This window comes from Catellatospora bangladeshensis (assembly GCF_016862575.1).
Lineage (GTDB): Bacteria > Actinomycetota > Actinomycetes > Mycobacteriales > Micromonosporaceae > Catellatospora > Catellatospora bangladeshensis.
In genome coordinates this window covers 1-57,202 of the sequence record NZ_BONF01000052.1, presented here as the reverse complement: position 1 = coordinate 57,202, position 57,202 = coordinate 1, and the positions used below count along the sequence as shown (strand labels likewise).

The 57,202-nt window shown below is 72.1% G+C and carries 53 protein-coding genes (1 of these 53 cut by a window edge); 14 read left to right on the top strand and 39 right to left on the bottom strand.

All coding sequences use genetic code 11. The features are described from left to right. The 12 genes from Cba03nite_RS35470 to rimP all read right to left on the bottom strand — a co-directional run. Positions 1-719, bottom strand: the 5' portion of a protein-coding gene (locus Cba03nite_RS35470) for an MATE family efflux transporter (RefSeq protein ID WP_203756159.1). Its footprint begins 622 nt before the window's first position; 719 of the gene's 1,341 nt are visible here — the first part of the coding sequence; its start codon is at positions 717-719; its stop codon lies off the left edge, out of view. A 13-nt stretch (positions 720-732) separates the two neighbouring features. After that, complete coding sequence (locus tag Cba03nite_RS35465) at positions 733-1,500, bottom strand: hypothetical protein (protein WP_203756157.1); 768 nt, start codon at positions 1,498-1,500, stop codon at positions 733-735. A gap of 708 nt (positions 1,501-2,208) precedes the next feature. Continuing rightward, positions 2,209-2,421: a DUF6186 family protein gene (locus Cba03nite_RS35460; RefSeq protein ID WP_203756219.1), complete on the bottom strand. Its 213-nt coding sequence runs from the start codon at positions 2,419-2,421 to the stop codon at positions 2,209-2,211. Positions 2,422-2,423: 2 nt separating this feature from the next. Further along, a complete protein-coding gene (locus Cba03nite_RS35455) occupies positions 2,424-2,831 on the bottom strand; it encodes a hypothetical protein (RefSeq protein ID WP_203756155.1) in 408 nt (135 codons plus the stop codon). A 90-nt stretch (positions 2,832-2,921) separates the two neighbouring features. After that, a complete protein-coding gene (locus tag Cba03nite_RS35450; protein ID WP_239126256.1) occupies positions 2,922-3,956 on the bottom strand; it encodes a DHH family phosphoesterase in 1,035 nt (344 codons plus the stop codon). Next, positions 3,953-4,435 (bottom strand): 30S ribosome-binding factor RbfA, encoded by a 483-nt coding sequence (gene rbfA / locus Cba03nite_RS35445; RefSeq protein WP_203756153.1) that lies wholly within the window; start codon positions 4,433-4,435, stop codon positions 3,953-3,955. Before rbfA ends, Cba03nite_RS35450 begins: the two co-directional genes overlap by 4 nt. 190 nt (positions 4,436-4,625) lie before the next feature. Beyond that, a complete protein-coding gene (locus Cba03nite_RS35440) occupies positions 4,626-4,919 on the bottom strand; it encodes a DUF503 domain-containing protein (protein WP_203756151.1) in 294 nt (97 codons plus the stop codon). A gap of 21 nt (positions 4,920-4,940) precedes the next feature. Next, complete coding sequence (locus Cba03nite_RS35435; protein WP_203756149.1) at positions 4,941-5,957, bottom strand: TRM11 family SAM-dependent methyltransferase; 1,017 nt, start codon at positions 5,955-5,957, stop codon at positions 4,941-4,943. A 151-nt stretch (positions 5,958-6,108) separates the two neighbouring features. Beyond that, entirely contained in the window at positions 6,109-9,186 is a 3,078-nt protein-coding gene (infB, locus tag Cba03nite_RS35430) for a translation initiation factor IF-2 (protein WP_203756147.1), read from the bottom strand. Positions 9,187-9,409: 223 nt separating this feature from the next. Next, complete coding sequence (locus Cba03nite_RS35425) at positions 9,410-9,700, bottom strand: YlxR family protein (protein WP_203756215.1); 291 nt, start codon at positions 9,698-9,700, stop codon at positions 9,410-9,412. A 45-nt stretch (positions 9,701-9,745) separates the two neighbouring features. Continuing rightward, positions 9,746-10,801: a transcription termination factor NusA gene (nusA, locus tag Cba03nite_RS35420; RefSeq protein ID WP_203756145.1), complete on the bottom strand. Its 1,056-nt coding sequence runs from the start codon at positions 10,799-10,801 to the stop codon at positions 9,746-9,748. After that, a complete protein-coding gene (gene rimP, locus Cba03nite_RS35415) occupies positions 10,798-11,454 on the bottom strand; it encodes a ribosome maturation factor RimP (protein ID WP_203756142.1) in 657 nt (218 codons plus the stop codon). The genes nusA and rimP overlap by 4 nt, the downstream gene beginning before the upstream one ends. Before the next feature lie 192 nt (positions 11,455-11,646). On the opposite strand from rimP, the gene Cba03nite_RS35410 reads away from it, so the two are divergent. The 6 genes from Cba03nite_RS35410 (at position 11,647) to Cba03nite_RS35385 (ending at position 17,266) form a co-directional block, all read left to right on the top strand. Further along, a complete protein-coding gene (locus Cba03nite_RS35410; protein WP_203756140.1) occupies positions 11,647-12,180 on the top strand; it encodes a hypothetical protein in 534 nt (177 codons plus the stop codon). Continuing rightward, positions 12,177-12,611 carry a ferritin-like domain-containing protein gene (locus tag Cba03nite_RS35405; protein ID WP_203756137.1) on the top strand — a complete coding sequence of 145 codons (435 nt, stop codon included), beginning with the start codon at positions 12,177-12,179 and terminating at the stop codon, positions 12,609-12,611. The genes Cba03nite_RS35410 and Cba03nite_RS35405 overlap by 4 nt, the downstream gene beginning before the upstream one ends. 47 nt (positions 12,612-12,658) lie before the next feature. Then, entirely contained in the window at positions 12,659-13,222 is a 564-nt protein-coding gene (locus Cba03nite_RS35400) for a PadR family transcriptional regulator (protein WP_203756135.1), read from the top strand. Continuing rightward, on the top strand, positions 13,219-13,941 hold the full coding sequence (locus Cba03nite_RS35395) for an ABC transporter ATP-binding protein (protein ID WP_203756133.1): 723 nt from the start codon (positions 13,219-13,221) through the stop codon (positions 13,939-13,941). The genes Cba03nite_RS35400 and Cba03nite_RS35395 overlap by 4 nt, the downstream gene beginning before the upstream one ends. Further along, positions 13,938-16,601 carry an FtsX-like permease family protein gene (locus Cba03nite_RS35390; RefSeq protein ID WP_203756132.1) on the top strand — a complete coding sequence of 888 codons (2,664 nt, stop codon included), beginning with the start codon at positions 13,938-13,940 and terminating at the stop codon, positions 16,599-16,601. Before Cba03nite_RS35395 ends, Cba03nite_RS35390 begins: the two co-directional genes overlap by 4 nt. Positions 16,602-16,801: 200 nt before the next feature. Then, a complete protein-coding gene (locus tag Cba03nite_RS35385; protein ID WP_373315797.1) occupies positions 16,802-17,266 on the top strand; it encodes a nitroreductase/quinone reductase family protein in 465 nt (154 codons plus the stop codon). Positions 17,267-17,351: 85 nt separating this feature from the next. Here the strand turns inward: Cba03nite_RS35385 and Cba03nite_RS35380 are convergent, their stop codons facing one another. From Cba03nite_RS35380 to Cba03nite_RS35350, 7 genes are all read right to left on the bottom strand, one after another. Beyond that, a complete protein-coding gene (locus tag Cba03nite_RS35380) occupies positions 17,352-18,047 on the bottom strand; it encodes a VIT1/CCC1 transporter family protein (protein ID WP_275411637.1) in 696 nt (231 codons plus the stop codon). A gap of 89 nt (positions 18,048-18,136) precedes the next feature. Then, positions 18,137-18,994: a type I methionyl aminopeptidase gene (gene map / locus Cba03nite_RS35375; RefSeq protein ID WP_203756123.1), complete on the bottom strand. Its 858-nt coding sequence runs from the start codon at positions 18,992-18,994 to the stop codon at positions 18,137-18,139. A 100-nt stretch (positions 18,995-19,094) separates the two neighbouring features. Further along, on the bottom strand, positions 19,095-19,562 hold the full coding sequence (locus tag Cba03nite_RS35370; RefSeq protein ID WP_308442776.1) for a pyridoxamine 5'-phosphate oxidase family protein: 468 nt from the start codon (positions 19,560-19,562) through the stop codon (positions 19,095-19,097). An 87-nt stretch (positions 19,563-19,649) separates the two neighbouring features. Continuing rightward, complete coding sequence (locus Cba03nite_RS35365; protein ID WP_239126254.1) at positions 19,650-20,393, bottom strand: gamma-glutamyl-gamma-aminobutyrate hydrolase family protein; 744 nt, start codon at positions 20,391-20,393, stop codon at positions 19,650-19,652. Between the two features lie 5 nt (positions 20,394-20,398). Beyond that, entirely contained in the window at positions 20,399-21,163 is a 765-nt protein-coding gene (locus Cba03nite_RS35360) for a 3-oxoacyl-ACP reductase (RefSeq protein WP_203756118.1), read from the bottom strand. A gap of 96 nt (positions 21,164-21,259) precedes the next feature. Continuing rightward, a complete protein-coding gene (locus tag Cba03nite_RS35355) occupies positions 21,260-22,603 on the bottom strand; it encodes an aldehyde dehydrogenase family protein (protein ID WP_239126258.1) in 1,344 nt (447 codons plus the stop codon). Between the two features lie 2 nt (positions 22,604-22,605). After that, complete coding sequence (locus Cba03nite_RS35350; protein ID WP_203756210.1) at positions 22,606-23,949, bottom strand: glutamine synthetase family protein; 1,344 nt, start codon at positions 23,947-23,949, stop codon at positions 22,606-22,608. Positions 23,950-24,078: 129 nt separating this feature from the next. On the opposite strand from Cba03nite_RS35350, the gene Cba03nite_RS35345 reads away from it, so the two are divergent. Then, positions 24,079-25,299 carry an NAD(P)/FAD-dependent oxidoreductase gene (locus Cba03nite_RS35345; RefSeq protein ID WP_203756114.1) on the top strand — a complete coding sequence of 407 codons (1,221 nt, stop codon included), beginning with the start codon at positions 24,079-24,081 and terminating at the stop codon, positions 25,297-25,299. A gap of 263 nt (positions 25,300-25,562) precedes the next feature. On the opposite strand, the gene Cba03nite_RS35340 is transcribed toward Cba03nite_RS35345, so the two are convergent. Both Cba03nite_RS35340 and Cba03nite_RS35335 read right to left on the bottom strand, forming a co-directional pair. Further along, positions 25,563-26,087, bottom strand: coding sequence for a hypothetical protein (locus Cba03nite_RS35340; protein WP_203756111.1), 525 nt, complete (start codon positions 26,085-26,087; stop codon positions 25,563-25,565). Positions 26,088-26,206: 119 nt separating this feature from the next. After that, positions 26,207-27,043: a GNAT family N-acetyltransferase gene (locus Cba03nite_RS35335; RefSeq protein WP_203756109.1), complete on the bottom strand. Its 837-nt coding sequence runs from the start codon at positions 27,041-27,043 to the stop codon at positions 26,207-26,209. A gap of 191 nt (positions 27,044-27,234) precedes the next feature. Between Cba03nite_RS35335 and Cba03nite_RS35330 the strand changes: the two genes are divergently transcribed. Next, positions 27,235-27,807, top strand: a complete 573-nt coding sequence (locus Cba03nite_RS35330; RefSeq protein WP_203756107.1) for a PadR family transcriptional regulator — start codon at positions 27,235-27,237, stop codon at positions 27,805-27,807. 173 nt (positions 27,808-27,980) lie between these two features. On the opposite strand, the gene ispG is transcribed toward Cba03nite_RS35330, so the two are convergent. The 7 genes from ispG to Cba03nite_RS35295 all read right to left on the bottom strand — a co-directional run bounded on the left by ispG (position 27,981) and on the right by Cba03nite_RS35295 (position 37,184). Beyond that, positions 27,981-29,147: a flavodoxin-dependent (E)-4-hydroxy-3-methylbut-2-enyl-diphosphate synthase gene (ispG, locus tag Cba03nite_RS35325; protein ID WP_203756105.1), complete on the bottom strand. Its 1,167-nt coding sequence runs from the start codon at positions 29,145-29,147 to the stop codon at positions 27,981-27,983. Positions 29,148-29,154: 7 nt separating this feature from the next. Continuing rightward, the gene (locus Cba03nite_RS35320; protein ID WP_203756207.1) at positions 29,155-30,375 is read right to left on the bottom strand and encodes a M50 family metallopeptidase; all 1,221 of its coding nucleotides are present in this window, start codon (positions 30,373-30,375) and stop codon (positions 29,155-29,157) included. Beyond that, positions 30,372-31,571, bottom strand: a complete 1,200-nt coding sequence (gene dxr, locus Cba03nite_RS35315) for a 1-deoxy-D-xylulose-5-phosphate reductoisomerase (RefSeq protein ID WP_203756103.1) — start codon at positions 31,569-31,571, stop codon at positions 30,372-30,374. The genes Cba03nite_RS35320 and dxr overlap by 4 nt, the downstream gene beginning before the upstream one ends. A gap of 134 nt (positions 31,572-31,705) precedes the next feature. Beyond that, positions 31,706-32,242 (bottom strand): GNAT family N-acetyltransferase, encoded by a 537-nt coding sequence (locus Cba03nite_RS35310; protein WP_203756101.1) that lies wholly within the window; start codon positions 32,240-32,242, stop codon positions 31,706-31,708. A 147-nt stretch (positions 32,243-32,389) separates the two neighbouring features. Then, a complete protein-coding gene (locus Cba03nite_RS35305) occupies positions 32,390-33,547 on the bottom strand; it encodes an alkaline phosphatase PhoX (RefSeq protein ID WP_203756099.1) in 1,158 nt (385 codons plus the stop codon). A gap of 16 nt (positions 33,548-33,563) precedes the next feature. After that, on the bottom strand, positions 33,564-34,718 hold the full coding sequence (locus Cba03nite_RS35300; protein ID WP_203756098.1) for an alkaline phosphatase PhoX: 1,155 nt from the start codon (positions 34,716-34,718) through the stop codon (positions 33,564-33,566). A 357-nt stretch (positions 34,719-35,075) separates the two neighbouring features. Next, the gene (locus Cba03nite_RS35295) at positions 35,076-37,184 is read right to left on the bottom strand and encodes an MMPL family transporter (protein ID WP_203756097.1); all 2,109 of its coding nucleotides are present in this window, start codon (positions 37,182-37,184) and stop codon (positions 35,076-35,078) included. Positions 37,185-37,282: 98 nt separating this feature from the next. Here Cba03nite_RS35295 and Cba03nite_RS35290 point away from each other — a divergent pair, with 98 nt between their 5' ends. Both Cba03nite_RS35290 and Cba03nite_RS35285 read left to right on the top strand, forming a co-directional pair. Next, positions 37,283-37,987 carry a TetR/AcrR family transcriptional regulator gene (locus tag Cba03nite_RS35290; RefSeq protein ID WP_203756096.1) on the top strand — a complete coding sequence of 235 codons (705 nt, stop codon included), beginning with the start codon at positions 37,283-37,285 and terminating at the stop codon, positions 37,985-37,987. Between the two features lie 35 nt (positions 37,988-38,022). Beyond that, positions 38,023-40,500 carry a GcvT family protein gene (locus tag Cba03nite_RS35285; protein ID WP_203756095.1) on the top strand — a complete coding sequence of 826 codons (2,478 nt, stop codon included), beginning with the start codon at positions 38,023-38,025 and terminating at the stop codon, positions 40,498-40,500. Positions 40,501-40,650: 150 nt separating this feature from the next. On the opposite strand, the gene Cba03nite_RS35280 is transcribed toward Cba03nite_RS35285, so the two are convergent. From Cba03nite_RS35280 to Cba03nite_RS35270, 3 genes are all read right to left on the bottom strand, one after another. Further along, positions 40,651-41,841: a S8 family peptidase gene (locus Cba03nite_RS35280; RefSeq protein WP_203756094.1), complete on the bottom strand. Its 1,191-nt coding sequence runs from the start codon at positions 41,839-41,841 to the stop codon at positions 40,651-40,653. Positions 41,842-42,096: 255 nt separating this feature from the next. Continuing rightward, positions 42,097-42,798, bottom strand: coding sequence for a hypothetical protein (locus Cba03nite_RS35275; protein ID WP_203756093.1), 702 nt, complete (start codon positions 42,796-42,798; stop codon positions 42,097-42,099). A 49-nt stretch (positions 42,799-42,847) separates the two neighbouring features. Then, positions 42,848-44,413, bottom strand: a complete 1,566-nt coding sequence (locus Cba03nite_RS35270; RefSeq protein ID WP_203756092.1) for a Rieske 2Fe-2S domain-containing protein — start codon at positions 44,411-44,413, stop codon at positions 42,848-42,850. Positions 44,414-44,624: 211 nt separating this feature from the next. Between Cba03nite_RS35270 and Cba03nite_RS40145 the strand changes: the two genes are divergently transcribed. Continuing rightward, a complete protein-coding gene (locus Cba03nite_RS40145) occupies positions 44,625-44,846 on the top strand; it encodes a DUF2631 domain-containing protein (RefSeq protein WP_239126253.1) in 222 nt (73 codons plus the stop codon). Between the two features lie 77 nt (positions 44,847-44,923). On the opposite strand, the gene Cba03nite_RS35260 is transcribed toward Cba03nite_RS40145, so the two are convergent. From Cba03nite_RS35260 to Cba03nite_RS35225, 8 genes are all read right to left on the bottom strand, one after another. Then, positions 44,924-45,985, bottom strand: a complete 1,062-nt coding sequence (locus Cba03nite_RS35260; RefSeq protein ID WP_203756090.1) for a DivIVA domain-containing protein — start codon at positions 45,983-45,985, stop codon at positions 44,924-44,926. Between the two features lie 88 nt (positions 45,986-46,073). Next, complete coding sequence (rlmN, locus tag Cba03nite_RS35255) at positions 46,074-47,201, bottom strand: dual-specificity RNA methyltransferase RlmN (RefSeq protein ID WP_203756087.1); 1,128 nt, start codon at positions 47,199-47,201, stop codon at positions 46,074-46,076. 99 nt (positions 47,202-47,300) lie between these two features. Beyond that, complete coding sequence (locus Cba03nite_RS35250) at positions 47,301-48,308, bottom strand: phosphatidate cytidylyltransferase (protein ID WP_203756084.1); 1,008 nt, start codon at positions 48,306-48,308, stop codon at positions 47,301-47,303. After that, entirely contained in the window at positions 48,308-48,865 is a 558-nt protein-coding gene (gene frr / locus Cba03nite_RS35245) for a ribosome recycling factor (RefSeq protein WP_203756083.1), read from the bottom strand. The genes Cba03nite_RS35250 and frr overlap by 1 nt, the downstream gene beginning before the upstream one ends. Before the next feature lie 276 nt (positions 48,866-49,141). Next, entirely contained in the window at positions 49,142-49,861 is a 720-nt protein-coding gene (pyrH, locus tag Cba03nite_RS35240) for a UMP kinase (RefSeq protein ID WP_203756082.1), read from the bottom strand. A 109-nt stretch (positions 49,862-49,970) separates the two neighbouring features. After that, a complete protein-coding gene (gene tsf, locus Cba03nite_RS35235) occupies positions 49,971-50,798 on the bottom strand; it encodes a translation elongation factor Ts (protein WP_203756081.1) in 828 nt (275 codons plus the stop codon). Between the two features lie 78 nt (positions 50,799-50,876). Further along, positions 50,877-51,698: a 30S ribosomal protein S2 gene (rpsB, locus tag Cba03nite_RS35230; RefSeq protein WP_203756080.1), complete on the bottom strand. Its 822-nt coding sequence runs from the start codon at positions 51,696-51,698 to the stop codon at positions 50,877-50,879. A 249-nt stretch (positions 51,699-51,947) separates the two neighbouring features. Further along, entirely contained in the window at positions 51,948-52,790 is an 843-nt protein-coding gene (locus tag Cba03nite_RS35225) for a hypothetical protein (protein WP_203756079.1), read from the bottom strand. A gap of 161 nt (positions 52,791-52,951) precedes the next feature. On the opposite strand from Cba03nite_RS35225, the gene Cba03nite_RS35220 reads away from it, so the two are divergent. From Cba03nite_RS35220 to Cba03nite_RS35210, 3 genes are all read left to right on the top strand, one after another. Further along, entirely contained in the window at positions 52,952-53,311 is a 360-nt protein-coding gene (locus Cba03nite_RS35220) for a YraN family protein (protein WP_203756078.1), read from the top strand. Then, complete coding sequence (locus tag Cba03nite_RS35215) at positions 53,311-54,789, top strand: YifB family Mg chelatase-like AAA ATPase (RefSeq protein ID WP_203756075.1); 1,479 nt, start codon at positions 53,311-53,313, stop codon at positions 54,787-54,789. Before Cba03nite_RS35220 ends, Cba03nite_RS35215 begins: the two co-directional genes overlap by 1 nt. A 606-nt stretch (positions 54,790-55,395) precedes the next feature. After that, the coding region (locus tag Cba03nite_RS35210; RefSeq protein ID WP_203756072.1) for a bifunctional DNA primase/polymerase at positions 55,396-57,202 on the top strand (1,807 nt) is incomplete at its 3' end.

Sequence of the window (57,202 nt, the reverse complement as noted above, 5' to 3'; positions counted from 1 at the left end):
GCCCCGTTGACGGAGAGCTGGCGGCGCAGCACGGCCCAGTCCGGGCTCAGCGGCACCCGCTCACGCCACAGCGCGCGCAGGAACAGGCCGCCGGACGCGGCCTGCGCGGCCACGTTCGCCCAGGCGGAGCCGACCATGCCCCAGCCGAGCCCGTACACCAGCAGCGGGCACAGCACGGCCGAGGCGAGGTTGGCGCCGAGCACGTAGTAGAGCGGGCGGCGGGTGTCCTGCACGCCCCGCATCCACCCGTTGCCCGCCATCGCGAGCAGGATGAACGGCGCGCCGAGGCAGGCCACCCGCAGCCACAGCTCGGCCTGCGCGGCCACCGCCGCCGACTCCGGCCCGTTGCCGGACAGCGCCCTCGCCAGCGGCCCGGCGAACAGCTGCGCCGCCAGCACCAGCGCCAGCCCGGCCAGGCCCGCCAGCCAGGACGCCTGCACCCCCTCGCCGACCGCCCCCGCCCGGTCACCCGCGCCGAAGCGCCGCGCCGCGCGGCCCGTGGTGCCGTACGCGAGCACGTTGCCGAGCCATACGGCCAGCCCCAGCACCGTCCCGGCCAGGCCCAGCGCCGCCAGCGGCACCCGGCCCAGGTGTCCCACCACGGCGGTGTCGACGAGCACGTACAGCGGCTCGGCGGCCAGCACGACCAGCGCGGGCAGGGCCAGCGCCGCGATCCTGCGGTATCCGCTCGCCGCGGCGCGCTCCCGCACGGCCGTCACGGCCGCTCCCCCGTCACGGCTGCCCGTCCAGGAGGTCGTCCAGATCCTCGTCCAGCTCGTCGGAGGGTGGCGGCACGGCGGCACGGCGGCGGGCCAGCTCCGCGGGCGCGCCGATCGCCGTTCGGTCCTCGGGCACGGCCCGGTAGTGCTGGAGCAGCCGCACCAGGAACTCCCGGTCGACGTCGAACTTGGGAAGAGTCACGCGCAGCACGCCGCTCGGCCCGGTCGCCGGCTCGGTCCACAGCGACAGCTCGGCCACTCCACCACGCGGGCGGACCTGCACCCCGGTGAGCCGCGCCCAGGGCACCGTACGGGTGCGCAGCCCGCGCACCGACACCCCGCCGGGCGTCACCAGCAGGCGGGGAGGGTGATGAATGAGCAGCGCCGCCAGCACCACCAGCGCGCTCGCGGTGAGCGGCTGGCCGCCGCCGAGCGCGAACCCGGCCCCGGCCAGCGCCAGGGTGCCGCGGGCGTACACGACGGGCGAGGTGAACGCGGCGAACCCCTGCGGCAGGGTCACCGGCGCCAGCGCCGCCGGTCGGCGCACCCGCCACAGCAGGTGGACCGCACCGAAGTAGACGACCAGCGTCGCCAGGGCGGCCAGCGCGGACACTGTCCGCCAGACCCACCCCGGACCCGGGACACCGGCGACCGCGGCCGTGATGATCAGCCCGGCGCCGCCCACGGCCCAGGCCGCGACGAGCAGCCTGCGGTTCTGCGACGCCAGGTGACGCAGCAGATCGCCGTCGGCGGGTGCCGCGGGCGCGGCTGTCGAGGACATCCCGACAGCGTAGACGCAACGATCATCCCGCCGGGTGCCCCGCTCGGGCGGGGCGGCCGAACGGACTACTGCCGGGTGTCCATGGAGGTCTGCAGCGCGCGGCGGGCCTGCTCGCGCTCGCGGTCTTCCTCGGTGGTCTGCGGCTGGGGCTTCTTGGACGTAGGCATGGGAACGGTCCTTCCACAACAACGGGTCGATGACGCACGCACGCCGAACACGTGCCGCGTTTCCTCTGTCCGCCGCCGTTCTCGGGATCGCCGAGCATCCTCGCCGGTGTGACCTACCGCGGCGCCGCCGTCCGGGTGGGACCGCGAAGCGCGCCGCTGCAGGCAAAACTATCGTTCAGTTCCACATCCTGCACAGCCGTTCCCACGACCTGGAACGTCAGCATGCCGACTGACCTGCTAAACCGCTCCTTAACGCGCAACAAGTCGGATATCTCCCCCTGAATCTCCGCTCAGCTCCAGGGTAGGGCGGGCATGATCGCCGTCTCGTGTCCAAACCTGCGCCCCAGCCCCACCTTTGGACACGAACCCGCGATCATGGCCACCGCACAAGCCCCACCACGCCAACCCCCAGCCGCGCCGACAGGGGCAAGATCGCCGTCTCGTGTCAGAACGTGTGGCCCAGCCCGAGGTTTGGACACGAACCCGCGATCATGCCCACCCCCCATCTCGCCAGCCAAGGAACGCCACCACGCCCAGAGGCTCACCGAGCCAGAAAGTGCCACCCCAACCAGAACCAGAACCCCAGGATCGCCAGCCGCCCCACCGGCAGCCCGCCCACGTCATACCGCATGACCAGCGCCGCTACGTCGCCGATCGACGGCACCCGAGACCCCGGCCGCCGCGCCGCCCACTCCACCGCCAGCACCGCCACCCCCGCCAGCACGAACCCGGCGATCGCAAGAAACCGAGTCAAACTCACCGCCGCACCAGCCCCCAGAACCCGGCCAGCCACCCGAAGTACGCCAGACTCCGCACCAGATACCCGTCAAGCAGCGGATCGGCCAGCAACGACAGCGTCGGGTAATCGTGCGTGGACCCCATCGCGAACGTGATCACCTCGACCACCACGAACACCGCCACCGGCACCAGCCACCACGCCACCCCAGGCAGCAGCCCCGACGGCGCGGCCCGGCGCGGCAGCCGCGACGACATCCCCGCCAGCATCATGCCCCCGCCCAGCGCGAGCACGTAAAGATTCGCCGCCAGCGAGAACGACGGCAGCAACCCGCCGATCAGCGAGAACGGCACGAACACCGGCAGCATGACCTGTGCGCGCGCCCACGGGCGCACCGGCTCGACGGTGAGCTCGGGACGCTGTTCCATGACCCGATTGTGCTCCGTTGACCGGTCTGCGCGGGAGACCTTCGCCACCCTGCTCCGGCCGCGCCGCCGATGGGGCGAACCGGCCGCCCGTCAGCCCTGCGCCGCCAGCTCCGCGCGCACCGCCGCGATGATCTCCTCCGCGCCGCCCCGGCCGGTGAACCCGGCGGCCAGCCGGTGCCCGCCCCCGCCGAGCGCGACCGCGACCCGGCTGACGTCCGCGCCGCCCTTGCTCCGCATGGACACCGCCCACTCCTGCGGCGCGACCTGCTTGAGCAGCAGCGCCACGTCCGCCTCGGAGACGCAGCGCACCGAGTCGATCAGCGCCTCCAGCACGTACGGAGGCTGCTCGTGCTTGGCCAAATCGTCGAGCGTGGCCACGGCGTACACCAGGCCGCGCCCGCCGGCGCCCTCGGGCTCCAGCTGGGCCCGGCCCATGACCTCGCCGAACAGGCGCACCGCGCCGAACGGGCGGCTGTCGAAGATGCGCCGGGAGATGCCGCCGACGTCGATGCCGGTGGCGACCAGGCGCGCGGCCAGCTCGTGCACCTCGGGCGTGGTCAGGTCGAACTTGAACGAGCCGGTGTCGGTGACCAGCGCGATGTAGAGGCACTCGGCCATGGGCCGGTCCAGCGGCACGTCCAGCCGCCGCAGCATCTCGGCGGCGACCACCGAGGTGGCCGCGGCGTACGGGTCGACCAGCGACACCTTGCCGAAGCCGGTGTTCGACGCGTGGTGGTCGAGCACCAGGCTGACCGTGGCCGTCTCCAGCCGGTCCACCAGCGACCCGAGCCGCGACTCGCTGGCCGCGTCGAAGGTCACCAGCAGGTCCGGCGCGGGGTCGGCGTCGGCCTCCGGGATGAGCAGGTCCATCGCGGGCATGTGCAGCGGCGCGGGCACGCTCAGCGGGCCCGGGAAGGTGCACTGCAGCGAGGTGACGCCGAGCCGGAGCAGGCCCTGCGCGAAGCCGAGCATGCTGCCCAGCGCGTCGCCGTCGGGGTTGACGTGGCAAACCAGCAGCACCCGCGCGCCGGGACGCAGCCCGGTGCGCACGGCCGCGACGGCCGCGGCCCAGTCCTGCTCGGTGGGGCGGCCGGTGGTCCCGGCCGCCAGCGTCGCCGCGTTCACGCCTGGGCTGCCGCGCGCAGCGCAGGCTCCTCCTCGTCGTCTTCGTCCTGCGCGTCCTCGTCGTCCTCGACCTTGTACGGCTGCGCGTCGCCGGCGTACTCCGCGCCCGCGGCCAGCTCCTGCACCTGGGCGTCGCGCTGCTTCGCCTCGGCGAGCAGGTCGTCGATGTGCTTGACGTGCTCCTGGACGTCGTCGGAGACGAACGCCAGGGACGGCGAGTGGCGCAGGCCGAGGGCCCGGCCGACCACGCCGCGCAGCATGCCCTTGGCGCTCTCCAGCGCGGCGGCGGTGCCCGCCTGGGCCTCCGCGTCGCCGAGCACCGTGTAGAAGACCGTTGCCTCGCGCAGGTCGGCGGTGATCCGCGCGTCGGTGATGGTGATCATCCCGAGCCGGGGGTCCTTGATCTGGGAACGTACCGCCGATGCCACGAGCTCACGCACCCGCTCGGCATGCTTGCGTACCTTGGCCGGATCAGCCATCACGTCACCTCCGCGACCGACGACCTCGGCGCGCCACGCTGCGGCTCACGCCGGTCAGGCGAGGTCGCCACTGTGACGAGCCAGGGTCGAAACCAACACCATGACACTACCCGCCGGGTCCGACCCTCACGCGAGCGCGCTGAGCGCGGACGGAGCCGCAGCTCACAGCGCTAGACTGCGCAGCTCACAGCTAATCGTCGTCGCCGTACCAGCGGCGGCGCACGGACAGCACCTCGACCTCGGGACGGCCGACCACGAGGCGCTCGCACTGGTCGAGGACCTCGTTCACGTGCGCCGGGTCAGCGGCGACCACGGCCACCCCGATCTCGGTGCGCCCGTGCAGCTCGAGCGCCCCCACCTCGGCCACGGCGACCTCGTACTTCTTCAGCGCCGCGATGATCGGGCGCACGTACGAGCGCTTCTCCTTCAGCGACCGGGAGTCACCCGGCAGCAACAGGTCGAAAACGGTAGTTCCGGTATGCACGAGCCAGAAGCGTACGCGAGATCACACCTTGCGGGCCACCAGAATGTCGCGGTTGATGGCCTGGTCGACCCGGTGCTCGAAGCCCTCGTAGTCCACCGCCTCCAGGCCGTGCTCCTCCAGCAGGTCTAGGGCGTCCTCACGCGGGGCAACGTGGGTGTTCCAGGACACGCCCAGCGCGCCGCCGGGGCGCAGCAGGGACAGCCAGCCCGGCAGCGCCTCCTCCAGCAGCTCCAGCGGCCCCCGGGCCAGGCCCTTGGCGCTGCGGCTGCCGTGCACCACGCCGTAGGGCAGGTCGGCCACCACCAGGTCCACGGAGTTGCCTTTGAGCAGGCCGCGCGTCTGCGTGGTGTCGGCCTCGAACACGCTCAGATGCTGCGGCTGGTCCCGCACGTCGCCGATGCGCGCGTCGAACCGGCGGCCGATCCGCTTGCCCTCCCGCCGCAGCGGCGCCATCTCGGTGGTGTGCTTGATCCGCTTGTTCTTGAGCCAGGTCTTCAGGAAGGCGCTGTACGCCTCGACGTCCTTGCCGTCCAGTTCGATGCCGATCGCGTCCCAGCCGTACATCAGCGCCTGGTTGAGCGTGGTGCCCCGCCCCGCGACCGGGTCGAGCACCACGAACCGCCGGGTGAGCAGCTGATCGGCCCACGAGGTGGCCAGCGCGGTCACGTTGAGCAGCAGCTTGGTGAAGTTCTCGTTGGTCTTGCCGGCGTACTTCTGAATGGTGATCAGATCGTCGTCGAACCGGTCCAGCGGCGCCTCGCCGAGCGGCTTGAGCAGCCCGTCCCCCACGATCTCGAACAGCGCGTACGCCGACGACAGGTTCGCCAGCACCCGCAGCTCCCCGGCCGCCAGCTCCCCGTCCTCGACCTCGAACGACAGGTACGGCCGCCCACCCAGCTCGACGACCTCCGCCGGCTCCAGCCGCCCACCCAGCGCCCGCTCCGAGAACACCGCCAGCTCGGCAGCCGTCAACTCCGGCGCCGACTGCGTGTAAACCCGATTAGCCGACGGCGCCACCAGCACCGCATACCTCGCCACTGCTCCCCCTCCGCCTACCACGACGATCTTGCACGAACTGTTGCCCTTTTGCCCGGAACGGGCGTGTCGCACCCACAACGCGCGCAAGATCGGCACAGCAGACGGGGCGGGGTTCGGCGCGTCAGCGCCGGGCCCCGCCCCGTCCTCTAGATCACACCCGCGGCTTCTCGCGCATCTCGAAGGTCTCGATGACGTCGCCCACCTGCAGGCTGCCGAAGCCGTTCAGAGTCAGACCACACTCGAAGCCCTCGCGGACCTCGGTGGCGTCGTCCTTGAACCGCTTGAGCGAGCTGATCGAGGCGTTCTCCGCCACGACCGTGCCCTCGCGCACCACCCGCGCCTTGGCGTTGCGGCGCAGCAGGCCCGACCGGACGATACAACCGGCGATGAGACCCACCTTGGACGAGCGGAAGACCTCGCGGACCTCCGCCGAACCCAGGGCGACCTCCTCGTACTCCGGCTTGAGCATGCCCTTGAGGGCCGCCTCGATCTCCTCGATGGCCTGGTAGATGACCGTGTAGTAACGGATCTCCACACCGGCGCGGTCGGCGAGATCGCGAGCCTGCTCCATCGGCCGCACGTTGAAGCCGATGATGATCGCGGTCGAGTTCGCCGAGGCGGACGCCAGGTTGACGTCGTTCTCGGTGATCGCACCCACGCCGCGGTGGATGATCCGAAGCTGGATCTCCTCCGGGATGGGCAGCGCGACCAGCGCGTCCTCCAGGGCCTCGACGGAACCGGAGACGTCGCCCTTGATGATCAGGTCCAGCGAGGTGCGCTCGCCTTCCTTGATCTTCTCGAGCAGGTTCTCCAGCGACACCCGGCCGCGCAGGCTCGCCTGCTCGGCCGCCCGCTTGCGGGCCTGCCGCTGCTCGGCGATCTGGCGCACGGTCCGGTCGTCGTCGGCGGCCAGGAAGGTGTCACCCGCACCCGGCACCGCGGTCAGACCGAGCACCATGACCGGACGGGCCGGGCCCGCCTCGGACAGCGGGTGGCCGTTCTCGTCCAGCATCGCCCGGACGCGGCCGTAGGCGTTGCCCGCCACGATCGAGTCACCGACGTTGAGCGTGCCCTTCTGGACCAGCACCGTCGCGACCGGGCCGCGGCCCTTGTCGAGCCGGGCCTCGATGGCCAGACCCTGGGCGTGGCCGTCGATCGGAGCGGTCAGCTCCAGCGACGCGTCCGCGGTCAGCAGCACCGCCTCCAGGAGGCCGTCGATGTTGATCCGGCTCTTGGCGGAGATGTCCACGAACATGGTCTCGCCGCCGTACTCCTCGGCGACCAGGCCGTACTCGGTCAGCTGCTGACGCACCTTGCCCGGGTTGGCCTCCGGCTTGTCGACCTTGTTCACCGCGACCACGATCGGCACGTCGGCCGCCTTGGCGTGGTTGAGCGCCTCGATCGTCTGCGGCATGACGCCGTCGTCGGCCGCCACCACCAGCACCACGATGTCCGTGGCCTGCGCACCACGGGCACGCATGGCGGTGAACGCCTCGTGACCCGGGGTGTCGATGAACGTGATCGCCCGGTCCTCACCCTCGTGCTCGACGTGCACCTGGTACGCGCCGATGTGCTGGGTGATGCCGCCGGCCTCGCCCTCGACCACGTTGGCCGAGCGGATCGCGTCGAGCAGCTTGGTCTTACCGTGGTCGACGTGACCCATGACGGTCACCACCGGCGGACGGCTGACCAGGCGCTCCTCGTCGACGTCGGCGTCGAGGTCGATGTTGAAGCGCGCGAGCAGCTCGCGGTCCTCGTCCTCGGGGCTGACGATCTGCACGTCGAAGCCGAGGTGCTCACCGAGCAGCATCAGGTCGTCGTCGGTGCAGGACTGCGTCGCCGTCACCATGATGTTCAGGTTGAACATCTCCTGGACGAGCGAGCCCGGGTTGGCGTTGATGCGGTCGGCGAAGTCCGACAGCGAGGCGCCGCGCGGCAGCCGGAGCTGCTGACCCTGACCCCGGGGCGCACCCGAGGACATCGTCGGCGCGGACAGGTTGTCGAACTCTTGACGCCGCTGCTTCTTGGACTTGCGGCCGCGCGACTTGCCGCCGCCCCGGCCGAACGCGCCCGCAGCGCCGCCACCGCGGCCACGGCCACCGGCACCGCCGCCACCGGGACGGCCCGCGCCACCCGCCGGCGGGCCACCGGTGCCACCACCGGGACCACCGCGGAAGCCGCCACCGCCACCACCGGGACCACCGCCGGGGCGGAAGCCCGTGCCGGCGCCACCGCCGCCACCGGGACCGCCGCGGAAGCCGCCACCGCCGCCGCCACCGGGACCGCCGCGGAAGCCGCCGCCGCCACCGGGCCGGCCGGCACCGCCACCCGGACCACCCGGACGGCCCGCGCCGCCGCCCGGACGTGCCGGACGCTGGCTGGGCATGGAGGCCGGGTTGGGCCGCGGCGGCATCGAGGCCGGGCTGGGCCGGGGCGGCATGGAGGCCGGGTTGGGACGCGGCATGCCGGCCGGAGACGGACGCGAAGGAGCGCCGCCGCCCTGCGAGATGCCGAACGGGTTGTTGCCGCCGGTGCGCGGCGGACGGCCGCCACCGGGCGTGGCCGGACGGCCCTCACGGCCGCCGCCCTCGGGACGCGGACCGCGGTCGCGGCCGCCGTCGGGACGCGGACCGGACGGACGCCCGTCGCGGCGGTCGCCACCGGGCGCACCGGGACGGCCGCCCGGCGCGGCCGGACGCGCGCCGGTGCCGGCCGCGGACGAACCGGGCCGCGGCGGCATGAAGCTGGGCTTCGGGGCGTCCGGACGTCCGCTGTCCTCACGCTGCTTCGCCGCCTGCTGGGCCGCGCGGACCGAGGCCTCCTGCTCGGCCTTCAGCGCCGAGGCACGGGCCTCCGCCGCCGCGACCTCGATGTCGTGCGCGCTCGCCGGCTTGGTGACCGGGGTCGGCGGGACCATCGAGACGGGTGCCTTCGGCTTCACCGGTGGGGCCGAGGGCTTCTTGGGGGGTGCCGGACGCGCCGTCACCCGGGATTCACTGGTCGCCGCCGGCGTCGCCGCGGCTGCCGGGGGCGCCGACGGCGCGCTGGGCGCGGCCGGAGCCGCCCCGCCTGCCGCGAAGGCGTCCTTCAGCCGTCGTGCGACGGGAGCTTCCACGGTGCTCGACGCGGACTTGACGAACTCGCCCATCTCCTTGAGTTTGGCGAGAACGTTCTTGCTCTCGACGCCGAGCTCCTTAGCAAGCTCGTGTACGCGGGCCTTGCCTGCCACTGCACTCCTCACTCCGAGGTCGCACGGGCAGTGACCCGCTGCGACCTCACTTGTGCACTTGAAGCCTGATCATTTTTGCGACTTCATCGTGTGCCCATGCCGGTCGTCCTACCTTGCTTGATCCTCAGACGGGGCTGATGAGGCACCCGTCTACGGTGGTCCGCCACCCCGTGACGGTCTGGCGGTGATCCTTCGGATCGGTGTCGTGATCCCTCGGACCGTGTCACGATCCGTGGATCGCCCCGGTCAGCTCACCGGTGTCGATGACCCCGGTGATCCGCAGCGCGCGCCCGAAGGCGCGGCGCCGCAGCGCCGACTCGAGACAGGCCGCTGTCGGGTGCACGTGGGCACCCCGGCCGGTCGATCTGCGTCGCGGGTCGGGCCGGAGGCTGAACTGGTCAGCGCCCGACGCCACCGCTACGACGCGGAGCAGTTCGGTAGCGGACGCGCGCTGCCTGCATCCGACACACGTGCGCACCGGAGGTGCGAGCGGTGTGTTGGAAGAGGCCGCCACATGCGATCCCGGCCGCGTGCGTCGTACCACCGGGAAAGTCTACCCCTAAGCGGAGACCGGGGTGCCGCCTGGCTCCGTCTCGTGATCAGCCGCAGCCCGCGGACCGCGCGGCGCGGCCGCCCCGGAGTCGGCCGCATCGGAGCGGATGTCGATGCGCCAACCGGTCAGACGGGCAGCCAGCCTGGCATTCTGCCCTTCCCGGCCGATCGCGAGAGACAGCTGGTAGTCGGGCACCGTGACGCGCGCCGCACGGGCTGCGAGATCCACCACTTCGACCTTCAGCGCCTTCGCGGGCGACAGCGCGTTGCCCACGAACTCGGCCGGGTCCTCCGACCAGTCGATGATGTCGATCTTCTCGCCGTGCAGTTCACTCATGACCGCGCGCACCCGCTGGCCCATCGGGCCGATGCAGGCGCCCTTCGGGTTGACCCCCGGGACCGTCGAGCGTACGGCGATCTTGGTGCGGTGACCCGCCTCACGGGCGATCGCGGCGATCTCCACCGTGCCGTCGGCGATCTCGGGCACCTCCAGCGCGAACAGCTTCTTCACCAGCGCCGGGTGGGAGCGGGACAGGGTGACCTGCGGGCCGCGGAAGCTCTTGGCGACGTGCACCACCACGCAGCGGATGCGCTGGCCGTGCGGGTAGGTCTCCCCCGGCACCTGCTCCGACTGCGGCAGCACGGCCTCGACCTTGCCCAGGTCCACCGAGACGATGCCCTTCTCCGAGCGCGTCTCGTGCGCCTGGATCACGCCGGTGACCAGGTCCCCGTCGCGGTTGACGTACTCGCCGAAGTGCACCTCGTCGGTCGCCTCGCGCAGCCGCTGCAGGATGACCTGCTTGGCGGTCATCGCCGCGATCCGGCCGAAGTCGTGCGGGGTGTCGTCCCACTCCCGCAGCAGCTCGCCCTCGGGGCCGTACTCCTGCGCGTACACCACGGCCGCGCCGGACTGCCGGTTGATCTCCACGCGGGCGTGCGACTGCGCGCCCTCCGTGTGCCGATACGCGGTGAGCAGCGCAGACTCGATTGCCTGCAGGATGGTCTCCTCGGAGATCTCCTTGTCGCGTGCCAGCGCGCGCAGCGCCGCCAGATCGATGTTCACCGCTCTTCCCCTTCGTCGTCCGGCTCGCCGTCGTCCGGCTCCTCGTCGTCGGACGAGTCGTCGTCGAACTCGGCGAGCTCCTCATCGGAGATCTCATTCATCCGCTTGAACTCGACCTGGACCCGGCCCGGGCCCAGCGCGCCGTACTCGAACGCGTGCTCCCTGCCGTCCACGTCGAGCGTGATGCCCGTGTCGTCGGCGTCCACCACGCGGCCGGTCAGCGTCTTCTCGCCCGCCTTGACCTTGACCAGGCGGCCGACGTTGCGCGTCCAGTGCCGCGGCAGCGTGAGCGGCCGGTCCACGCCGGGCGAGGAGACCTCCAGCTGGTACTCGCCCATGATCAGTTCACGGCCGGACGCCTCCGCGTCGTCCAGCGCCCGCGACACCGCGCGGGAGACGTCGGCGATCGCGTCCAGGCCGACGCCGCCGTCGCCGTCGATGATCACGCGGACCAGGTGCCGCCGGCCGACCTGCTTGACGGAGAGCTCCTCCAGGTCGTAGCCGGTCTCCGTGACCACCGGCTCGATCACGGCCTGTAACCGGGCGCGCCGGGCGGCCAGTTCCGCCGGAGCGGTCCGGGCTGGGGCCGGTGCGGCCGGGCGGGCGGCCGGGCGGCCGGTCTGCCTGCCTGAGGCGCGGCCACGCTGAGCCATCTGAGGGCACCCCTCTCGGTGATACATCGACTGCGCAGAGCGTAACCCGCGAGCACGCGGCAACTACCAGCGGCGCGCTGCGGGCACGCGCGGCACGGGTGACCCGTCCCGGCGGCCCGCCCGGACGGCGGACCCCGAGGAGTCCCCACCAGCGGCCCGACACGGGAACGACGGTTAGCGGAGCCCGCCCGGATGAGGAAGACTGGCGCGGTGCGTACGCGGGCAAATGATCATAGCGGGCCGGGCGGCTTCCGGCCGAATCGACGTGGGCTGCTGCGAGCCGGAGCGGCGGCCGCGGTCGCGGGCGTGGCCGCACCGGCGCTGGCGGGCTGCGACCTGTTCGGCGGGCCGGACGCGCCGCCCCCGCCGGACGCGCTGACCGGCCTGCTCGCGGGCACCCACGCGCTGGTCGCGTCGTACGACGCCGCGCTGGCCGCGGACACCACGCTGACCGCCCTGCTCACGCCGCTGCGCGACACGCACAAGGCGCACGCGGCGGCCCTGGAGGCGATCATGAGCCCCAAGCCCTCGCCGAGCTCGTTCAGCCTGCCCAGCGCCGCCCCGGTCGACGGCGACCGGAAGAAGATCCTGGCCACGCTGCGCACCGCGGAGGCCTCGGCCGCCAAGCAGGCCGCCGAGGCGTGTGTGAGCACCACCACCGTGCGAGCCGTCCTGGTCGGCGAGATCGCCGCCGCCCGCGCCACCCACGTGGAGGTGCTCGCATGACGACCCTGGCCGAACGGTTGCAGACGGCGCTGGCCGCCGAGCACAGCGCCATCTATGCCTACGGGCGCCTCGGCGTGCTCCTCGACAAGGCAGGGCAGAAGGAGGCGCGCACGGGCGAGGAGGCGCACCGCGCCCGCCGGGACGCGCTGCTGCTGCGCCTGGCCGAGCTGAAGGCCGAGGCGCCGGTCGCCGAGCCGGGTTACGCGCTGCCGTTCCCGCTGGCCGACCGGGCCGCCGCGCTGAAGCTCGCCGCGTACGTGGAGGACGGGGTCGCGGCCAGCTGGCGGGCGGCGCTGGCCGACGCCGAGGGCGAACTGCGGCGCCAGGTGCTGACCGGGTACACCGACGCGGCGGTGCGGGCCACGCGCTGGCGGCGGCGCGCCGGGGTCGCCCCGGCAACGGTGCCCTATCCGGGGCGCAAGGCGCAGTGACCAGGGCGGGTTGAAACCCGCATACCGAGTATGCATACTCAGTAGCCATGTCCATCCGGCATGGTTTGCTCGCCCTGCTCGAACGCGGGCCCCGCTACGGCTACCAGTTGCGGGCCGAGTTCGAAGACTCCACCGGCTCCACCTGGCCGCTCAACATCGGCCAGGTCTACACCACTCTCAACCGCCTCGAACGCGACGGCCTGGTACGCGCGCTGCCGGAGAACGACGGGGGGCAGCGCCCGTACGAGATCACGCCTGACGGGCGCACGGAGCTCACGCTCTGGTTCGCCACCCCGATCGCCCGCGCCGACCGGCCCCGCGACGAGCTGGCCATCAAGCTGGCGCTCGCGCTGACCACCCCCGGCATCGACGTGCAGGCGGTGGTGCAGACCCAGCGCACCGCCACCATGCGCGCGCTGCAGGAGTACACCCGCCTCAAGCGCAGCGACGCGGAGCTGCCCTGGCGCCTGGTGCTGGAGGCCATGATCTTCCAGTCCGAGGCCGAGCTGCGCTGGCTCGACCACTGCGAGACCGCCCTGGTGCGCTACGACAGGCCCGCCCCCGCACCGCTCCCCCAGCACGACGACGCCACCCGGGAGGCCGAGGTATGAGCACCGCCGTCCTGCAGCTCCGCGACGTGCACCGCACCCACGGCACCGGCGAGGCCGCCGTGCACGCCCTGGCCGGGGTCACCGTCAGCGTGCACGCCGGCGAGCTGGTCGCCGTGATGGGCCCGTCCGGCTCCGGCAAGTCGACCCTGCTCAACCTGGCGGGCGGGCTCGACAGTCCCGACTCCGGCGAGGTGCTGGTCGAGGACACCGCCCTGTCCACGCTGCGCCGCCCCCAGCTGGCCGCGCTGCGCCGCCGCAGCGTCGGCTACGTGTTCCAGGCGCTCAACCTGCTGCCCAGCCTCACCGCGGCGGAGAACGTGGCGCTGCCGCTGGAGCTGGAGGGCGTCTCCGCGCGCAAGTCCCGCCCGCTGGCCGAGGCCGCGCTGGCCGAGGTCGAGCTGACCGGGTACGCCGACCGCTTCCCCGACGAGATGTCCGGCGGCCAGCAGCAGCGCGTCGCCATCGCCCGCGCCCTGGTCGGGCAGCGCCGCCTGGTGCTGGCCGACGAGCCCACCGGCGCGCTGGACTCGGTGACCGGCGAGGCGGTGCTGCGCCTGCTGCGCGCCCGCGTCGACGCCGGGGCCGCCGCCGTGCTGGTCACCCACGAGGCCCGGCACGCCGCCTGGGCCGACCGGGTGATCTTCCTGCGGGACGGCCGGGTGGTCGACGCCTCCGGCCCGCTGACCCAGCCCGAGCAGCTGCTGGAGACCGCGTCATGAGGTGGCTGCGCGGCTGGCTGCCCGCGCTGCGCATCGCCCGGCGCGACGCCCGCCGCAACCGGGGTCGCTCGCTGCTGGTCATCGCCATGCTCGGGCTGCCCGCACTGGGGCTGTCGTTCGCCGCGACGGTCTACGACATGAACGAGCTGACCCCGGCCGAGCAGCTGGACCGCGAACTCGGCCGCTACGACGCCCGCGTGCAGTGGGTCGCCGACGGGCCGCTGGCGCAGGCCCCCGACGGAAACAGCTACAGCTACGACGGGGAGCCCAGCAAGGACACCGGCACCGCCGAAGAGTTGCTCCGGATGCTGCCCGCGGGCTCGCGCCTCACCCAGGTGACGGAGGACTTCGTCGAGGTCTACACCGCCAGCGGGGTCATCGGCGTCACCAGCCGCATCCTCGACGTCGCCGACCCGCAGCTCGCGGGCATGGTGACCCTGCTGGAGGGCACGGCGCCGCGCGGGGACGGCGAGATCGCCGTCAACGCCCGCCTCGCCCGGCGCATGGACCTCCGGCCCGGCAGCACGCTGCGCCTGGTGCAGCCCGACCGGACGTACCAGGTCACGGCGCTGGTGGAGTTCCCGGACGACCTGAACGACACGGTGGTCCTGCCGTCCGACGAAACCGCCGCAGGCTACCCGGTCTTCCTGGCGGACACCCCGGCGCCGCTGCTGTGGGCCGACGTGCAGCAGCTCAACACCCACGGCCTGGTGGTACGCAGCCGCGCCGTCGTGCTCGACCCGCCGCCGACCGACCCGCGCTTCGTGTACGGCACCGGCCCGCAGGTCGAGGAGCTCAGCCTGGGCGTGGTCCTGATCGGCCTGATCATCCTGGAGATCGTGCTGCTGGCCGGCCCGGCCTTCGCGGTCGGCGCCCGGCGCCGCAGCCGTGATCTGGCGCTCGTCGCCGCTACCGGCGGCACCCCCGCCCACCTGCGGCGCATCGTGCTGGCCGACGGCATCGTGCTCGGCCTGGCCGCCGCGGTCGGCGGCATCGTGCTCGGCGTGGCGGCGGCCACCGCGCTGCGCCCGCTGATCGAGGAGTACCTGGTCGACGCGCGCTCGGGCGGCTGGCGCTTCCTGCCGCTCGCCCAGCTCGGCATCGTCGTGCTCGCGGTCGGCACCGGCCTGCTCGCCGCGATGGTGCCCGCGTTCACCGCCGCCCGGCAGTCGGTGACCACCGTGCTGGCCGGCCGCCGGGGCGTGGTCCGCTCCCGCAAGCGCTGGATCACCCTGGGCCTGGCCATGGCCGCCGCCGGTGCGGTGATCGCGATCGTGGGCGCGCTCGGCTCACAGGTCAACGTGATCCTCGGCGGCCTCGTCATCGGCGAACTGGGCCTGGTGCTGCTCACCCCGTCGCTGGTCGGGCTGATCTCCCGGACCGGCCGGTGGCTGCCGCTCGCGCCCCGGATCGCGCTGCGCGACACGGCCCGCAACCGTGGGGCGGCCGCCCCGGCGATCTCGGCGGTGATGGCCGCCGTCGCCGGGGCCGTCGCCATCGGCGCCTTCATCGGCAGCGAGGCGCAGAACGCGTACGACAACTACGACCCCCAGCTGCCGCTCGGCCACTTCGCGGTCGGGTTCCCGAGCGAGGACGGCCGGCGGCCCGACACCGCCAAGGTCCTGGCGGCGATCCGCGAGACCGTGCCCGGTGCCGATCCGCACGTGTTCTCCCACGTCGCCTGCGCCGGGCCCGCCGAACCGGGCGAGCGCGACTGCGGCGCGTACCCGGTCCTCCCCCCGGCGGAGCGCTGCCCCGCCTGGGTGGATCCGCAGCCGGGCGTCCCCACGGAGCCCGACGAGAACGACCCGCGCTGCCGCGGCTTCAGCGGCAGCTGGGCGTTCTACGTCGCGGTGGACGACGGCAGCGGCCTGAGCGCCCTCAGCAGCGCCCCGCCCGCCGAGCTGGCGAAGGCGCGGGCCGTGCTGGAAGCCGGTGGCATCGTCGTCGACGATCCGCGCTACGTCGTGGACGGCAAGGTCGCGGTCGCGCTCGTCGACGGGCCGCCCGTGGACGATCCGTACGACCTGCCCACCGTGCCAGTGCCCGCCGCCGTGCTGGCCGGCGACGACATGGCCGCCTCGTTCGTCGTCTCCCCCGGCCTGGTGCGCGCGCACGGTCTCGCGGTCCGCCCCGGCGATGTGGCGGCGTCCCTCGACCACGTGCTGACCGGCTCGGAGGCCGAGCAGCTGACCGGCCGCCTCCGGGAGCTCAGCACGCAGCTGTCGCTGACCGTCGAGCGGGGCCCGCAGTTCCGCGAGGAGCCGATCATCTGGATCCTCGGGGTGATCGCGGCGCTCGTCGCGCTGGGCGCGGCCGGGGTCGCCACGGGCCTCACCGCCGCGGACAGCCGCCCGGACCTCGCCACCCTCGGCGCGGTCGGCGCGAGCCCCCGGGTGCGCCGGCTGCTGTCGCTGAGCCAGTCCGGCGTCATCTCCGGCCTGGGCGCCCTGCTGGGCGTCCTGGCGGGCCTCGGCACCGCCGCGGCCCTGGTCGCCGCGGTCAACTCCAGCCGCGGTCTCGCCCACCAGGACCAGGTCCCGATGACCCTGACCCTCCCCTGGGACACCCTGGCCATCGTCCTCTCGGTCCCCCTGGTCGCCATGCTCGGCGCGGGCCTGCTCACCCGCTCCCGCCTCCCCATCGAACGCCGCCTATGAAAGGAAGGGCACCTTCTTAACGCTATGCGTAGAGGAAGGTGCCCTTCTTAACCCTCCCCGGCGGGGGCGCTCGCGGCAGACCGGGGCTTGATCGCGAGTTCGTGTCCAAAAGTGCAGCTGGACCGCAGATCTTGACACGAACTCGCGATCAACACCCGTCGCCGGGTGGTCTTCCGTGCCGGCACCGGCTGCGGCACACTGTGCCGATGCTGAGACGCCTCGCCCGCTACCTGGGCCACCGCACCTGGTTCGCCCGAGCGGGCCGGGTCCTCGTGCCGCTCGACCGCACCGTCGCGAAACTCACCAAGGGCCGGGTCGTCGCCCTGGGCCTGATCCCCACGCTGATCATCACCACCACCGGCAAGAAGTCCGGCCTGCCGCGCACCCAGCCCTTGGCCTACGCCCGCGACGGCGACCACTTCGTGGTGATCGGCTCCAACTGGGGCCAGCAGAGCCACCCGGCCTGGTCGGCGAACCTGCTCGCCAACCCCGACGCCGTCGTCACGCTCGGCGGCCGGGAGATCCCGGTGCGCGGCGAGCTGGCCACCGGCGAGCAGCGGGAACGGCTGCTGAAGCTGCTGCTGGAGGTCTGGCCGGCGTACACGACGTACCAGCAGCGCGCCTCGAACCGCGTGATCCGCGTCTTCAGCCTGATCCCCCGCTGACGGGCCGCCTCCCGGGCCGCCTGGCGGCGGCAGGCGTTAATAAGGGCACCTTCCTCTACGGAATCCGTTAAGAAGGTGCCCTTCCTTATGCGGTGGTGACGCCGATGGCGGCGCCGATGAGGTAGGTGGCGCCGGCGGCGGCCGCGCCGAGCAGGAGCTGGCGCAGGCCCGCGGCCCACCAGCGGCGGTGGGTGAAGCGGGCGGTCAGCGCGCCGACCACGAACAGGCCGATGCCGCCGACGGCCAGCGCGACCTGGAGCGAGTCGCTGCCCGCCAGGTAGCTCAGCAGCGGGATCAGCGCGCCGATGGAGAAGCAGACGAACGACGAGAACGCCGCCGTCCACGGGCTCGGCTTGCTGTCCGGGTCGATGCCCAGCTCCTCGCGGACGTGCATGCGCAGCGCCTCGTCGGGCTGGGCGCGCAGGTCCTCCGCCAGCTGCCGGGCCAGCTCCGGCGAGATGCCCCGCTCGATCCAGCGCTGGGCCAGCTCGGCCGCCTCGGCGGCGGGGTTGCGGCGCAGCTCCCGCCGCTCCTTGGCGACCTCGGCGTCGATCTGCTCGTTGGCGGTGCGGACGCTGGCGTACTCGCCGAGCGCCATCGAGATCGCGCCCGCGACCAGGCCCGCCACGCCGGTGAGCACCACCGTCTGCGAGCCCACCCCGGCGCCGCCGACACCGGCGATGAGGCCGATGTTGGAGACCAGCCCGTCCATCGCCCCGAACACCGCCGCGCGCAGCCAGCCGCCGGAGACGTCGGCGTGCTCGTGGTCGATCGGCGGCAGCGCCGTCTCGGCGTCTGGAAGCCCGGCAGCAGGCAGCCCGGCGCCGGGCGCGGGCTCGGTGCCGAGGGCGGGGTCGGGCTTGTCCGGGTTCACGGCAGGGTGAGGATGTCCGCGCCCGACTCGGTGACGACCAGCGTGTGCTCGAACTGGGCGGTCCAGCGGCGGTCCTTGGTGACCACCGTCCAGGTGTCCTTCCAGGTCTCGTACGCGATCGTGCCGAGCGTGATCATCGGCTCGATGGTGAAGGTCATGCCGACCTCCATGATCGTGTCCGCGTTCGGGTTGTCGTAGTGCGGGATGAACAGTCCGCTGTGGAACGACTGCCCGATGCCGTGCCCGCCGAAGTCGCGCACCACGCCGTAGCCGAAGCGCTTGGCGTACGACTCGATGACCCGGCCGATGACGTTGATCGGGCGGCCCGGCGCGACCGCCTTGATGCCGCGCATGAGCGCCTCGTGGGTGCGCTCGACCAGCAGCCGGGCCTCCTCGTCGACGTTGCCGACGCAGAAGGTGGCGTCGGTGTCGCCGTGCACGCCGTCCTTGAACGCCGTCACGTCCACGTTGATGATGTCGCCGTCCTGGATCACCGTGGTGTCCGGGATGCCATGGCAGATGACCTCGTTGAGGCTGGTGCAGCAGGACTTCGGGAAGCCTTTGTAGCCCAGCGTCGACGGGTACGCGTCGTGGTCGAGCAGGAACTCGTGCACCAGCCGGTCGATCTCGTCGGTGGTCACGCCCGGCTTGCAGTGCTCGCCGGCGAGCTGCACGGCCTGGGCCGCGATCCGCCCGGCGACGCGCATCTTCTCGATCGACTCCGCGTCCTGGGTGAGCGGGCCGTCCCAGCGCTTGGGCTGCTTGCGGCCGACGTACTCGGGGCGCGGGATGTGCGCGGGCACCTCCCGCCACGGGGAGAGCTTGCCTGGGGTCAGCGTGGCACGGCCGTTCATGCCCTGAACTCTAGCGCTCGGCGAACATCGGGGCGCCGTCGATGCTCGCCGCGTTGCGCGTGGCCCGGTAGTGCTCGCGCTGCTCCGGCGTCTTGTGCTCTCAGAACCGGACGAGCAGGTCACGGTCGCCCTCGTACGACATCAGCGGCACGCCGTAGCCGCACGAGTCCGACACGCGCGTGACGTCGATCACGACGATGCTGCGCAGGCCGACGTGCGGCGGGGCCGGGAAGTGCGCGATCAGCTCGGCGGCGCGCGGGTCCTCGGCGAGCACCGCCTCGCCCCGGCCGTGCAGCCGGTAGATCTTGGGCGGCCCGTCGAACGCGCACACCATGAGCACGATGCGGCCGTTCTCGCGCAGGTGCGCCATGGTCTCGATGCCGGAGCCGCCGTACTCGTAGTACGCCACCTGATGCGGGCCGATCACCGCGAACGAGTCGGTCAGGCCCTTGGGCGACACGTTGACGTGCCCGTCGGCCCCGGACGGCGCGGTGGCCACGAAGAACACCCGCTGCGCCATGAGGAAGTCACGGATCTTGCCGTCGATCTGCTCGTACACCTGGCCCATGACCGCGACGCTACTCCCGCGACACGCGGTCGGCAGCCCCGAAACCCGCCACGTGGGACGCGCCATGTGGCGGGTGCCGGCCGGGGATCAGACCGTGGCGAAGAACTCGGTCTTGCTGCCGCGGGCCCCGCGCAGTTGCGCGGCCGCGCCGACCAGGGCCTGGAACAGGCCGTTGGCGGCCATGTCCTCCGGGTGCCACTGCACGCCGACCGCGAACGGGTGGTCGGGGTGCTCGATCGCCTCGATCAGGTCGTCGGTGGCGCACCACGCGGTGGGCAGCATCCGCCCCGGGTCCTTGACCCCCTGGTGGTGGTACGAGTTCACGACCGCCTCGGCCCCGTAGATCTCGCGGCAGCGCGACCCGGTCGCGAAGTGCACGCCGTGCTCGGCGTACACCTTCACCGGGCCGACCGTGGAGTGGCCGCCGTGGCCGACCGCCTCGGGCAGGTGCTGGTGCAGCCGCCCGCCGCTGGCCACGGCCATGACCTGCATGCCCCGGCACACGCCGAGCAGCGGCAGGCCGGTCTTCAGCGCGATGCGCACCAGCGGCAGCTCGCCCGCGTCGCGCTGCGGGCTGGTGTAGACCGTCGGGTGGGGCGTCTCGCCGTAGCGGGCGGGCTCCACGTCGGCGCCCCCGGCCACGATCAGCCCGTCGAGCCCGTCGAGCACCTCGACGCCGCCGTCGGGCATCGGCGGGATGAGCACCGGGCGGCCCCCGGCCCGGCTGACCTGGTCCACGTACGCCCACGGGAGCACCGCGGCGACACAGTCGTGGACGCTGTAGCGGGCGGATTCGACGTAGGTGGTGATACCGATCAACGGTCTGGTCACATCGCTCACAACGGCGTCACATATGCCCCGGTAATGCCCCCGTCCACAACGAACTGCGAGGCGGTGATGAATGAGGAGTCGTCGCTGGCGAGAAACGCTACCGCCGCGGCGATCTCCTCGGGCTCGGCGAACCGGCCCATCGGCACATGGACGAGTCGGCGAGCCGCCCGCTCCGGATCCTTCGCGAACAGCTCCATCAGCAGCGGCGTGGCCACCGGCCCGGGGCACAGCGCGTTGACGCGCACCCCCTGCCGGGCGAACTGCACGCCCAGCTCCCGGCTCATCGCCAGCACCCCGCCCTTGCTGGCGGTGTAGGCGATCTGACTCGTCGCGGCGCCCATCAGCGCCACGAAGCTCGCCGTGTTGATGATCGAGCCCTTGCCCTGCGCGAGCATGTGCGGCAGCGCGTACTTGCAGCACAGGTAGACGCTGGTGGTGTTGACCCGCAGCACCCGCTCCCAGGCGTCGAGCCCGGTGTCCAGGATCGAGTCGTCGTCGGGCGGCGAGATGCCCGCGTTGTTGAACGCGACGTCCACGCGCCCGCGCCGGGCCGCGACGCCGTCGAACAGCTCGCGCACCTGCGTCTCGTCGGAGACGTCGCACTGCACGAACTCGCCGCCGACCTCCTCGGCGATCTTCTTGCCCGCCTCCTCGGCGAGGTCCACCGCCACCACGTACGCGCCCTCGGCGGCGAACCGCCGCGCGGTGGCCGCGCCGATGCCGCTGGCCGCCCCGCTGATGACCGCCACTCGGTCCTGCAACCGCCCCATGCCCTGACCTGCCTGCCCTTCCCTGTGTGCCTGGCCGTGGCGCCCGCGAGGCCGTAACAACAGCGTGCGGTACGCGAGCGGCTCGGCGCTGCCGAATCACTCCGTGGAGATGAAGACGTTCTTGGTCTCGGTGAACGCGAGCGGGGCGTCCGGGCCCAGCTCGCGGCCCAGCCCGGACTGCTTGGCCCCGCCGAACGGGGTCCAGTAGCGCACCGAGCTGTGCGAGTTGACGCTGAGCACCCCCGCCTCCACCCCGCGGGCCAGCCGCAGCGCCCGGCCCACGTCGCGGGTCCAGATCGACCCGGACAGGCCGTACTCGGTGTCGTTGGCCAGCCGCAGCGCGTCGGCCTCGGTGTCGAACGGCAGCACGGACAGCACCGGCCCGAACACCTCCTCGCGCCAGTGCCGCTCGTCCACCGCCCGGGTCTCCAGCACGGTGGCCGGATGCCAGTAGCCGGGGCCGTCCGGCGCGCCGCCGCGCATCAGCACGTTCGCGCCGTCCACGTAGCCCGTGACGCGTTCGCGCTGCTCGGCGGTGATGAGCGGGCCCATGCCGGTGGCCGGGTCCATGGGGTCGCCGCAGCGCCAGGCCGCCACGTGCGGCTCCAGCAGGGCGAGGAAGTCGTCGTACACCTCGCGCTGCACGAGCAGGCGGGAGCGGGCGCAGCAGTCCTGCCCGGCGTTGTCGAACACGGCCCCGGGCAGCGCGGCGGCGGCCCGCTCCAGGTCGGCGTCGGCGAACAGCAGGGTGGAGCTCTTGCCGCCCAGCTCCAAGGTCACCCTCGTCAGGTCGGCCGCGCACGCCGCCATGATCTGGCGGCCCACCTCCACCGACCCGGTGAAGCAGATCTTGCGTACCCCCGGATGGGTCACCAGCGCGTGGCCGGCGACCTCGCCGTGGCCGGGCAGGACCGTCAGCACGCCCTCGGGCAGCCCCGCTTCGAGGGCCAGCTCGGCCAGGCGCAGCGCGGTCAGCGGCGTGGTCTCGGCGGGTTTCACGATCACCGTGTTGCCCGCCGCGAGCGCGGGCGCGAAGCCCCAGGCCGCGATCGGCATCGGGAAGTTCCACGGCACGATCACGCCGACCACGCCCAGCGGCTCGTGGAACGTCACGTCCAACCCGCCCGCGACCGGGATCTGCCGCCCGCACAGCCGCTCCGGCGCGCCGGAGTAGTAGTCGAGCAGGTCGCGGACGTTGCCCGCCTCCCAGCGCGCGTTGCCGATGGTGTGCCCGGCGTTGCGCACCTCCAGCAGCGCCAGCTCCTCGGCGTGCGCGTCGACCACGGCGGCGAACCGGCGCAGCAGCCGCGCCCGGTCCCCCGGCGACACGTTGCGCCAGCTCTCGAACGCCTTCGCGGCCCGCCCGACGGCGGCGTCGACCGCCGCGGCGTCGGCCGGCTCCACCGTGGCGACGACCTCTTCGGTGACCGGATTGACGATCTTCACAGCCGCTCGAACCCCCGCACCAGTTCCCAGTCCGTCACCGCCGCGTCGTACGCGGCCAGCTCCACCTGCGCGGCGTGCCCGTAGTGCTCCACCACCGCGTCGCCGAACGCGTCCCGCGCCACCGCCGAGGACTCCCAGCGCAGCAGCGCGTCCCGCAGCGTGGCGGGCATGCGCGGCGCGGACGGGTCGGCGTACGCGTTGCCGCTGAACAGCGGCTCCAGCGGCAGCTCGTTCTCGATGCCGTGCAGCGCGCCCGCCACCATCGCCGCGACGGCCAGGTACGGGTTCACGTCACCGCCGGGCGCCCGGTGCTCCACCCGCAGCGAGGTGTCGTGCCCCACCAGGCGCAGCGCGCAGGTGCGGTTGTCCCGCCCCCAGCGCAGCGCCGTCGGCGCGAACGAGCCCGCCTGGTAACGCTTGTACGAGTTGATGTTCGGCGCGTAGAGGATGCTCAGGTCCACCGTGCTGGCCAGCAGCCCCGCGAGCACGTGCTCGCCCAGCGGGCTGAGCTGGTCCCCCTCGGCCATCACCGGCCGCCCGTCCGCGTCGCGCAGCGAGAAGTGGATGTGGCACGAGTTGCCCTCGCGCTGGTTCGGCTTGGCCATGAAGGTCAGCGACATGCCCTGCTGGGCGGCGATCTCCTTGGCCCCGTGCTTGTAGAGCGCGTGCTGGTCGGCCGTCTTCAGCGCCTCGGCGTAGCGGAACGCGATCTCGTGCTGGCCGAGGTTGCACTCGCCCTTGGCGCTCTCCGGGGCCAGCCCCGCCCCGGCCATGCCGAGCCGGATCGCCCGCAGCAGCGGCTCGACCCGCGTCGTTCCCAGCAGCGAATAGTCCACGTTGTACCCGTTGGCCGGGGTGAGCCCCTGGTAGCGCTTGGCCGCCGCCTGCTCGTAGGAGTCCTGGTAGACCACGAACTCCAGCTCCGTGCCGACGTACGCGGTCAGCCCGCGCTCGGCGAGCCGGTCCAGCTGGCGGCGCAGGATCTGCCGCGGCGACTGCACCACCGGGCTCCCGTCCAGCCACAGCACGTCGGCCAGGATCAGCACGGTGCCCGGCAGCCACGGGATCGGGCGCAGCGTGTCCAGGTCCGGCCGCAGCACGAAGTCGCCGTAGCCCTGGTTCCAGCCGGAGACGGCGTACCCGTCCACCGGGGTCATCTCGACGTCCACCGCGAGCAGGTAGTTACAGGCCTCGCTGCCGTGGCCGACGACCTCGTCCAGGAAGTACGTCGCGTGCAGGCGCTTGCCCTGCAGCCGCCCCTGCATGTCCGTCATGGCCAGCAACACCGTGTCGATGTCGCCCGCCTCCACCATCGCGCGCAGGCGCTCCACCGACCACATGCCCACCAGTCCTACCCCCAGCACCCCCCGCCGTCAACAAACTCCCATGGGTCACTGCTCCCGGCGCGCCGCGGCAAAGTTGGGCCGGAGGGCTTCCGTTCCCGCCTGGTAGCGAGTACGACTGTTCGAATGGGAGCGAGTGCGCGGGCGGTGATCATCGGGGGCGGCGTGGTCGGCTGCTCCCTGGCGTACCACCTCGGCCGGGCCGGGTGGCGCGACACCGTGCTGCTCGAGCAGCACGAGCTCATGGACGGCACCACCTGGCACACGGCCGGCTTCGTCACCTCGATGCGCGGCCCCGACGGCCCCGCCTGGCACGCCCGGCTCACCGGATACCTGCCCGCGCTGGCCGCGATGCTGCGCGCCGAGACCGGCCACGACCCCGGCTGGCGAGCCGTCGGCGGCCTGCGGCTGGCGCTCAGCCACCAGCACGTCGACGAGCTGCGCCGCCTCGCCCGCCGCGCCGACGAGCTGGGCGTCCCGCTGGAGCTGCGCGGGGCGTCGGCCACCATGGGCCTGGCCCCGCGGCTCGACCTGACCGACGTGCAGGCCGCCGCGTGGCTGCCCGGCGAGGGCTTCGTCCGCCCCAAGGACTTCGTCAACGCCCTGGTCGCCGGTGCGGTCTCGCACGGCGTCGAGATCCGCACGGGGGTACGCGTCACCGCCCTCGACACCACCGGCGGCCGGGTGCGCGCGGTCCACACCAGCGACGGCGTCATCGAGACGCCGCTCGTGATCAACGCGGCCGGCGCCGCGGCGGGCGCGGTGGGCGCACTGGCCGGTGTCGTCGTCCCCGTCGTCCCGATCCTGCACCAGTACGGCGTCAGCGAGGTCCTGCACCCCGCGCTCGACCCGGACACGACCCCCACCTGCCGCATCCCCGAGCAGTCGCTCTACCTGCGCGCCGCGAACGGGGCCGTGATCGTCGGCGGCAACCGCCCCGACCCCGTGCCCGCCTGGCCCGCCGGCGACGCCGAGCCCCTCGCCAAGGCCCGGGAACTGGCCGCACCCGACGACGCGGCGTTCGCTCCGCTGTGGCGGCTGGCCGGGGACCGCATGCCGGAGCTGCGCCGGGCCAAGCTCGTGAAGATCATGAACGGCGTCGAGGCGTTCACCCCCGACGGCGCCCCCCTCGCGGGCCGCTCGCCCCTGCCCGGCCTCTGGATCGCGGCCGGGTTCGGCCTGCACGGCATGGCCCTGGCCGGCGGCATCGGCCGCCACCTCGCCGAGTGGATCACGTCCGGCACCCCCAGCTGGGAGCTGGACGCCCTCCTCCCCGACCGCTTCGGCCCGCCCGCCGCCAACCGCGACTGGACCACCTCCCGCGCCCTCGACACCCTCCGCCGCTGACCCGACCGGCCCAGCCCTCAACCTGACCCTGACCCCCGCCCGGCCCGGTCCGCTCCGGTCCAAGATCGGCGTTTCGTGTCCAAACGTTAGGCCAGGCCGCACCTTTGGACACGAAACCGCGATCTTCACCATCCAGCCGCGCCGGACACCAGCCGAAGATCGCCAGTTCGTGTCGAAACCTATGGCCAGACCACACTTTCCGACACGAACTCGCGATCACCCTCGGCGGCACGGGCGGCGCGGCACGGGCGGCGCGGCGTGGGTCAGTCGGCGGTGGGTTTGGCGGCGGGGGTGGCGGGGGCGGCGGCGGGGCCGGTGGTGGCCACGGTGCTGGCGAGCTGCTCCCAGACCATCCCGGTCTGGTGGGCGAGCGCCCCGACCACGGCGGGCACGACGGGCAGCAGCCAGTCGGCGACCCAGCCGCTGTGGGTGAGGTTGAGTACGACGATCGCCGCGACCGCCCCGCCGACGCCGTGCGCGCTCGCCCGCCAGGCGGCGCGTCCGCTGTGGGCGACGGCGGCCCGCCGGGCGGCCTTGTCACTGAGCTTGGGCCACCCGGCCAGCGCCTTGGCATCCCGCCGCCCGAAGTTGAATCCGGACACCGCGAGGGTGACCGAGCATCCGACCACGACGGCCGCGAGGCTGTTGCGGGTCAGCATCATCAGCAGTGCCGCGGCACCCGCTCCACTGCTGACGGCGACGACGGCGCGGATCCACTCCTGCTTCTCTCCGGGATACCAGTAGTACTTCGTGGTGGTTTCAGAGAGCTGTTTTACGATCCGCCCCATCGGGGTGTTCACCTCGCCGGCCGCAACATCTGGTCAGCACCAATCGTTACGTAACGTAGTTAGCTAGGTGCTCAAAGTCACGAAAATGGTCGTGACTACGGCGCGTCGTGCGCGGCGTGTCAGAACAGGACGGTGGCGAACGTGCCGACCTGGCGGAACCCGAGCCGCTCGTACACGCGCCGGGCCGGAGCGTTGTAGTCGTTGACGTACAGGCTCACCGTCGGCGCGACCCGGCGCAGCGCGTCGCGCACCACCGCCGCCATGCCGGACGTCGCGTAACCCCGGCCGCGCCAGGTCGGGTCCACCCATACCCCCTGGATCTGGGCGGTGTGCCGGGTCACGACGGCCAGCTCCGCTTTGAACACCACTGTCCCGTCGACGATGCGGGCGTACGACCGCCCGGCCTTCACCAGCTCCGCCACCCGCCCCCGGTAGCCGCGCCCGCCGTCGTCACCGCACGGCGACACGCCCACCTCCTCGGTGTACATCGCGACCGAGGCGGGGAAGACCAGGTCGACCTCGTCGGGCCGGACCTGCCGCACGAGCGGATCGGCGGCCACGGCGGGCGGGTTGTCCACCACCATGAGCGGCTGGTCGCGGCGCACCGTCCGTTCCGGACCCCAGGCCGGCCGGAGCAGCTCCCACAGGCCCAGCACCGCGTCGGCCTCGCCGACCAGGGAGGCGCACACGCGCGGCTGCCCGGACACCAGCTCGGCGAAGGCGGCCACGGCGTCGGCACCGGCGCCGACCGGCGACACCTGGCCGCCGGACCACAGGACGGCCTCGGGGTGGCGGCGGTTGCCGTAGCCGTAGAGCCGGCCGTCGGCCCGCCAGCCCAGTCCGCGCAGCGCCACCCGCTCGGCCACCTGCGCCGCCGCGATGGGGTACGCCGCCAGGAGGCGTTCCACTGCCGCGCGGTCAGCTTCGGCCAGCTGCCGCACCGGGAGGGTGAGCATGACCACAGCCTAATGAGATCCGCGCCGCCCGCCACTGCTACCCGGGAAACGAAGCTTGCCGCCGACACGTTGCCGATATATCGTTAACGTATCGCCGACAGCACGGCGATAATCGGAGATAGCCTCGCGACCACGCGAGATTCAGCACGAAAGAGGACGAAGAGATGTTCCGACGACACCACGGACACGGCATGCGTGAGCACGCCCACGGCTCGCACGACCACCACGGCCACGACCCCCGGCTGTTCGCCTTCGGGCCGATGCGGCCCCCGTTCGGCCCCGGCGGCTTCGGCCCCGGCGGGCGCGGACACGGCCGCGGTCGCGGGCGGCGCGGCAACACCCGCGCGGCGGTGCTGGGCCTGCTCCTGGAGCGCCCGATGCACGGCTACGAGATGATCTCAGAGCTGGAGACGAGGACGGGCGGCGTCTGGCGCCCGAGCCCCGGCTCGATCTACCCGACCCTCCAGCTGCTGGAGGACGAGGGCCTGATCGTCAGCGAGGAGGCCGACGGCCGCAAGCGGTTCACCCTCACCGAGGCGGGCCGCGCCGAGGCCGACCGCGCCACCGAGGCCGGCCACGGCCGCCCCTGGCAGGACTTCGACGCCGACCACGTCGCCCAGGCCCAGGAGTTCCGCGAGGCGGGCTTCGCCGTCATGAGCGCCCTGCGCCAGGTCGCCATGACCGGCACCCCCACCCAGCGCCAGAAAGCCCTGGAGACCCTCCAGGACACCAAGCGCAAGCTCTACGCCATCCTCGCCGAGTGACCCCCACCCACCCCGCCGATCTTGCGCGAACGGTGGGGACGACACGCCCCTACCGCCCAAAAGGGCAACACTTCGCGCAAGATCGACGCGATCTTGGCGGCGCGGGTCGAGGGGGCAGACGCGAGCAGGCCCCGTTCCTGAGGAACGGGGCCTGCTCGCGTGAGTGGGAAAGGTCAGTGGACCGTGACGACGGGGGCGACGGGCTCGCCGTCGCCGAGCACGTCGATGCCGAGGTCGGCGGCGATCTTCATGGCCTCCTCGACCAGGGTCTCCACGATCAGCGACTCGGGCACGGTCTTGATGACCTCGCCCTTGACGAAGATCTGGCCCTTGCCGTTGCCGGACGCGACGCCGAGGTCGGCCTCACGCGCCTCGCCGGGGCCGTTGACGACGCAGCCCATGACCGCGACGCGCAGCGGGGCCGGGAAGCCCTCCAGGGCCGCGGTGACCTGCTCGGCGAGGGTGTAAACGTCGACCTGGGCGCGACCGCAGGACGGGCAGGAGACGATCTCCAGGCCGCGCTCCTTCAAGCCCAGCGCCTCCAGGATCGCCGTACCCACCTTGATCTCCTCGACCGGCGGGGCGGACAGCGACACGCGGATGGTGTCGCCGATGCCCTCGGCCAGCAGCGCGCCGAACGCCACCGACGACTTGACCGTGCCCTGGAACGCCGGGCCGGCCTCGGTCACGCCGAGGTGCAGCGGGTAGTCGCACTGCTGCGCGAGCTGCCGGTACGCCTTGATCATCACGACCGGGTCGTTGTGCTTGACGCTGATCTTGATGTCCCGGAAGCCGTGCTCCTCGAACAGCGAGCACTCCCACAGCGCCGACTCGACCAGCGCCTCGGCGGTGGGCTTGCCGTACTTCTCCAGCAGGCGCTTGTCCAGCGAGCCCGCGTTGACGCCGATGCGGATCGGCACACCGGCCGCCGAGGCCGCCGCCGCGATCTCCTTGACCTTGTCGTCGAACTGCCGGATGTTGCCCGGGTTGACCCGGACCGCCGCGCAGCCCGCGTCGATCGCCGCGAAGACGTACTTCGGCTGGAAGTGGATGTCGGCGATCACCGGGATCGGCGACTTGCGGGCGATCGCGGGCAGCGCCTCGACGTCGTCCTGCGAGGGCACCGCCACCCGCACGATCTGGCAGCCGGACGCGGTCAGCTCCGCGATCTGCTGCAGGGTCGAGTTGACGTCAGAGGTCAGCGTCGTCGTCATCGACTGCACGCTGACCGGCGCTCCGCCGCCGACCGGCACGCTGCCGACCATGATCTGCCGGCTCTTCCGCCGCGGCGCGAGCGGCGCCGGAGGGGCCGCCGGCATACCAAGGTTGATCGCAGTCACAGCACACTCACTTGTAGATCGAGATGGGGTTGACGAGGTCCGCGGTGACGGTCAGCAGGGTGAACGCACCGAAGATCAGGATGACCGTGTAGGTCAGCGGCATCAGCTTGAAGTAGTCGACCCGGCCCGGGTCGGGCTTGTGCAGGCGAGCGTAGACCCATGAGCGAATCTTCTCGAACCACGCGATGAACAGGTGTCCCCCGTCGAGGGGAAGCAGCGGGAGCAGGTTGAAAATACCCACGAAAAGGTTGAATCCGATGAACAGCGCGGTGAACATGTCCCACGCGCCGCGCTCGACCGCCTCGCCGCCGAGGATGCTGATGCCGACCACGCTGATCGGGGTGTTCGGGTCGCGCTCCGCGCCGCCGATCGCCGAGAACAGCGCCGGGATGCGCTGCGGGAACTGCTTGAGCGCCTCGAACGTGGCGGTCACCATCGAGCCGGCGTACTTCGCGCTCGCGCCGACCGCATCGACCGGGCCGTAGGTCACGGTGTAAGGGACGGTCGAGGTCAGGCCGACGCCGATCGCGGCGACCTTGCGCACACTGCCGTCGGTCATCTTGCGCTCGACCTCGGCCGGGCTGATCTGCACGGTCTGCTGACCGCCATCGCGCTCCACGGTCATCGAGGCGGTCTGCCCGACGGCCAGCGGGCGGATCTGCTCGATCGCCTCGCCCCAGGTCGCCACCGGCTTGCCGTTCACCGCGACCAGCTTGTCGCCGTCGCGCAGGCCCGCCTGCGAGGCCGGGCTGGCCGGGTCGTTCGCGGCGCACTCGCGCAGCGGCAGCGTCTTGACCACGCAGGGCTGCACGGCGAGCACCGCGGGCTGCGACTCGGGGCCGTTCGGCAGGGCCGGGTTGGGCAGGCCGGAGAAGATCGCCAGCAGCCAGATGGCCACGCCGGCCAGGATGAAGTGCACGACCGAGCCCGCCGACATGACGACCGAGCGCTTCCATACCGGGAAGCGCCACATCGCCTTGGGGTCGTCGGCGTCCTCGTCCTGCGGCGTCATGCCGACGATCTTGACGAAGCCGCCGAGCGGGATGCCCTTCACGCCGTACTCGGTCTCGCCGCGGCGGAACGACCACAGGGTCGGCCCGAAGCCCACGAAGTAGCGGGTCACCCGCATGCCGAAGGCCTTCGCGGTGCCCATGTGGCCGGCCTCGTGCAGGCTGACCGAGATCAGGATCACGAGCGCGAACAGGACGATGCCCAGCACACTCATCAGGCGCTCTTCTCCTTGATCAGTTCATGCGCGCGCGTACGCGCCCAGTGCTCCGCGGCGAGCACGTCCTCGACGGTACCCGGTTCGTCATAGTCCGGCGCACCGTCGACGATCTCCGCCACGGTGTCGACGATGGCCAGGAACGGTAGCCGACCCGCTGTGAAAGCCGCCACACACTCCTCGTTGGCGGCGTTGTAGATCGCCGGCCGGCAGCGCCCCGCCCGGCCCGCGGCCTTGGCCAGCTCCACCGCCGGGAACGCCTCCCGGTCCAGCGGGCGCAGCTCCCAGTTGTGCGCCTGCGTCCAGTCGACCGGCTCGGCCGCGTACGGCACCCGGTCCGGCCAGCCCAGCGCCAGCGCGATGGGCAGCCGCATGTCCGGCGGGCTGGCCTGGGCCAGCGTCGAGCCGTCGGTGAACTCGACCAGCGAGTGCAGCACCGACTGCGGGTGCACCATCACCTCGATGTCGTCGTACGCCACCCCGAACAGCTCGTGCGCCTCGATCACCTCGAGGCCCTTGTTCACCAGCGTCGCCGAGTTGATCGTGACCACCGGGCCCATGTCCCAGGTCGGGTGCTTGAGCGCCTCCTCGACCGTGACCGCGCCCAGCTCCTCACGGCGGCGGCCGCGGAACGCGCCCCCGCTCGCCGTCAGGATCAGCCTGCGCACCTCGGACTGCGCACCGCCGCGCAGGCACTGCGCCAGCGCCGAGTGCTCGCTGTCCACCGGCACGATCTGCCCCGGCGCGGCCACCGCCCGCACCAGCGGGCCGCCCGCGACCAGCGACTCCTTGTTGGCCAGCGCCAGGATGCGCCCGGCCTTGAGCGCGGCCAGCGTCGGCGCCAGGCCCAGCGAGCCCACCACGCCGTTGAGCACGATGTCCGCGGGCCACTGCGCCAGCTCCGTCATCGCCTGCGGCCCGGCCAGGATCTTGGGGAGCTTGAACTCCCCTGCCGACCAGCCGCGCCGCTGCGCCTCGGCGTAGAACGCCAGCTGCAGGTCCTGCGCGGTGCTGGCCCTGGCCACGCCGACCGCCTCGACCCCCAGCTCCAGCGCCTGCTGCGCCAGCAGCGCCACGTTGCCGCCGCCCGCGCCCAGCGCGACCACCCGGAACCGGTCCGGGTTGCGCCGCACGATGTCGATCGCCTGGGTGCCGATCGATCCGGTGGAGCCGAGCAGAACTATCTGGCGGGGGATCATCGCCTCATTCTCGCCGAGCCCCCTGAACGCCCGCTGAGCGGGCTACTCATCGAGCGCCGTCTCCTTCGGCAGGCTGTTTCGGGGAAACTGCACGAATCGCGGTGGGCCATTCGTGCAGTTTCCGGGAAAGTGCACTACCAGCCGGGCCTGGTGATCATGTAGTGCTCGGCGTCGAGGTCGTACCAGCGGTCGGTGCGGCCCACCCGGGTCATGCCGAGGCGGCGCATCACCGACAGCGACGGCGCGTTGTCGGGGCGGGCGATGGCGTGGATCTCGGTGAGCCCGAGCGCCCAGCCGTGGTCGAGCACGGCGCGCGCCGCCTCGGTGGCGTACCCATGGCCCCAGCTGTCCGGGTGCAGGTGCCAGCCGATCTCGATCTCGCCCCGGCCCGGCCCGTCGGACGGGATCGGCATCTCCTTGAGCAGCACCGATCCGGCGACCACGCCGGTGGCACGGACCTCGACGGCCCAGACGCCGTAGCCGGGGTGGGCCGCGTAGTACTCCCGGCGCCGATCCATCAGCAGCGGCGACTGCTCCCGGTTGACCAGCGGGGTGGCCGCGCCGAGCCAGCGCGTCACCTCCTCGCGCCGGTAGGTGTCGTAGTTGCGGTCCAGGTCCGCGGGGCTGTCGGTCCACTCCCGCACCAGCAGGCGGGCCGTCTCCAGGCGCATCGCTCAGACCTCCGCAGGGTTCGGCGGCGCCTGGCGGAATCCGGCGTGGTCCCGCACCCGGGTCACCTCGACGAGGTCCGCGCTGTGGATCTGCATCCGGGCAGTATTCCGACCGCCCACCAGCCGGTCAACGGCACAAATCGGGCCTCAGGCGCGGAACGGGCCGGTGACCTCGTAGGTGATGCCGCCGGAGCCGGAGCGGGCGCCGGAGTAGCCGCGCTGCGACGAGAAGTAGAGCCGGTCGCCCGCCGGATTGAAGGCAGGCCCGGTGATCTCCGAGCGGTCCTGGCCGGGCAGCCGCAGGAACGGGCCGACCGTGCCGTCGGCCGTGATCACGTTGATCTCCATGTTGCCGCCGTCCTCGGCGACGAACAGATCGGCGTTGCGGGGCGCGCCGGTGATGCTGTCGACGCCGCTCAGCGTGCCGCCCGCCGCCGCGTCGTAGGCCAGGCCGAGCGCCGAGGCGGCCGCGTCGTACGCCCACACCCGGTCGTCGCCCTTGGTGGTGAAGTAGCAGACGCCGCTCTCGTACCAGCAGCCCTCACCACCGTCGAAGCGCAGCGCGGCGGGCACCTGCCGCCGGGTGGGCACCCCGGCGCCGTCCCGGCTGGGCACGTCCTGCCAGGTCACCGGCCCCGAGGTGGTGCCCGGCGGGGCGCACAGCACCTGCAGCCGTCCCCGCTCCAGGTCGCCCCAGGTCTCCGGCAGGAAGCGGTAGAGGCAGCCGTCCTCCTCGTCCTCGGTGAGGTAGACGGCGCGCCGTTCGGGGTCGCAGGCGGCGGCCTCGTGCTTGAACCGGCCCATCGCCAGGCGCGCGGGCGCCGGCCGCCGCCCCCACGGGTCGGTCTCGAAGACCCGCCCGTGGGACACCTCCTCGCAGGACAGCCAGGTCTGCCAGGGGGTCGCCCCGCCCGCGCAGTTCACGCGGGTCCGGGCCAGGATGCGGTACGCCGACACGACCGACCCGTCCGCCGCGAACCGCACCGCCGAGGCGCCGCCACCCACGGGGATCTCCGAGTTCGACACGTAGATCCAGCCCGAGCCGTCGGCGAAGCAGGCCCCGCCGTCCGGCGCCCGGTGCCAGGTGTACCCGGTGCCGCCCACCGGCTGCCCGGACCGGGCCACGATCCGGCTGGTGAAGCCGTCCGGCAGCGCCACGCCGTTCGTGTCGGGCGGGCGCAGCGCGCCGTACGGCGAGTCTCCGGGCAGCGCCGTGGCCGCGAACGCCCGCTGCCACAGCACCCCGGACAGCGCCGCCGCGCCCGCACCGGCCAGCCCGGCCCGCAGCAGCTCGCGACGGCGCATCCTGCCTCCTGTGCGCTCAGGACCGGAACGGCCCGGTCACCTCGTACGTGATCCCGCCGGACGACGAGCCGGAGGTGCCCCGCTGCGAGGAGAAGTAGAAGCGGTTCCCGGCCGGGTTGAACGCCGGGCCGGTGATCTCCGAGGAGCCCTGCCCCGTGATGCGCAGGAACGGCGCGATCACGTCGTCCGGCGTGATGACGCAGATCTCCATGTTGCCCCCGTCCTCGGCGACGTACAGGTCGCCGCTGGTGGCGCTGCCGGTGATGTTGTCGACCCCGGTCAGCGGGGCCGTGCCGCTCACCAGCGAGTCGTCGTACGCCAGCTCGATGAACGCGGTGGCCGTGTTGTACGCCCAGACTCGATTGTCGCCCTTGGTGGTGAAGTAGATGATGCCGTTGTCGTACCAGCAGCCCTCACCACCGTTGAACCGCTTCACGCCGCTGACCTGGTTGCGGGTCGCGGTCGGCGAGCCGTCCGGGTCGGGCACGGTCGCCCAGGTCAGCGTGAGCGCGGTGCCCGTGCCGCCCTTGGCCACCTGCAGCGTGCCGGCGGACAGGTTGCCCCAGGTGTTCGGGATGAACCGGTAGAAGCAGCCGTCGGACTGGTCCTCGGTCAGGTAGATGACGTGGTTGACCGGGTCGCAGGCGGCGGCCTCGTGCTTGAACCGGCCCATCGCGGGCCGGGCGACCGCCGCGTTCACGCCCCACGGGTCGGTCTCCCAGACCCGCCCGGTGGTCGTCTCCTCGCAGGACAGCCAGGTGTTCCACGGGGTGTGCCCGCCGGCGCAGTTCGTCGAGGTCCCGGACAGGATGCGGTACGCCCCCGTCACCGTCCCGCCCGAGTTGAACCGCACCGCCGACGCGCCGCCCGAGGAGACCTCCGAGTTCGACACGTAAATCCAGCCCGAGCCGTCGGCGAAGCAGGCGCCGCCGTCCGGTGCGCTGTGCCAGGTGTAGGAGGTGCCGGGCACGGTCTGGCCGGTGCGGGCGATCACCCGGCTGGTGAAGCCGGACGGCAGCATGATCCCGTTCGCGTCGGCGGCCTGGAGCGCGCCGTACGGCCCCGGGCCCGGCTGCGCCGGTGCGGCGAACGCCTCCTTCCACAGCGCGCCCGAGAAGGCGGCGGCGGCCCCGCCCACGACTCCGGCCCGCAGCAGGTTACGACGATCCACGGTAGACCTCCACACATGTCGATGTCTTGAGTGACATCGAGCACGCTAGGGGCCGCGGACGTCATCCAGCCCGCGCTCGCGTGAACGCCTTGTGTACCAAGGGTTTCCGGCCCTTCCCCGGCGGCCTCTGCCTCCGAAGATCGCGGTCTCGTGTCGAAACCTGCGGTCTGGCCCCACCTTTCGACACGAACCGCCGATCTTCACTGGGCGACGGACACTCCTGGCCGCCGGGAGACTCCACCGGCCACGCGGAGATCGCGGTCTCGTGTCCAAAGGTGGGCTCCAAGCGCACTTTTCGACACGAGACCGCGATCTTGGGCCGGCGCCCCGCCCCCCGCGAGGCGCCGGTGGCCAGGGTCAGGCCTCCTTGAGGCCGTAGCGGCGGTAGACCAGGCGGAGGGGGCCGGGCGCCCACCAGTTCCACCGTCCGAGCAGGCGCATCGTGGCGGGCACCAGCACCGCCCGGACCAGCGCGGCGTCGATGGCCACCGCGACGACCATGCCGATGCCGAGCACCTTGATGGTGGTCGCGCCGCCGGTGGCGAAGCCGCCCAGCACCACGATCAGCAGCATCGCCGCCGCGGTGATGATCCCGCCGGTGCGCTGCAGGCCGGACGCGACGGCCTGGGTGTTGTCCCCGGTCGCGTCCCACTCCTCACGCACCCGGGACAGCAGGAACACCTCGTAGTCGGTGGCCAGCCCGAACAGCACGGCCAGCATCAGCACCATGTTCCCGGGCTCCAGGAACCCGGTGACCGTGAAGCCCAGCCACTCCGACAGGTGCCCGTCCTGGAAGATCCAGACGACGACCCCGAACGACGCCCCGATCGAGATCACGTTCATCGCGATCGCCTTGAGCGGCAGCACCACCGACCCGAAGGCCAGGAAGAGCAGCAGGAAGGTGCTGACCGCGACCATGCCGAGCATCCACGGCAGCCGCGAGCCGAGCGACTCGAGCTGGTCCTGGTCGGCCGCGGTGCGCCCACCGACCAGCACCTCCGCCCCCGCGGGCGCGGGCAGCTCCCGGATCCGGTCGACGATGTCGCGGGCGCTCTCGTCGGCGGGCTCACCGGGGTAGGAGGCCGAGATCAGCGTCGCCTGCCCGCGCTGCGCGGTGATCGCGGCGTCCGTGACCCCCTCGACGGCCTTGACCCGGGCCAGCATGTCCTCGGCGCCGGACCCGACGACCAGCACGCTGATCGGGGCGGCGCTGCCACCCGGGAACTCGGCGGCGATGCGCTCGGTGACGGTGCGCGACTCCGTGCCGGCCGGCAGCACCCGCTCGTCGAACCCGCCGAACTTCGCCCCCAGGAACGGCGTCGCCATGAGCACCAGGAACGCGGCCACGGCGACGGCGTACACCACTGGGCGGCGCATCACGCTGCGGGCGATGCGGGCCCAGCCGCCCTCGCCCGCCGCCTTCGGCGAGAAGATCTTCGGCAGCGGTACGCGCAGCGCGTTGACCTTCGGCCCGAGCACCGCGAGCAGGGCGGGCAGCGCGGTGAGCGCGGCGAGCATGGCGACCAGCACGGCGGCCATGCCGCCCCAGGCCATGGACTTGAGGAAGTCCATCGGGAAGATCAGCAGGCTGGCCAGCGCGAGCGCCACGGTCAGCCCGGAGACCAGCACGGTGCGCCCGGCCGTGGCCAGCGTGTGCGCGACGGCTTCGGCAGGGGTGCGCCCGGCGGCCAGCTCCTCGCGGAACCGGCTCACCACGAACAGCGCGTAGTCGATGGCCATACCCAGGCCGAGCATCGTGATGATGTTGACCGCGAACACGGACACGTCGGTGACCTGCGCGATGAGGCGCACCGCGATGAACGCGCCGAGCACCGCGAGGATGCCGACGAACAGCGGCGTGGCCGCCGCGACCAGGCCCCGGAAGATGAAGACCAGCAGCACCAGCAGGATCGGCAGGCTGATCAGCTCGGCCTTGGTGATGTCGTCGCTGATCTGCGTGTTGGCGTCGTCGAGGAACGGCATCAGCCCGCCGACCTCGGTCTCCAGCCCGGCCGCGGTCAGCTCGGGCCGCAGCGCGGCGAGGTCGGCGAGCTTGCTGTTCTCGTCCCCGTCGCGCAACTGGATCGCCAGGTAGGTGGCGTGCCCGTCGGCGGAGGCGAAGCGCGGCGGCACCCCGGGGGTGTACGCGCCGACGACGCTGGTCACCTCGGGCCGCCCGGACAGCTCCGTCGCCACGGCGGTGACCGCGTCCCGGAACGCGGGCTGGTCGTAGGTCAGGCTCTCGGACGAGTACAGCGCCAGGATGTCGACGTCCTGCCGCCCGAGCTGGGCGGTGATCTCCCGGTGCGCCCGGCTGCTCGGGCTGCCCGGGTCGTCGAACCCGCCGCTGATCAGGTCGTTGAAGACGCCGCCGCCCCACGTCGCACCGATGACCACGACCGCCGCCGCGACGGCCAGCACCAGCCAGCGCAACCGGACCACGGCCCGCCCCCACCACGCGAACATCAGTTTCCCTTCCGGAACCCGTATGATGTTTACAGCACTCATTTGAGTGAACGGTGTTTACTTTCGCGGACATCGTTCACCGCCGTCAAGGGGGCTCGATGTCGGACACCTCACACCGCCGTGAGCGGCTGCGCGAGCGCACCGTGGCCGAGATCAAGGAGCTGGCCCGGACGCAGCTGGTCGCGGGCGGCCCGGCGAGCGTCTCGCTGCGCGCCATCGCCCGGGACATGGGCATGACCGCCGCGGCGCTCTACCGCTACTTCCCCGCGCTGGACGCGCTGGTCATCGAGCTGTGCACGGACCTGTTCGACGAGGTGCGCGCCCAGTGCGAGGCCGCCCGCGACGCACTGGACCCGGCCGCGGACCCGGTCGAGCGGCTCGTCGTCATGGCCCGCGCGCTGCGCACCTGGGCCCTGGCGCACCGCCCCGAGGCCACGCTGATCTTCGGCCCGCCCGTGCCGGGCGTGGAGCAGTTCCACGAGCAGTGCGTCGACCTGGAGCACGCGGGCGCGTGCTTCGGCGCGATCTTCATCCAGCCGATGGTGGAGCTGTGGGAGGCCGGACGGCTGCCCGAGGCCGCGCACGTCGACCTGGACCGGCTCGCCGGGGCGCTGCCCGCGCAGGGCGAGCTGCCGCTGGAGGTGACCGCGGTGTTCCTGAACTCCTGGACCAGGCTCTACGGGGTGCTCGCGGCGGAGCTGTTCGGCCAGCTGAGCTGGGCCGCGACCAACACCGAACCGCTGTTCGAAGCGGAGCTCGCCTTCTTCTCGTCGCAGGTCAGGCCGGTCGGCGCCGCTGATTGACTGATCGGCGGCTCAGGACGGTAGGCTCGCCCGCTATGACGCCCGACACATCCGCTCCCCAGCTGCCCGACCGCGCCCGCGTGGTGGTCGTCGGCGGCGGCATCATCGGCACCTCCATCGCGTACCACCTGGCGCACATGGGTTGCAAAGACGTGGTGCTGCTGGAGCGCGACCGGCTCACCTCCGGCACCACCTGGCACGCCGCCGGGCTCATGGTCACCTTCGGCTCGCTCTCGGAGACCTCGACCGAGCTGCGCAAGTACACCCGCGACCTGTACGCGCGGCTGGAGGCGGAGACGGGCCTGGCCACCGGCCTGAAGCAGGTCGGCTTCGTGCAGGTGGCCACCGACACCGACCGGCTGGAGGAGTACCGCCGCGTCGCCGCGTTCAACCGGCTGTGCGGCATCGACGTGCACGAGGTCTCCCCTGCCGAGGTCAAGGGCCTGTTCCCGCTCGCGCACACCGACGACGTGCTGGCGGGCTTCTACGTGGCCGAGGACGGCCGGGCCAACCCCGTCGACGTCACCATGTCGCTGGCCAAGGGCGCCCGGATGCAGGGCGTACGCGTCATCGAGGGCGTCCCCGCCACCGGCTTCCTGCGGCAGGGCAACACGGTCACCGGCGTGCGTACGCCCTACGGCGACATCGAGGCCGAGTACGTGGTCAACTGCGCCGGCATGTGGGCCCGCCAGCTCGGCGAGAAGGCGGGCGTCAGCATCCCGCTCCAGGCCGCCGAGCACTACTACCTGATCACCGAGCCGATCGACGGCATGCACGGCGACCTGCCGGTGCTGGAGGACCCGTCGTCGTACGGGTACTTCCGCGAGGAGGGCGCCGGGCTCATGATCGGCCTGTTCGAGGCGGTCTGTGCTCCGTGGAAGGTGGACGGGATCCCGGACTCGTTCTCCTTCGGCGAGCTGCCCCCGGACTGGGACCGCATGGCGCCGTACCTGGAGAAGGCGATGGCCCGCATCCCGATCTCCACCGAGGTCGGCGTACGCAAGTTCTTCTGCGGGCCGGAGAGCTTCACCCCGGACCTCGCCCCGATCGTCGGCGAGGCGCCCGAGCTGAGGAACTACTTCGTCGCGGCCGGCCTGAACTCGATCGGCATCCTGACCGGCGGCGGCATCGGCCGCGCCATGGCCCACTGGATCCTCAACGGCCGCCCCGACATCGACGTCACCGGCATGAACATCGACCGGCTGCACGGCTACCAGAGCAATCCCGCCTACCGGGCCACCCGCACCGTCGAGTCGCTGGGCATGGTCTACGCCCCGCACTACCCGGGTAAGTCGATGGAGACCGCGCGCGGGGCGAAGCTGTCCCCGCTGCACGAGCGGCTCGCCGGGCAGCGCGCCTACTTCAAGGACGTCAGCGGCTGGGAGAGCCCCGACTGGTACGCCCCCGAGGGGCAGGAGCCGAAGGTCGAGCAGCTGTCCTGGGGGCGGCAGAACTGGTTCGGCAACTGGGCGCAGGAGCACCGGGCCGCCCGCGAGGGCGTGATCCTCATGGACATGTCGTTCATGGCGAAGTTCCTGGTCCAGGGGCGTGACGCGGGTGAGGCGCTGGAGCGGCTGTCCGCCAACCGGGTGAACGGCGACCCCGGCGTGATCACGTACACCCAGTGGCTGAACGAGGGCGGCACGCTGGAGGCCGACCTGACCGTCACCAAGCTCGCCGAGGACCGGTTCTGGGTGGTCGCCTCCGACACCGCGCACCGGCACGTCGAGACGCGTTTGCGCCGCCACTTCGAGCAGACCGGCGCGCACGCCTTCGCCACCGACGTGACCGGGGCGTACGCCCAGATCAACATCCAGGGTCCGCGCTCGCGCGAGCTGCTCGCGGCCGTGACGACCGCGGACGTCTCGAACGAGGCGTTCCCGTTCCGGGCCGCGCGCGAGATCGACCTCGGGTTCGCCCGCGCGCTGTGCATCCGGATCACGTACCTCGGCGAGCTGGGGTACGAGCTGTACGTGCCGGCCGAGCAGGCGGTGCACGCGTACGACCGGCTGACCGAGGCCGGGCGGCCGCTGGGGCTGCGCCACGCGGGGCTCAAGGCGCTGTCCAGCCTGCGCATGGAGAAGGGCTACCGCGACTACGGCCACGACATCGACAACACCGACTCGGTGCTGGAGGCGGGGCTCGGCTTCGCGGTCGCGCTGGACAAGCCCGGCGGGTTCATCGGCCGGGATGCCGTGCTGGCGAGGAAGGCCGAGGGGCCGCTGCGCCGCCGCCTGCTGCAGATCCTGGTCACCGACCCGGAGCCGCTGATGTTCCACGCCGAGGTGGTCCGCCGCGACGGCGTGCCCGTCGGCTACATCCGCGCCGCGTCCTACGGCCACACCCTGGGCGGCGCCGTCGGCCTCGCGATGATCGACGCGGGTGACCAGCCCCTCGACCAGGCGTGGATCGACGCGGGGAGCTGGACGGTCGAGATCGCCGACCGCACCTACCCGGCACTGGTCTCCCTCCGCCCCCTCTACGACCCCGCGAACGACCGCATCCGCTTGTAGTCCGCTGCTCGCAACAGACGTCGGCCTGCCCGGATGTCGGAGTCATCCGGACAGGCCGACGTCGTTCGCAAGGCGGCCCCCTCGACGCGCCTCGCGCGGGTGCCGGGCGGGGTCCGGGGGTCGGGACCCCGCCGGGCACGTCAGGTGCGGCTAGAAGTTACCGGTGTAGAGCAGCCGGTTCGGCGAGCCGCTGCCGGGCGAGCCGACCACGCCCGTGGTGGCGTTGGCGATGAGCGCCGACTGCACCTGGGCCGGGGTGGCGCCCGGGTTGTTCTGCAGGTAGAGCGCGACCGCGCCGGCCACGTGCGGAGTGGCCATCGAGGTGCCGCTGATGGTGTTCGTCGCGGTGTCGTTCGTGAACCACGACGAGGTGATGTTCACGCCGGGCGCGAAGATGTCGACGCAGGTGCCCCGGTTGGCCCAGGAGACCTTGCTGTCGTTGCTCTGCGTCGCCGAGACGGTGATCGCCTCGGGCACCCGGGCGGGCGAGTAGTTGCAGGCGTTGGCGGCGAAGATGCCGAGGATGCCGTTGCCGGCCGCGATGGCGTACGTGACGCCGTCGGCGATGGACGCCTTGACCGCGTTGTCCAGCACCGTGTCGGCGCCGCCGCCGAGGCTCATGTTGGCGACCGCGGGCTCGCCGGGGTCGTGGTCGGCGGTGACCCAGTCGATGCCCGCGACGACCTGCTCGGTGGTGCCGCTGCCCTCGGCGTCCAGCACCCGTACGCCGACCAGCGTCACGCCCTTGGCCACGCCGTACGTGGTGCCGCCGACGGTCCCGGCGACGTGGGTGCCGTGCCCGTTGGCGTCGTCGGCCGTGCCGCCGTCGATGGCGTCGAAGCCGGACACCGCCCGCCCGCCGAACTCGCTGTGCGCGAACCGGATCCCGGTGTCGATGATGTACGCCCGCACCGACGAGGCGGTGTTCGAGTACGTGTACGAGTTGCTCAGCGGCAGGCTGCGCTGGTCGATGCGGTCGATGCCCCAGGTGGCGGGCGACTGCGTGGCGCTGATCCGGTGCACCATGTTCGGCTGCACGTAGGCCACCGCGGGGTCGGCGGCGATGCGGCGCGCGGACAGGGCGCTGCCGGTGAACGAGAAGCCCTTGAGCCCGGCGCGGAAGGTCTTGCGCAGGCCGGCGCCGTGCCGGTCGGTGAGCGACTTCGCCTGGGAGACGTCGGCGCCGGGCTTGAACACGACGACGTAGCTGCCGGCGACCACCTCGCCGCTGACCGGCAGCACGGGCGCCTCCGGCGGCGCAGCCGCGGCCGCTGCGGGCAGCGCGGTGGCGCCGGCGAGCACCACCGCCACGCTCAGCACGAACGTGCGGGCACGTTTCATGTCGGTTCCTCCCCTGGTCAGGCCGGCGGCCCGTCGCTCGTGGCTCGTCACAGGGCGCGCCGGAACTGTTTTGGAGGAACGTATACGTGGAATATGAATATTTGAAGACTTCTCTTTTCTGAGGTCTTCCTATTCACTGGGAAGGTTGGGGACCCTTCCGCAGCCCGCGCCCGCCCCACACACCCGCCTTGACCTGCACAAATGCCAACGGCGCCGAGTCGGTTGGGGTGACGGCGGAGCCCGGCCGCGGTCCGGTCAGCGCACCGCCGCCCGCCGCTCCAGCCACCGCTCGAACAGCCAGCGCAGCACGTCGTAGAGGTAGAACAGCGGCACGGTCACCACGGTGAAGCCGGTGACGAACTCGGCCTCGCTCAGCTCCAGCGGCTTGATCAGCAACACGCCCCCCGTGACGATCACGGCGAGAAGCGGCACGCACACGGCCAGGGCCAGGGCCACGGCCGCGTTGTCCCGCCGCCGCTCCATCCGGTAGTGGTCCCTGCCCAGCCGCACCCGCTCGACGCGGCACTCCCCCGGGGCGAGCACACCCTGGCTCACCAGGAACGGCGTCTCGACCTGGTGATCACGCCACTGCTGACGGGCCCGCCTCCGGCCCGGCATCAGGCCACCGGGCCAGCTGTACCCGCCGATCAGCTCGGCCTCGCGCCGCCGCAGCGTCGCCCGCGCGGGACGGCGGCCGAGGCGGCGGATCGCACGCCGGTGCCGGCCGAGCGCCAGCAGCGAGCGGCGCCAGGACCGGCGGCTGGACTCCAGCGTGCGCAGCGCGGCGAGCAGCGCGGACGGCTCGGTCAGCGGGCCGTGCAGATCCGTCAGCAGCTTCAGGGTGGCGTGGTAGCCGAACGGCGCGTACGCGCTGATGCAGCGCTTGAGCGCCAGCAGGCGGGTGGGCGGCGGCAGCGAGTCGTCGCGCACCCGGCGCGCCTCTGCGGGGAAGGCCATCGCGGGAGCGTAGTCGAGCTCCGCCCGGCGCCGCTCCCGCGTTTCGCGGCTAGGCCGCCGGCTGGGGCGCGGGCTCTGCGGCGCGCTCGGAGCGGATCTCGTGGCCGACGCTGGTCAGGCAGCGGCCGGTCTCCAGGTTCCACTTCCAGCCGTGCAGCTGGCAGGTGAGCTGGTTGCCCTCGACGATGCCGAAGCGGGTCAGGTCCGCCTTCAGGTGCGGGCAGCGGCGCTGGAACGAGAAGCCGCCCACGGTGATGTCCTCGGCGTCCGGCCGCTGCGACTCGTACCAGCCCTCGGCGTACTGCAGGCGCTCCTCGGACAGGCACTTGAAGAACGCGTACACGAACTCGTTGTACTGCCCGATGCGGGCGGCGGAGAAGCGGCAGGACAGGAACAGCGAGTTGACCCAGTCGCCCTCGTCGATGAAAAGCAGGTGCTCGATCAGGCGGCGCTCGGTGCGGAACCGGTAGCGGACCTTCTCGTCGGCGGCGATCCGGACCTCCTTGCCCGGGAAGTCCACCAGGATCGACTCGATGACGTCGCCCTCCGGGCTGGTCAGGTCGAAGCGGACCGGGCCGCCCACGCCCTGCGCCAGCCGCACCGACTCGTCCAGCAGCGGCTCGATGCGCGCCTTCATCCCGGCCAGCACGTCGATCTCCGGGTGCGACCAGGAGGCCTTCTCGGCCTCGATGACCACCCGCTGGCGCTCCTGGTACGCCTTGAGGTGCTCCTCCTTGTTCGCGAAGAACTCGTCGAGGTCGGCCACCGGGTGCGTGGTCTCGCACGAGTCCGCCGTCAGCGCGGACACCGAGCCCGGCAGCAGCACCACGCCGTTGGTGCCGCCGACCTTGGCGTACTCCTTCACGAACTCCGACTGGTCGGGGAAGATGTTGCCCTCGTCGCCGAAGATGTCGTTGAACTGCCACAGCTCGTCGTCGAGGAAGCACGGCGGCCCCGCGATCGGGAAGACCCAGCTCGCCTTCAGGTCGTCGATGTAGCGCCAGGTGCGGTCGAACTGCCGCTCGCGCTTCTGCTTGCCGAACGCGGTCTTGGCCGACTGGGGCAGCTCGTAGACCATCGGATACCAGATGGCCCCGGAGAACTGCAGCATGTGCGCGTGCACGTGGCCCAGCTCGGTGAAGCGCATCAGATCGGTCGGGCGGGCGTCGTTCTGGTTCAGCACGCGGACGCCGTCGTGCTCGACCCACAGCGACGAGTCGCCGATCGGGCCGTCGGTCGGCGAGATCAGCGCCTGGATCATGACCTTCAGGCCGCCGTCCAGCTCGTGCACCTCGTCCGAGACGGTCTTGAAGAAGCGGGTGAAGCCCAGGTCGCGCAGCTCGTCCTCCAGCTGCGAGGTCGGGTACTCCGGCAGCAGCACGGTCGCCTTCTTGGAGACGTACCGCTTCAGGTGGGCCGCGTCGAAGTGGTCGCGGTGCAGGTGCGAGACGTAGAGGTAGTCGACGTCGCCCAGGGTCTCCCAGTCCAGCTGCGAGTTGTCCGGGAAGGGGAACCACGAGGCGAAGTACGCCGGGTTCACCCACGGGTCGCACAGGATGGAGCCCGCCGCCGTGTCGATCCGCATGCTGGCGTGTCCCGTACCGGTGATCCGCACTGCCCGTTTCCCTTCTCGCCGCCGTCCGCCGACAACTGGAACGCTACCCGAGAGCCCCGGCGGGCCGATTCACCGCCACCGGGCCGTGACATGCCGGACTCCCCCGAAGCGGTCGATCACGCCATGCCAGACTGTATTGCCACCACCGCGACGCGGCGCCGGCAGGCGCTGTCCGCCGGGGCCCCGCACGTCGAGAGAGAAGGACCAGACCGTGGCCGCAGAAGAGCCGGTAACCTCGCCCGACCAGCACACTCCCACGCCGGTGAAGGCCGCCCGGGTGGCCGGGGTCGTGGTGATCGTCATGCTGCTGCTGATGCTGTTCGGCAACCACGAGGGCAACGTCGAGACCCTCTGGCTGATCGGCGTCGCGGCGACGCTCGCCGCCATCCTCATCATCGACGTGGTGCTGCGCCGCAACGGCCTGCGCGACTGACCCGCACACGAACGGCCCCGGCCGCCCTTGGAGGGCGCGGCCGGGGCCGTTTCACGTGAGCCGGGGTCCGGCGTGACTCAGCGCCGCCCGACGATCTCGCGCAGGTCGCGGAGGGCCTGCTCCACCTCGGCCTCGTAGTAGCCGCCGGGGACCAGGTTCAGCCGGCCCGGGTCGAGCTCGCTGTCGTTGACCGGGCCGCCGCTGCGGCCGGCCAGCGAGCTGAGCGCGGTCTCGAACAGCCGGTCCACCTGCTGCGGGTCGTAACCGCTGCCGAAGCGCCGCAGCTGGAACGTGCGCCGCAGCTGGTCCACCCGGGCCAGCTCGCCCGTGTAGGCAGGGCCGGACGGGACAGACGGCGCCGCTGGCGGCGGGGGCGGAGGCGGGCCGTAGCCGCCGCCACCGTAGGACGAGACGGCCGGAGCCGGGGGCACCGCGCTGAACGTGTTCGTGGCGTCGGCGTCGTACCCGCCGCGCGCCGGCGGCGGGTTGTCGCGGTACACCGGCTGCTGCGCGGTCACCGAGCCGAAGCCGCTGCTCGGCCCGTACGGGTCGACGCGGGGCGGCTCCGGCATACGCGGCGGCTCGTTGCGCGGCGGCTGCGGCTGCATGCGGATCTCGCTGGTCATGTCGGACCGGCCCTGGCCGCCGCCGAAGCCGTCGAAGCTGCTCTGCGGGCCGGGCACCATGCCCTGCCCGGCGAACTGGGGCTGCTGCTCCTCGTAGCGCGGCTCGAAGCGCGGCAGGGCGCCGGTCGGCGCGCTGGCCGCGGGCGTGCGGGTGGGCAGCGGCGGAGGCGGCGGGCCCATCCGGTCCGGCATCGGCGCGGGCGGGGCCGGCGCCTGCGCCTGCGGGCTCATGCTGGCGCGCAGCTCGGCGCCGCGGCCGGGCGCGGCCGGGCGCTCCTCCAGCTCGGCGAGCTGGCGCTCCACCCGGTCGAGGTGCAGGTCGACCTGCCACTCGTCGTAGCCGCCGAAGCGCACCCGGAAGACGACGTCCCGGACCTCCTGCGAGCGCACATCGGGACCGGCCGGAGATCCGTTGAGGGTCGCCTCCACCCGGTCGAGGAACGTGTCGACCTCGTCGACCTTGTAGCCGCGGCGCATCGCACGCCGGCGGAACCGCTGACCATGCGAGCTCACGCCGTTACCTCCATGCCGATGCCGACTACTCGCTGCGCTCGTCGCCAGCGTGGGTCAACCGTGTCCATGATTCGCTCGCTGTGCTCGCTCATGCCTCAACCTCGCTAGCAGCCAACTGCCCACACGCGCCGTCAATCTCACGTCCCCGGGTGTCACGCACCGTAGTGGCGACTCCGGCCGCGCGCAACCTCCGCACGAACTCCCGCTCCACCGGCTTGGGACTGGCGTCCCACTTGCTGCCCGGTGTCGGGTTGAGCGGGATGAGATTGACGTGCGCCAGCCGCCCCGACAGCAGGCGACCCAGCAGGTCGGCCCGCCACGGCTGATCGTTCACGTCCCTGATCATGGCGTACTCGATGCTGACCCGGCGACCGGTGCGGGCGGCGTACGCCCACGCGGCATCGAGCACTTCGGCAACCTTCCACCGCTGATTCACCGGCACGAGTTCATCGCGAAGGTCATCATCGGGCGCGTGCAGCGAGAGCGCAAGGGTCACCGAGAGGTCTTCCTCGGCCAGCTTCCGCATGGCGGGCACGAGCCCCACGGTGGACACCGTGATGTGGCGCTGGGACAGGCCGAGGCCCTCCGGCGCGGGACTGGTGAGCCGGCGTACGGCGTCGATGACGCGGTTGTAGTTGGCCAGCGGCTCGCCCATGCCCATGAAGACGACGTGGCTCAGCCGCCGCGGCGCGCCGCCCATCACCCCGGACGCGGCGATCCCGGCCAGGTAGACCACCTGGTCGACGATCTCGGCGGTGGACAGGTTGCGGGTCAGGCCCGCCTGCCCGGTGGCGCAGAACGGGCAGGCCATGCCGCAGCCCGCCTGGCTGGAGATGCAGACGGTCACGCGGTCGGCGTAGCCCATGAGCACGCTCTCGACCATGGACCCGTCGTGCAGCCGCCAGAGCGCCTTGCGCGTGTCGCCGCCGTCGCAGGCCAGCTCGCGCACCGGGGTCAGCAGCCGGGGCAGCAGCGTGCCGGTGAGGCGCTCGCGCGCGGCGGCCGGGATGTCGGTCATCCCGGCCGGGTCGCGCTCCAGGCGCCCGAAGTAGTGCGTCGACAGCTGGCCGGCGCGGAAGGCCTGCTCGCCCAGCTCGGACACGGCGGCGCGCCGCCCCGCCAGATCGAGGTCGGCGAGGTGGCGCGGCGGCATGGATGCCCGGCGCGTCGTCGCACCGTCACCATCGGTAACGGAAATCAAGGGAAGGCTCGTCATGACCGCTCCAGTGTCCCACGTCCGGTCACCCGCGCCAGCCCCCGAGGGTGCCAACAGCGCTGCTGACGGGCCCGATCACGCGCTGCTCTGTGTCTCAACTCACGGGGTCGGCGCGAGCACGGACAGCAACAGGTAGGCCACCGGCACCGCGAACACGATCGAGTCGAGCCGGTCCATGATGCCGCCGTGGCCCGGCAGGATGTTGCTCATGTCCTTGATGCCGAGATCCCGCTTGAGCAGCGACTCGGCCAGGTCGCCGAGCACCGCCGCCACCGCGATCACCACGCCGAACACCGCACCCCACCAGGGCGCGACGTCCAGCAGCGCCCACAGGATCGCCGCGCTGCCCGCACCGGCCGCGATCACCGACCCGGCGAAGCCCTCCCAGGACTTCTTCGGGCTGATCACCGGCGCCATCGGGTGCCTGCCGAACAGCACGCCCGCGACGAAGCCGCCGGTGTCGGAGAGGACCACCGCGGCCAGCGTCGCCACGATCCGCCACTGCCCGTCCGCGGGCGTCGTCAGCGGCGCGGCGAAGCCGAGCAGGAACGGGACGTACACCATGATCAGCGCAGCGGCGCCGATGTCGCGCTGGTAGCCGGCCGGGCCGTCGCCCATCCGCCACACCATGGTGGCCAGCACGGTGATCAGCAGGCCGATGCTGAGCGCGTCGACGCCCGCGTACCAGGCCAGGCTCATCATCGCGACCGCGCCGCCGAGCAGCGGGACCAGTGGCGGGTTGGCGCCGGAGCCGCGCACCGCGCGGGCCATCTCCCACACGCCCAGCCCGGCCGCGGCGACCAGGATCAGCACGAAGAACTGCTTGGCGAAGAACAGCGGGGTCAGGATGACCGCGAGCAGGCCGACGCCGACCGCGATGGACAGCGGCACGTTGCGGCCCGCCCGGCCGTAGTCCTTCTTCGGCTCGGCCGGGTCGGGCGCGTGGTCCTGCGGCGCGGCGTCGCGGTCGGCACGTCGGCGGCCGGCGCGCGGCGGGTCGGCGGGCGCGTCGGAGGGGTCGGTATACGCGTCGGGCGCGGCATCGTGGGGGTGCCGCGCCCGGGAGGCGCCGGACCGGCGAGGGTCCGTGTCGTATGGCTCGCTCATCAGACTTCGAGCAGCTCGGCTTCCTTGTGCTTGAGGAGCTCGTCGATGTGCGCGACGTACTTGCCGGTCAGGTCGTCGAGCTCCTTCTCCGCCCGGCGCACCTCGTCCTCGCCCGCCTCGCCGTCCTTGACGATGCGGTCGAGCTCCTCCTTGGCCTTACGGCGTACGTTGCGGATCGCGATCTTCGCGTCCTCGCCCTTGCCCCGCGCGATCTTGGTCATGTCGCGGCGGCGCTCCTCGGTCATCGGCGGGACCATGATGCGCAGCTGGGTGCCCTCGTTGCCGGGGTTCACGCCCAGGTCCGAGTCGCGGATCGCCCGCTCCATCGCACCGATCTGCGAGGTGTCGTACGGCTTGATGATCACCATGCGCGGCTCGGGCACGCCGATCGACGCCATCTGCGGCAGCGGCGTGGGCGTGCCGTAGTAGTCGATCACGATCTTGGAGAACATCGCCGCGTTGGCACGGCCCGTGCGGATCGCCGCGAACTCCTCCTTCGCGTGCTCGACCGCCCGGTCCATCTTCTCCTCGGCCTCGAGGAGCGTGTCGTCGATCACGGGCCTCTCCGTCTCTGATCGTGTGCCGGGCGGGCCCCGGCGGTCGCGGCGGGCCGGTGGGCCCCGCTCCGCGCCGCGCCGGGTCGCCGGTCACTGATTGCGGCTGTGCTCTGTCTTCGATCATCCGCCTGACGGCGGCCTCATGCTCGTATCACGTCCGAGCCCGCGCCGACGTGTCCCGCGCGAACGCGTACCCGTACGGCGCGCGGAGCCCGTCCGCACGCGGCCATAGGGTACCGCTCGCCACGGCGGCCGCTGCGCGAGCCCGCCCCGCCGTCAGGAGGCGGTGATCAGGGTGCCGATCTTCTCGCCGCTGACCGCGCGCACGATGGTGTCGTCGCCCTCGGCGCCGAAGACCAGCATCGGCAGGCCGTTGTCGGCGCACAGGCTGAACGCGGCCGCGTCGGCCACCCGGATGCCCTGGCGCAGCACCTCGCCGAAGGTGATGTGATCGATCTTCACCGCGTCGGGGTTGGTGCGCGGGTCGGCGGTGTAGACCGCGTCCACGCCGTTCTTGCTCATCAGCACCACGTCCGCGTGGATCTCCAGTGCACGCTGGGCGGACACCGTGTCGGTGGTGAAGTACGGCATGCCGGCGCCGCCGCCGAAGATGACCACGCGGCCCTTCTCCAGGTGCCGGATCGCCCGCAGCGGGATGTACTGCTCGGCGACCTGGGCCATCGTGATCGCGGTCTGCACCCGCGTCTCGATGCCCTCCTTCTCCAGGAAGTCCTGCAGCGCCAGGCAGTTCATCACGGTGCCCAGCATGCCCATGTAGTCGGCGCGCGCCCGGTCCATGCCGCGCTTCTGCAGCTCGGCGCCGCGGAAGAAGTTGCCCCCGCCGACGACGACCGAGACCTGCACCCCGCGGCGCACCACCGTGGCGATCTGGCGGGCGATCCCGGCCACGACGTCCGGATCGACCCCTACCTCGCCACCGCCGAAGACCTCGCCGGAGAGCTTCAGCACCACCCGGTTGAACTGGTGTCCGGACATCAGCACCCTCTCTGCTCACCAACCTGCGACCGCGCAGGCGGTACGGAAAAGGGAGGCCGTGGCTGCCACCGACGACCTCCCTTCGTTACTGCTTTCCGCTCGGGGCGGCTCAGGCCTGGCCGACCTCGAACCGCGCGAAGCGGGTGACCTCGATGCCGGCCTCGGCCAGCACCTGCTTCACCGTCTTCTTCTGGTCGCTGACCGACGGCTGCTCGATCAGGACGAAGTCCTTGAAGAACGAGTTCACCCGGCCCTCGACGATCTTCGGCAGGGCGGCCTCGGGCTTGCCCTCCTCGCGAGCGGTCTGCTCGGCGATGCGGCGCTCGGACTCGACGATCTCGGCCGGCACCTCCTCGCGGGTGACGTACTTCGGCCGCATGGCCGCGATCTGCATCGCGATCGAGCGGGCGTCGTCCGCACCGGCCTCGTCGGTCTTGCCGGTGTACGCGACCGCGACACCCACCTGCGGGGGCAGGTCGGCGCTCTTGCGGTGCATGTACACCGCCACGTCGCCGTCCAGCACCGCGAAGCGGCCGATGACCAGCTTCTCACCGATCTTGGCGGACTGGTCCTGGATCAGGTCGGCGACGGTGCCGTCACCGATCTTGCTGGCCAGCAGCGCCTCGACGTCGGCCGGCTTGGTGGCGGCGACGTGGGCGACCAGCTGGTTGGCCAGCGCGATGAAGGCGTCGTTCTTGGCGACGAAGTCGGTCTCGCAGTTCAGCTCGAGCAGCGCGCTGCCCGAGTGCGCGACCAGACCGTTGGCGGTGGTGCGGCCGGCACGCTTGCCGACGTCCTTCGCGCCCTTGACGCGCAGGATCTCCACAGCCTTGTCGAAGTCGCCCTCGGCCTCCTCGAGCGCCTTCTTGCAGTCCATCATGCCGGAGCCGGTCAGCTCACGGAGCCGCTTGACGTCTGCAGCGGTAAAAGTGGACATCAGTTCCCTCTTTGGTAGAAGACTTCGCAAGTCGTACCACACGGTGCGGGCTCATGACCCGCACCGTGTGACAGCGGGTCACTCAGCGGCGGCGGCGGGCTGCTCGGCCGGCTTGTCACCGGTCAGCAGCTCCTGCTCCCACTCGGCCAGCGGCTCGTCGGCCGCGACGGTGCCGGGCTCCGGCTTCACGTCGCCGCCACGGGCGGCCTTGCCGGAGCGGGCGATCAGGCCGTCGGCCACCGCGCTCGCGATGACCTTGGTCAGCAGCTCGGCCGAGCGGATCGCGTCGTCGTTGCCCGGGATCGGGAAGTCGACCTCGTCCGGGTCGCAGTTCGTGTCCAGGATCGCGATCACCGGGATGCCCAGCTTGCGGGCCTCGTCGACGGCGATGTGCTCCTTCTTGGTGTCCACGATCCAGACCGCGGCCGGGAGCTTCTGCATGTCCCGCAGACCACCGAGGGTCTTGGTGAGCTTGGTCTTCTCCCGCGACAGCTGCAGGGTCTCCTTCTTGGTGTACCCCGCGGCGGTGCCGGTCAGGTCGATCGACTCCAGCTCCTTCATGCGCTGCAGCCGCTTGTACACCGTCTGGAAGTTGGTGAGCATGCCGCCCAGCCAGCGGTGGTTGACGTAGGGCATGCCCACGCGCGCGGCCTGCTCGGCCACGGCCTCCTGGGCCTGCTTCTTCGTGCCCACGAAGAGCACGGTGCCGCCCTCGGCCACGGTGTTGCGGACGAAGCTGTACGCCTTCTCGATGTAGTCGAGCGTCTGGCGCAGGTCGATGATGTAGATGCCGTTGCGCTCGGTGAAGATGAAGCGCTTCATCTTCGGGTTCCAGCGGCGGGTCTGGTGCCCGAAGTGAACGCCGCTCTCCAGCAGCTGGCGCATGCTGACAACAGCCATGTCAGGCCAATCTTCTCGGCACGGTGTGAAACCGTGCGTTCCCTGGTTGAACCGGCGGCCGGTGGCCGCCGCCTGGCGCCCGGTCGTCGGCCATGGTGGAACCCCGCGAAGCGAGGACCAGGGAGGCCGCCGCCCAGCCTGTCGAAGGCGGGAGGGCGCGCGAAGTCGACCACGAGTTGTGGTCGCGAGAGTCAAGTGTACGCGGTGCCCCGGGCCACTCTCCCCCGGGACACCGCATGCACGACGTCCTCAGGCCGCGGTGCCCGCGGCGAGCAGCAGGCCGAGGCCCACCAGCAGGTAGACCAGCGGGGTGCGCAGCCACACCCGGGGGCCCTGGAACTGCACCGCGGTGGCCGCGCCGGTGGTCACCGCGTACAGGCCGAGGGCCAGGAACGGCAGGCCCAGCATGGCCAGCAGCGGGGCCAGCGCCGGACCGGCCGGGCCGTCGAACGCGCCGTCGAGCAGCGAGCGGGCCATCATCAGCTCGCCGAGGCCCGCGACCACGCCGAACAGCACCAGCAGCGCCGGGCGCTTGCTGCGGTAGATGCCGTCGGAGTCGCTGACCGAGCGGCGCACCGCGGCGGCGTCGACGGTCGAGGTCGGCTGCTGGATCGGGTCCGGCGCGCCGCCCAGCATCGGGGGTCCCGCCGGGGACATCGGCGGCCCGGCCGGGGACATCGGGGACATCGGCATCGGCGGCACGTCCGGGCGCTGGACGCGCGGGGCGAAGCCCGGGTCCGGCGGCGGCAGCGGCTCGCCCGAGCGGGCGCCGCGGGGCGCGAAGTCGGGGTCCACCGGCGGCGCCGAGCGCGGGCCGCGCGGTGCGAAGTCCGGGTCGGCCGGGGCCTGGTAGCGGTCGCGGCCGCGGTCCCAGTCGTCGCCGCGGTCCCACTCGCGGTCGTCGGCGCGCTCGCGGCCGGAGCTCAGCTCGGCCAGCGAGGCGTAACGGCTGTCCCCGCCGGAGCGCGGCGCCGGGACACGGGAGTCCCCGTCGAAGTCGTACGAGTACTGGTCGGGCGTGCGCCGGTCGTCGCGGCCGCCACGCTGCTCGCGGAAGGAGCTCCAGTCGGCGAAATCGTCATGTCCGTCCACGGGCGCCCACCGTAGAGGAGTTTTCACCTCGGCGCCAACAAGCCGTCCCAATAACAGATCAACTGCATGATCAGGCGCATATCCCCAAGCGGAGCTCCGTCCACAGCCGACGGATCGTCCGGATGGCCTCGGGGCGGCCCGCACGCCCATGCTCGGCGGCCATGACGAAGGTGACACAGGCGGTCGGCGCCTGGGGAGAACGCCTGGCCGCCGCGCATCTGCTGGCCGCGGGCATGGTGCTGCTCGACCGCAACTGGCGCGGCGCCGCCGGGGAGATCGACATCATCGCGCGCGACGGCGACGCGGTGGTCTTCTGCGAGGTGAAGACCCGGCGCAGTGCGACCTACGGCACACCCGCCGAGGCGGTCGCGCGGGCCAAGGTGCGGCGGCTGCGGCAGCTCGCCGCGCAGTGGCTGGCGATCACGGGGGTACGCCCCAGCGAGGTGCGCTTCGACGTGGTCAGCGTGTACGCCCGCCGCGGCGCCGAACCCGTCGTGCAGCACATCCGCGGCGCGTTCTGATGAGCTACGCGAGAGTCCTGTGCGCGGCGCTGGAGGGCGTCACCGGGCACCTGGTCCGGGTCGAGGCGGTGCTCGCCAACGGGCTGCCCGGCGTCCTGGTCTCCGGCCTGCCGGACGCCGCGCTCAACGAGGCCCGGGAGCGGGTCCGCGCAGCCATCACCAACTCCGGCGAGACCTGGCCCCAGCGCCGCATCACCGTCAACCTCGACCCGGCCGATCTGAAGAAGCGGGGTTCGGGTTTCGACGTCGCCGTCGCGCTGGCGATCCTCGGCGGCACCGGGACCCTGCCGCTGGTCGCGCTCGACGGCGTGCTGGTCCTGGGCGAGCTGGGGCTGGACGGCTCGGTCCGGCCGGTGCGCGGGGTGCTGCCGATGGTCGCCGCGGCGGCCCGGCACGGCGTCACCGAGGCGATCGTGCCGCTCGGCAACGCCGCCGAAGCGGCCCTGGTGCCCGGGGTGCGCGTGCACGCGGCGGACACGCTGAACCGCGTCACCGGCTTCGTACGCGGCCGCAACGCGCTGCTCGACCCGCCGGACGTCCCACCACCGGCCCTCGGCCCGGAACCGGACCTCGCCGACGTCGCCGGGCAGGAGACGGGCCGGCTCGGCATCGAGGTCGCCGCCGCGGGCGGGCACCACCTGGCGCTGTTCGGGCCGCCCGGCGCGGGCAAGACCATGCTCGCCCAGCGGCTGCCGTCGCTGCTGCCCCTGCTCGACGACGCCGCCGCGCTGGAGGTGACCGCCCTGCACTCAGTCGCGGGCGTGCTGCCGCCCGGGGCGCCGCTCATCCGGCGGCCGCCGTTCCAGGCCCCGCACCACACCGCCTCGGTGGCGTCGCTGGTCGGCGGCGGCAGCGGGCTGGCCCGCCCCGGCGCGCTGTCGCTGGCCCACCGCGGGGTCCTGATGCTCGACGAAGCGCCCGAATTCAGCCGGCAGGCCCTGGACACGCTGCGCCAGCCGCTGGAGGACGGCATCGTCACGCTGGGCCGCACCCGCGGCATCGTCGTGTACCCGGCCCAGGTCCAGCTGGTGCTCGCCGCCAACCCGTGCCCGTGCGCCCGCCCGGTCGGCGACGTCGCGTGCACGTGCAGCCCGCACGCCCGGCGGCGATACATCGGCCGCATCTCCGGGCCGCTGCTCGACCGGATCGACATCCAGCTGCAGCTGCCCCAGGTGAGGGCGGCCCACCTGTTCACCGACCGCGCCACGCGGGAGCCGTCGCGCACGGTCGCGCAGCGGGTCGCCGCCGCCCGCGCGGTCGCCGCCGAGCGCTGGAGCGGGCTCGGCGCGCGCTGCAACGCCGAGGTGCCCGGCACGGTGCTGCGCCAGCGCCGATGGCGGCTGCCCGACACGGACACCGCCGTGCTGCGGCACCGGCTGGACACCGGAGCGCTGTCCGCCCGCGGTCACGACCGCGTGCTCCGGGTCGCGTGTACAGAGCTATGGGGGACGTATCTCTCGCCCGGTCAAGTCGGGTAGCCAGAAATCCTGGGCGTCCTTTGGGTCCTCAAGAGACAAATCCAGCGCACATGTACCCAGTTCAGCCCGATTGCCAGAGTTGATCATTGCCCAGAACTGGGCTAACGTAATCGATGAAGTTGAGCTGTATCCCCGCTCCACGGACCATGGGCTGCCGTGGCGGGCCTACCCCCTGCATGACTTGAGACTTTGTCCAGGTCCGACAGGAGTCTGCGACCGCGCCCATGGCGAACCTTCCCGATCATCAGCGGCGATCGGGCAGGACACCGGAACGCCCGAGTGGCCGTGCCGCACAGAACCTCCACATCCGGAGATCACTGTGCCCACCCCCCTTAGCCACGCCGAACGTGGCCGTCTCGGAGCAGCGAAGACTCATGCGGGTCGCTCCCCGGAGGAGCGAAAGGAACACGCCAGGCGGGCCTATCTCGTTGGCGCTGTTCGCACTGTCGTCGATCGTGCGCCCGAACTCACTGATGATCAAATGGCACGCCTACGCGCGCTGTTCGCCCCGGCGCTCCAGGCAGGCGAGCGGTCGTGAACACGGGAAAGGGCCGCCCCGACGAGAACGGCCCTAACTACGGAAACCCTGCTCAGCATTCTACCGGGGTGCTGACCAGCACGTCCATCGACGCCACCCGCTGTGTGCGCTGCAACTTCGACACCACCGAGCGGTACGACGGACTGCCGCAGCACCGGCAGTGCTGGGATGCTGCGGCGCTAGCTGACGTGCCCACCGGTCCGGCCGTGGACAACGTCCACCTTCACGGCGCGCTCGCCTGGCACGACGCGGGCACGACCGTAATCCCCGCACGCGCTGACGGTTCCAAGCGTCCGGTGCACGAGTGGAAGTCGTTTACCGGCGAGCGCCCCCCGCGCAGCCAGGTTGAGCAGTGGTTCACCGCCCACCCGGATTGGGGCGTCGGGATCGTCTGCGGCCAGGTGTCCGGGAATCTCGAAATGCTCGAAACGGAGGGGCGTGCCAGTGACCCTGCCAGCCGGGCGCGGATCGAGCAGGAGTGCATCGCGCGTGGCGTGGGCGAGCGGTGGAAATCCCTGCTGAACGAGGGATACGCAGAGATGACGCCATCGGGTGGCATTCACATCCTCTATCGCATCGCCGACCAGCCCGTTCCCGGCAACCAGAAGATCGCCATGTCGGCCGACTCGAAGACCACATACGCAGAGACGCGTGGTGAGGGTGGGTTCGTGATCCTCGCGCCGTCCAGCGGGAAGGTTCACCCGACTGGCAAGCCGTGGTCAGCGTGCGATGGCTCGCAGGTCGGCCAGGATGTCCGAACGCTGACGTGGGACGAACGGCAGGCCATCCACGCCGCGATCAGGGCTGCGCTGGATGAGCGTGTCCTTCCTACCTACGAGCGTCCGGCAGGTGTCGCCGAGTACGACCGCGCAAACGGCGACCGTCCGGGCGACGCGTTCAACGACGACCCCTCGATCACGATCCACGAAATCCTGACCCGCAACGGCTGGAAGTACCTGGGCAGGAAGCAGGGTCAGGACGAGTACGTGCACCCGAACTCGTCGAACATGTCCACCGGTTCGGCGCGTACCGGCAAGGACGGCTCGCCGAACCTCTACGCCTGGTCAGGTATGCCACTGGAGGGCTCCTATGACAAGTTCGCCGTCCTGACTCACCTGGAGTACGGCGGGGATTTCTCTGCCTGTTCGGCGGCACTGAGGAGGCTTGGCTACGGGGCGGACCGCCAGGTGGACGACCTGGACGACTGGAACACGGACGACGATGCCGGCCAGGCTGGAGCAACTCCGGAAGCCCAGGAAGGTGCAGCGGCTTCGCTGTTCGTGGACGTGGCGAAGCTGCTGACGGACGGGATTCCGCCACCCCCAGCGCCTGTGCTACTCACCCGCGATGACGGCAACAAGCTGTTCTACGCGCAGAAGGTCAACGTGCTGTTCGGCGACCCCGAGTGCGGCAAGACATGGATTGCTCTGGCTGCCGTGGTTGAGGCGCTGAACAGCGGCGGGCGTGCCGCCGTCATCGACCTGGACCACAACGGGGCGGGAGAAATCATCACCCGGCTGACGATCCTGGGTGCCCGTAAGACGGTGCTGGGCGACCCTCAGCGTTTCCTGCTGGCCGAGCCGGAAAGTGGTGATGATCTGATCCGTGTGGTTCACGCGCTTAAGGCGTGGACGCCCACGGTAGTTGTCGTCGATTCGCTGGGCGAGTTGGTGCCGATGCTCGGGCTGAACTCCAGCAACCCGGACGACTACACGAGCGCCCATCGCCGGACGCTGACCGTTCTGGAGCGGTCGGGGGCTGCGGTGATCGCCATCGACCACCTTCCGAAGTCTGACGAGGCACGTGACCGGGGTCAGACCGGAACGATGGCGAAGAAACGGGCGATCAACGGTGTCTCGCTGCGGGTCACGGTGT

Excerpts from the sequence above, each read along its gene's own strand:
- Cba03nite_RS35465 (WP_203756157.1), bottom strand. The coding sequence starts at position 1,500 with ATGTCCTCGACAGCCGCGCCCGCGGCACCCGCCGACGGCGATCTGCTG.
- Cba03nite_RS35455 (WP_203756155.1), bottom strand. The coding sequence starts at position 2,831 with ATGGAACAGCGTCCCGAGCTCACCGTCGAGCCGGTGCGCCCGTGGGCG.
- rbfA (WP_203756153.1), bottom strand. The coding sequence starts at position 4,435 with ATGGCTGATCCGGCCAAGGTACGCAAGCATGCCGAGCGGGTGCGTGAG.
- rimP (WP_203756142.1), bottom strand. The coding sequence starts at position 11,454 with ATGGCTCAGCGTGGCCGCGCCTCAGGCAGGCAGACCGGCCGCCCGGCC.
- Cba03nite_RS35410 (WP_203756140.1), top strand. The coding sequence starts at position 11,647 with ATGAGGAAGACTGGCGCGGTGCGTACGCGGGCAAATGATCATAGCGGG.
- Cba03nite_RS35405 (WP_203756137.1), top strand. The coding sequence starts at position 12,177 with ATGACGACCCTGGCCGAACGGTTGCAGACGGCGCTGGCCGCCGAGCAC.
- Cba03nite_RS35400 (WP_203756135.1), top strand. The coding sequence starts at position 12,659 with ATGTCCATCCGGCATGGTTTGCTCGCCCTGCTCGAACGCGGGCCCCGC.
- Cba03nite_RS35395 (WP_203756133.1), top strand. The coding sequence starts at position 13,219 with ATGAGCACCGCCGTCCTGCAGCTCCGCGACGTGCACCGCACCCACGGC.
- Cba03nite_RS35390 (WP_203756132.1), top strand. The coding sequence starts at position 13,938 with ATGAGGTGGCTGCGCGGCTGGCTGCCCGCGCTGCGCATCGCCCGGCGC.
- map (WP_203756123.1), bottom strand. The coding sequence starts at position 18,994 with ATGAACGGCCGTGCCACGCTGACCCCAGGCAAGCTCTCCCCGTGGCGG.
- Cba03nite_RS35370 (WP_308442776.1), bottom strand. The coding sequence starts at position 19,562 with ATGGGCCAGGTGTACGAGCAGATCGACGGCAAGATCCGTGACTTCCTC.
- Cba03nite_RS35360 (WP_203756118.1), bottom strand. The coding sequence starts at position 21,163 with ATGGGGCGGTTGCAGGACCGAGTGGCGGTCATCAGCGGGGCGGCCAGC.
- Cba03nite_RS35350 (WP_203756210.1), bottom strand. The coding sequence starts at position 23,949 with ATGTGGTCGGTGGAGCGCCTGCGCGCGATGGTGGAGGCGGGCGACATC.
- Cba03nite_RS35345 (WP_203756114.1), top strand. The coding sequence starts at position 24,079 with ATGGGAGCGAGTGCGCGGGCGGTGATCATCGGGGGCGGCGTGGTCGGC.
- Cba03nite_RS35340 (WP_203756111.1), bottom strand. The coding sequence starts at position 26,087 with ATGGGGCGGATCGTAAAACAGCTCTCTGAAACCACCACGAAGTACTAC.
- Cba03nite_RS35335 (WP_203756109.1), bottom strand. The coding sequence starts at position 27,043 with ATGCTCACCCTCCCGGTGCGGCAGCTGGCCGAAGCTGACCGCGCGGCA.
- Cba03nite_RS35330 (WP_203756107.1), top strand. The coding sequence starts at position 27,235 with ATGCGTGAGCACGCCCACGGCTCGCACGACCACCACGGCCACGACCCC.
- dxr (WP_203756103.1), bottom strand. The coding sequence starts at position 31,571 with ATGATCCCCCGCCAGATAGTTCTGCTCGGCTCCACCGGATCGATCGGC.
- Cba03nite_RS35310 (WP_203756101.1), bottom strand. The coding sequence starts at position 32,242 with ATGCGCCTGGAGACGGCCCGCCTGCTGGTGCGGGAGTGGACCGACAGC.
- Cba03nite_RS35305 (WP_203756099.1), bottom strand. The coding sequence starts at position 33,547 with ATGCGCCGTCGCGAGCTGCTGCGGGCCGGGCTGGCCGGTGCGGGCGCG.
- Cba03nite_RS35295 (WP_203756097.1), bottom strand. The coding sequence starts at position 37,184 with ATGTTCGCGTGGTGGGGGCGGGCCGTGGTCCGGTTGCGCTGGCTGGTG.
- Cba03nite_RS35290 (WP_203756096.1), top strand. The coding sequence starts at position 37,283 with ATGTCGGACACCTCACACCGCCGTGAGCGGCTGCGCGAGCGCACCGTG.
- Cba03nite_RS35285 (WP_203756095.1), top strand. The coding sequence starts at position 38,023 with ATGACGCCCGACACATCCGCTCCCCAGCTGCCCGACCGCGCCCGCGTG.
- Cba03nite_RS35280 (WP_203756094.1), bottom strand. The coding sequence starts at position 41,841 with ATGAAACGTGCCCGCACGTTCGTGCTGAGCGTGGCGGTGGTGCTCGCC.
- Cba03nite_RS35275 (WP_203756093.1), bottom strand. The coding sequence starts at position 42,798 with ATGGCCTTCCCCGCAGAGGCGCGCCGGGTGCGCGACGACTCGCTGCCG.
- rlmN (WP_203756087.1), bottom strand. The coding sequence starts at position 47,201 with ATGACGAGCCTTCCCTTGATTTCCGTTACCGATGGTGACGGTGCGACG.
- Cba03nite_RS35250 (WP_203756084.1), bottom strand. The coding sequence starts at position 48,308 with ATGAGCGAGCCATACGACACGGACCCTCGCCGGTCCGGCGCCTCCCGG.
- pyrH (WP_203756082.1), bottom strand. The coding sequence starts at position 49,861 with ATGTCCGGACACCAGTTCAACCGGGTGGTGCTGAAGCTCTCCGGCGAG.
- tsf (WP_203756081.1), bottom strand. The coding sequence starts at position 50,798 with ATGTCCACTTTTACCGCTGCAGACGTCAAGCGGCTCCGTGAGCTGACC.
- rpsB (WP_203756080.1), bottom strand. The coding sequence starts at position 51,698 with ATGGCTGTTGTCAGCATGCGCCAGCTGCTGGAGAGCGGCGTTCACTTC.
- Cba03nite_RS35220 (WP_203756078.1), top strand. The coding sequence starts at position 52,952 with ATGACGAAGGTGACACAGGCGGTCGGCGCCTGGGGAGAACGCCTGGCC.
- Cba03nite_RS35215 (WP_203756075.1), top strand. The coding sequence starts at position 53,311 with ATGAGCTACGCGAGAGTCCTGTGCGCGGCGCTGGAGGGCGTCACCGGG.